This is a genomic window from Pseudomonas sp. RIT-PI-r, from assembly GCF_001297015.1.
GTDB lineage: Bacteria > Pseudomonadota > Gammaproteobacteria > Pseudomonadales > Pseudomonadaceae > Aquipseudomonas.
Genome location: NZ_LIGE01000031.1, coordinates 53,830 through 111,500, shown reverse-complemented (window position 1 = coordinate 111,500; position 57,671 = coordinate 53,830). Strand labels below are relative to the sequence as shown.

Sequence of the window (57,671 nt, the reverse complement as noted above, 5' to 3'; positions counted from 1 at the left end):
GAGGCTGTCATAGATCGTCGAAATCTGCCGCTGGCTGTAGGCGTTGTTCAACACCGAGGTAACCATGTCCATGTCGACACCGAGGCGTTTGGCCTGATCGCGGTCGACGATCAACGTCACTTGCTGCGCGCCCTTGCCTTCACGGGCATCGATCGCGGTCAGTTCGGGCAACGCACGTAACGCAGCAACCACTTTTGGATACCACTTGCGCAACTCACCCAGATCACCACTTTGCAGGATGTAGCTGTACTGCGACGTGGTCTGCTCGCGGCCGCCGCCAAACTGCAGATCCTGATCCGCCATCAGCATCAATTGTGCACCGGGGACCTTGGGCATTTCCTTGCGCAGGCGTTCGATGACCTTTTGCGCATTGAGCTGGCGTTCCTTGATCGGCTTCAGACGTACCAGCATGAAGGCGTTATTGGTGCCGTTACTGCCACCGATGAACCCGGCGACGCTTTCCACTGCTTCGTCCTTGAGCACGGCACGGCGGAAGATTTCCATTTTCGGCTGCATCACGCTGAACGAAAGACCATCGTCACCGCGCACGAAACCGATCAACTGGCCGGTGTCCTGCTGCGGCATGAAGGTTTTCGGCACCACCACGTACAGCGCGACGTTGACGCCAACGGTGATCAGCAGACTGAGCAAGGTCAGACGACGATGGCGCAACACCCAGTCGAGGCTGCTGGCGTATTTGCCAACCATCCAGTCGTTGGTGCGGCGGCTCCAGCGTTGCAGACGGTTCTCCTGCCCCGGCGTGTGCGGCTTGAGCCAACGGGCGCAGAGCATCGGTGTCAGCGTAAGCGAAACCACCAGCGAGACGACAATGGCCGCCGCCAGGGTGATGGAAAACTCGCGGAACAGGCTTTCGACAATCCCGCCCATGAACAGGATCGACAGGAACACCGCCACCAGCGAAACGTTCATCGACAGCAAGGTGAAACCGACTTCCTTGGCCCCGAGGTACGCGGCCTGCATCGGTTTGACGCCCTCGTCGATGTGCCGGGAAATGTTCTCCAGCACCACAATGGCATCGTCCACCACCAGACCGGTGGCCAGAATCAGCGCCATCAGCGACAGGTTGTTCAACGAAAAACCATAGAGGTACATCACCGCAAAGGTGCCGACCAGCGACACCGGTACGGCCAGGGTAGGAATCAGCGAAGCGCGGAAATTACCGAGGAACAGGAACACCACCAGAATCACCAGTGCCACGGCGATCAGCAAGGTCATCTCGGCTTCATGCAGTGTCGCCTTGATCACCGGCGAGCGGTCCATGGCCAGATTCAGCTTCACGCTGGCCGGCAACACCGCTTGCAGGGCCGGCAACTGCGCCTTGATCTCGTTGACCGTCTCGATGATGTTGGCACCGGCCTGGCGATTGATCACCAGCAGCACGGCGGCGTCATCGTTGAAGAAGCCGCTGTTGTAGCGGTCCTCGACACCGTCGCTGACCTTGGCCACGTCCTTCAGACGCAACGCGGCACCGTCGGCGTAGTGGATGATCAGCGATTCGTAATCCTTGGCTTTTTCCAACTGGTCATTGGCCTGGATCTGCCACAAGCGCTGACCGTCCTCGACCGAACCTTTTGGCCGGCGCACGTTGGCATCGGCGATGGTTTTGCGCACATCGTCGAGCGCCACTCCGTATTGGTTCAGCGCCTGCGGTTCGAGTTCGATACGCACCGCCGGCAGCGAACTGCCGCCGATCTGCACTTCACCGACACCCTGCACTTGCGACAGGCTCTGGGAAAGAATGGTTGAAGCCAGATCGTAGAGCTGGCCTTTTTCCAGCACGTCGGACGTCAGCGACAGCACCATGATCGGCGCCTGCGACGGGTTGACCTTTTTATAGGTCGGCATGCTGCGCATACCGCTTGGCAGCAGATTGCGTGAAGCGTTGATCGCCGCCTGCACTTCCCGCGCGGCGCCGTTGATGTCGCGGTCGAGATCAAATTGCAGAATGACCCGGGTCGAACCCTGACTGGAACGGCTGCTCATGGTGTTGACGCCGGCGATCGCGCCGAATGAGCGCTCCAGCGGCGTGGCCACGGTGGACGCCATGACCTCCGGACTGGCACCTGGCAGGCTCGCCTGCACAACGATCACCGGAAAATCCATTTGCGGCAGCGGCGCCACTGGCAGCAGGCCGAAGCTGACACCGCCGAGCAGCATGATCGCCAGGCTCAGGAGCATCGTCGCGACTGGGCGTTTGATGAAAGGACCGGAGAGGTTCATTGACCACAAACTCCGACTTCACACCCATCCCCTGTAGGAGTAAGCCTGCTCGCGATAGCGGTGTGTCTGCCCCCACTGATATTGAATGTGCCGGCCTCATCGCGAGCAGGCTCACTCCTACAGGGGTTATGTGTACGGACAGTCATACCGAGACCTCTTCGGCATCCGCATTGGTCTTGCCAAAGCGCCGTCCGAGACGGTCGAAGTACAGGTAGATCACCGGTGTGGTGAACAGCGTCAGCACTTGGCTCACCAGCAGACCACCGACCATCACCAGACCCAACGGCTGACGCAGTTCAGCCCCGGAACCGGTGGCGAGCATCAACGGCACCGCACCAAACAGCGCCGCCAGCGTGGTCATCAGAATCGGCCGGAAGCGCAGCAGCGCCGCCTGATAGATCGCCTGCTCCGGCGCCATGCCTTGGGTGCGTTCAGCATCGAGGGCGAAGTCGATCATCATGATCGCGTTCTTCTTGACGATACCGATCAGCAGAATGATGCCGATGATCGCGATCATGCCCAGATCGTTGCCACTGAGCAGCAACGCCAGCAAGGCGCCAACTGCCGCCGACGGCAAGGTCGAGAGAATGGTGATCGGGTGGATGTAGCTCTCGTACAGCACGCCCAGCACGATGTACATGGTCACCACCGCCGCCAGAATCAGCAGCAAGGTGCTCGACAGCGAGGCCTGGAAGGCTTCCGCCGCGCCCTGGAACTGGGTTTGTACGCCGACCGGCATGCCGATGTCTTTCTGCACTTGTTCGATGACATCGACCGCATGCCCCAGCGCCACACCGGGCGCCAGGTTGAACGACATCATCACTGCCGGGAACTGGCCGATGTGGGTAATCGCCAGTTGCGCCTGACGTTCTTCCACATGGGCCAGACTCGACAGGCGTACCTGTGCGCCGTCGGTGGTCTTGACGTGAATCTGGTCCAGCGCCTGCGGGCCGATCTTTTCCCCGGCCTGAGCTTGCAGCACCACGCGGTACTGGCTGGCCTGGGTGTAAATGGTCGAGATCTGGCGCTGGCCGAAAGCGTCGTACAGCGCATCGGTGATGTTCGCCACCGAAACGCCAAGGCGGGAAGCGGCATCGCGGTCGATCACCAGATACACCTGCAAACCCTTGTCCTGCAAATCACTGGCAACGTCGGTCAGTTCCGGACGCTGCGCCAGCGCTTCGACCAGTCGGCCGCTCCACTGGCTGAGCAGTTCGGAGTCCGGCGAGGACATGCTGAACTGGTATTGCGTGCGACTGACGCGGTCTTCAATGGTCAGGTCCTGCACCGGCTGCATGAACAGGCGGATGCCGACCAGTTTGTCCAGTTGTGGTTGCAGGCGCGCAATCACCTCAGTGGCGGTCAGATCACGATCGCCATGGGGCTTGAGGTTGATCAGCAAACGGCCGCTGTTGAGCGTGGCGTTGTCGCCGTCGACACCGATGTAGGACGACAGGCTCTGCACCGCCGGATCTTCGAGAATGATTTTCGCCAGTTCCTGTTGACGCTCACCCATGGCGGCAAAGGAAATCGACTGCGGCGCCTCGGAAATGCCCTGAATCACCCCGGTGTCCTGCACCGGAAAGAAGCCCTTCGGCACGACCATATAGAGGAACACGGTCAATGCCAGCGTACCGATGGCCACCAGCAAGGTCAGTGGCTGGTGCTTGAGTACCCAGCGCAGCATCCGACCGTACTCGGCGATCATCCAGTCGATGACAGCGCCGCTGGCACGGTAGAAACGGCCCTGCTCATGTTCCTCGGGTTCACGTTTGAGCAAACGTGCGCACATCATCGGCGTCAGGGTCAGCGAGACCACCAGGGAAATCAGGATTGCCACGGCCAGGGTGATGGCGAACTCGCGGAACAACCGCCCGACCACGTCCGCCATGAACAGCAGCGGAATCAGTACTGCGATCAGCGACAGGGTCAGGGAAATCAGGGTAAAGCCGATCTGCTTGGCGCCCTTGAGCGCGGCCTGCATCGGGCTGTCGCCCTCTTCGATGAAGCGCGCGATGTTCTCGAGCATGACGATGGCGTCGTCGACCACAAAACCAGTGGCGATGGTCAGGGCCATCAGGGTCAGGTTGTTGACCGAGAACCCGGCCAGGTACATCACACCGAAGGTGCCAATCAGCGACAGTGGCACGGCCACCGACGGAATGAGCGTCGCACTGGCGCGGCGCAGGAACAGGAAGGTCACCATCACCACCAGGGCGATGGCGATGAGCAATTCGTGCTGCACGTCAGTGACCGAGGCGCGGATGGTCTGCGTGCGGTCGGTCAGCACGGTGACATCGAGGCCGGCCGGCAGGTTGTCGGTGATGCTCGGCAGCAGTGCCTTGATGCGGTCAACCACTTCGATGACGTTGGCACCCGGCTGACGCTGGATGTTCAGCAATACCGCCTGATTCTGGTTGGCCCACGCCGCGAGACGCTCGTTCTCGGCGCCATCGACGATTTCCGCCACGTCCTTGAGCCGCAACGGCGCGCCGTTCTTGTAGGCGAGGATCAGGTTGGCGTAATCCTCGGGCGAGGTCAGCTGGTCGTTGGCGTCGAGCATCGACACTCGGGTCGGGCCGTCGAAGTTGCCTTTCGGCTGATTGACGTTGGAAGCGCCGATCAAGGTGCGCACGTCCGACAGGTTCAGGCTGTTGGCGGCCAACGCTTCCGGGTTGACCTTGATGCGCACGGCCTGACGTTGACCGCCGGCAATGCTGACCATGCCAACACCGCTGATCTGGGCGATTTTCTGCGCCATGCGCGTATCGACCAGATCATTGAGTTTGGGCAGCAGCATGGTTTTCGAGGTGATCGCCAGGGTCAGTACCGGGGTGTCTGCCGGGTTGACCTTGTTGTACACCGGCGGCGCTGGCAAATCGGTCGGCAGCAGATTGGTCGCGGCGTTGATCGCGGCTTGCACCTGCTGTTCGGCGACGTCCATGTTGATATCGAGACTGAAACGCAGGGTCAGCACCGACGCGCCGCCGGAGCTGGTCGAGGCCATTTGCGTCAGGCCCGGCATCTGCCCGAACTGGCGCTCGAGTGGCGCAGTTACAGCACTGGTCATCACATCCGGGCTGGCGCCGGGATACAGGGTCATGACGCGGATGGTCGGGTAGTCGACCTGTGGCAGTGCCGACACCGGCAGCAAGCGATAAGCGATCAGGCCGGCCAGAACAATGGCCAGCATGCTCAGGGTGGTGGCTACCGGTCGGAGGATGAACAGCCGCGAAATGTTCATGCGCCCTTCTTGGCCTTGTCAGTGACCGCAGCATCCGGTGCGTTGGCGGCGGATTTGCCTTGCAGGTGTTCGGTCGGGGTGGTCGGCACTTGATTGCTATCGTTGACCACTTCCACTTCACTGCCCTCTTTCAGGCGGTCGGTGCCTTCCAGCACCACGCGGTCGCCAGCGGCCAGACCTTCGGTGATGACGGTGTTTTCGCCATCGCTGGCGCCGATCTTCAACTGGCGAATGGTGACTTTCTTGTCGCCGTCCAGCGCATAAACGAAGGTACCGTTGGTGCCGAACTGGATGGCCGCCGACGGCGCCAGCACCACGCCTTTCAGCGTGTCAGCCAGCAAGTGCACGTTGACGAACTGGTTGGGGAACAGCGCCTGATCGCGGTTTTCGTAGCGGGCCTTGAATTTCAGGGTGCCAGTGGCGACGTCGATCTGGTTGTCGAGGCTTTGCAAAACACCAGTGGCCTGCAGTTTGGTGTCGCCGCGATCCCACGCTTCGGCCGGCAGCTTGGCGCCGCTGCGATAGCGGGCGAGCACTGTTTCGAGGCTGTTTTCCGGCAAGGTGAAAGCGACGCTGATCGGTTGTGTCTGGGTAATAACCGCGAGGAACGTGGTGTCGTTGGCGGTGACGAGGTTGCCGACGTCAATCTGGCGCAGACCGACACGGCCGGCAATCGGCGCGCGGATTTTGGTGAATTCCAGATTGAGTTTGGCGTCATTGACCGCCGCCTGATTGGTCTTGACCGTGCCCAGATACTGACCGACCAGCGCTTCGGCGGTGTCCAGCGTCTGTTTGGCGATGCTGTCCTCTTTGAACAGACCGCGATAACGCTCGACGTCGACCTGCGCGTTTTTCAGCTGTGCCTGATTTTGCAGCAAGGTGCCTTCGGCCTGCAGCAAGGCGTTCTGGTAGGGACGCGGGTCGATCTCGGCCAGCAGGTCACCAGCCTTGACCATCTGGCCTTCTTCGAAATTGATCTTGACCAGCTCGCCGCCCACACGGCTGCGCACATTGATGGTGTTGAGCGCGGTCACCGTACCCAGCGCCTTGTAGTACAGCGGAAAGTCGCCGGTGACCGCCGGCGCCACCCGCACCGGAATCGGCCCGGTGCCGCCACCGAAGCCCGGCCGCATCATCCCCGAACGTCCGGCATGCCCGGCAGCAGCCTTGTCAGCGCCCTCCTTGTGGGCTGAACCGGCCGGCCAGAATTTCCAGCACAGAACGGCGATCACCAACAGGACAAGCAGGCTGATCAGCCAGCGACGGGAGTTACGGGGGGACGATTGCATGGAGTGATTAACCATTGGGCGCGTGGGCTTCTATTACGGGAGGCTGAACGATAAGCACTGATGGGGAATTAGCAAAGCAGCTTTACCGGCAATTTACTTACACCTTACGTTTCAAGGTGTGAGGCAAAACACTGATACACAAATGAAAACGGCCTGGACAGGGCCAGGCCGTTAACAATTGTAAAAGCGCTTACTTGAGAACGGACAGTGCCGCTTCGTAGTTAGGCTCTTCAGCGATTTCCTTGACCAGTTCGCTGTGCAGGACGTTGTCGTTTTCGTCCAGAACCACGACGGCGCGAGCGGTCAGGCCTTTCAGCGGGCCGTCAGCGATGGCCACGCCGTAGTTCTCGATGAACTCGGCACCGCGCAGGGTCGACAGGTTCTGGACGTTTTCCAGACCTTCGGCGCCGCAGAAGCGTGCCTGGGCGAACGGCAGGTCAGCGGAGATGCACAGCACCACGGTGTTTGCCACTTCGTTGGCCTGAGCGTTGAACTTGCGTACCGAAGTGGCGCAGGTCGGGGTGTCGACGCTTGGGAAGATGTTCAGCACTTTGCGCTTGCCGGCAAAGTCTTTCAGGGTGACGTCGGACAGATTGCCGGCAACCAGAGAAAAGGCTGGCGCCTTGGAACCGGCTTGTGGCAACTGGCCGTTGACTTGAACCGGATTGCCTTTGAGGGTGACTTGAGCCATGACTTGAGTCCTTCTGATGTTTTGATTGGAAAGCATGCAAGAGGCCGAAGTTAACCACGAAATTGTCCGACGACCTATGCCCTGTTTGGAAATTGTTGGGTGCCTGCGCGAAAAATTGTATACAAAACCACCGCTATTCCAATGTGGGAGCGAGCCTGCTCGCGAAGAGGTCGTCACATTCAACATTTATGCTGACTGATCCAGCGCCTTCGCGAGCAGGCTCGCTCCCACATTGGATTCTGCAGTGTTACTGGTCTTTTGTTCAGAGACTCTGTCGATTCACCGCTGGCCCGTTCGACTAAGCAATGAATCCCCACAATCCACGGAGCCACCGCCATGCGATTCATGATCCTTGTCAAAGCCAGCGTCGACTCGGAAGCCGGCATCATGCCCAGCGAAGAGCTGATCACCGCCATGGGCAACTTCAACGAAGAACTGGTCAAAGCCGGCATTCTCATCGACGCCGATGGCCTGCATCCGAGCAGCAAAGGCGCCCGCGTACGCTTCTCCGGTGACAAACGCACGGTCATCGACGGGCCGTTCATCGAGACCAAAGAACTGGTGGCGGGTTACTGGATCCGGGAAGTGAAATCAAAAGAAGAAGCCATCGAATGGGTCAAGCGCTGCCCGAACCCGATGCCCGGCGATTCGGAAATTGAAATCCGTCAGATATTTTCTGCCGAAGACTTCGGCGCCGAGTTCACCCCCGAAGCACGTGCGCAGGAAGAACGCGTTCGCGAACAAGCCAAGAAAAATAGCTGAACAGTACACAGGTAGGAGCTGCCGCAGGCTGCGATCTTTTGATCTTCAAAACATAAGCAAACGATCGCAGTCTCTGGCATCACAGACAAAGCAGTAAGCCTTAGATCAACTTGAGACTATCGCAACGCCAGGTTTTTTTACCTTTATCCATGGGGCACTCGACTTTTTCAAATTCAACTCTTGAATTCTGATTGACCAGTAAGTAGATGTCCAAACCAATATCCTTGGCACTAAAGTACACAAGCTCTCCTGTTTCATCCTGCTTGATAAATCCGGAATATTGAGCAACATTGTAGAAGATCACCGTTCCCGTCGCCACATCCATCCCCTTATTGAAGCCTTCTCTTCACCACCAGTCAGCAGTGGTTCCCTCAACATCAAGCGACATTCATCCTCGCTGAACAACTGTCAACTCTGACAGGTGCCGAGCATTACCGACTAACGGTCGCAGGCCATCCAGTACACAACTCGATTGTTAACCCGTACACAAAACCAAAGAATTAATCCATTCGACTGGCTAACTCCCGATTAGCTGCTAGCGTCATTCAGACGTGTCCTACAGGCTTGATAAGAAAGGGATTACGCCGTAACGGTCGAGAAGTGCCGACGAGAGTGCCGAGCTGTCTATAAGCCACCAGGGAATCGGGGATGATGTTCAATCGAGTGGGGAAGACTCTTTTTCTGGCGAGTTCGCTGGCGGCTGCGTGTGCGGCACAGGCGGATAACGCCGAGGACTCGAACAAGAGCAACAACCCGTTGAACGTCGCACCGGGCGCGAATCTGCAGGATTACTACACTCCCAGACTCTACGACAGCAACGTGCACAGCAATGACGTGTTGCTGCGCGGCACCCTGCCGATCGCGCCGAACGATTTCATCGGCGTGCCGCAACTGGTTCGCGCGACGCTGCCGATCAGCACCCGCCCAGACCCGCATAACGGATACAGCACCGGCATCGGCGATCTGAACCTGTTCGATATCTTCATTCTGAAAACCGAAGGCGTGCAGTTGGGCATTGGCCCGTTGATCACCGCACCGACGGCTGAACAGGACGAGCTCGGTACCGGCAAATGGCAAGGCGGTCTGGCAGCGGTGGCCATCGACGCTTCGCCGCGCGGGTTGCTCGGCGCTCTCGTGCAGTATCAAAGCTCCTTCGCTGGCGACAACGACCGCCCGCACGTCGAGAGCGCCACCATGCAGCCGTTCATCATCCATAACCTGGAAAAAGGCTGGTATCTGCGCTCTACCGGCACCTGGACTTTCGACCTGAAAAACGACACGCACTACATCCCGCTCGGCCTCGGTGTCGGCAAAGCCTGGAAGTCCGGCAGCAACATCCTCAACGCCTTCGTCGAGCCGCAGTGGACGGTTGATCGCAAGGGCGAAGGACTGCCGCAGTTCGTTGTGTACACCGGCATCAACGTGACATTCGGCAAATAAGGAAAACGCCATGCACGCTATTTTCAAAGCCACTGGATACGGCCTGATGATCATGTTTGTCAGCTGTGGTGTCGGCGCCCAGCAACCCAAATGCCCCACGACGCCAAACGGGTCGGCACAGGAGATTGTTCGCCTTGATATGCCGACACCGGAAGTCGCCAGTGGTGAATGGAAAATGCCGTTGCTCAACCCGATCAATTCAAAACAATAAGCGGAGTTTTTGATGATCAAGCCCAACGTAGTGCGCCCATTGCTGGCGCTGTGCATGATCGGCAGTCCTCTGCTTTACGCAGCAGAGGGTGGCGTTGGCCGACCGATCACCGGCCAGCAGGTGTTTTCCAACGCCGGGATAGTCCCGCCCGAACCGGGCTGGGTCATGTCGCTGACCAGCATCTGGTACGACGGCTCGCTCAAGGGCAGTTCCGGCGCGCCGATTTCCGGTGCCGTCAGTGGCGGGATCGACATGAAAGTCTCCTACACCATGGGCAACTTCACCCACGTCTGGGACACCGGCAAGGGTCGCTGGAACTACGCCTCGGCGATCGGCGTGCCGGTGCAGTACACCGACATCAAAGCGAGTATCTCCGGCCCGCGCGGCCGCACGCTGGGCGACAGCGATTCCGGCACGCAATTCGCCGACGCCTTGATCACGCCGATTGCCGCCGGTTACCACTTCGATGAGCTGAACCACATCTCGTTTTCGCTGCCGATCTACGTGCCCACCGGTGCCTACAACAAGGATCGCCTGGCCAACCCGGGGCAGAACAACTACACCTTCATGCCGACCGTGGCGTTCACCCATCTGGATGGCAAGGGCGGCGAATTCAGCCTCATGAGCGCTTTCGAGCGCTACACCGAAAACGACGCCACCGATTACCGCAACGGCAACATCTTCCGCCTCGATGCCCTGTGGACCCTCGGGTTTGGCGAAGGCTGGAATGCCGGCGTTGCCGCCGGTTATATCCAGCAACTGACCGACGACAAAGGCCAGACCGCCAACACGTTCAACGGCTATCGCGGACGTTCTGTGGGCGCCGGTCCGGTGCTCGGCTGGACCGGCAAATTCGCCGATGCCCAAGCCAACATCAGCGCCCGCTGGGTGCCGGAATTCGACACCAAGAATCGCCCCGAGGGCAACGGCTTCAGCGTCAACCTGACCCTGGCGTTTTTCTAGACCGGACACAAAGGACTGCTGCCATGACCGCACTTACCGACCTCAATGCCCTGCAAGCCAGCATCGCCGAAGCCGTACTCGGCCAGGATCAGGTGATTCGCCAAATCCTCCTCGGCCTGTTGGCCAACGGTCACTTGCTGCTGGAAAGTCTGCCGGGGCTGGCCAAGACCCGCACGGTCAAAGCACTGGCCAAACACCTCGACGCGAAGATGAGCCGCATCCAGTTCACCCCGGATCTGCTGCCGTCGGACATCACTGGCGCCGAGGTGCTGCATCAGGTCGAAGGCAAGAATGAAATCCGCTTCCAGCCCGGCCCGCTGTTCGGCAACTTGATTCTTGCGGACGAGATCAACCGCGCCCCCGCCAAAGTGCAGGCGGCGTTGCTCGAAGCCATGGAGGAGCGGCAGATCACCGTGGCCGGCAACAGTCATGCATTGCCCGAATTATTCATCGTGGTGGCGACGCAAAACCCGATCGAGCAGGAAGGCACTTACCCGCTGCCGGAAGCGCAGATGGATCGCTTTCTGATGAAAGTCCTGCTCGATTACCCGAGCGCGGAAAACGAGAGCCAGGTGCTGCGCCTGTTGCGCAACGAAGAATTCGCTCAAGGTGCGAGCACCACACCCATCAAGGGTTTCAGCCTCGCGCAGGATGTGATCTTCGCGGCGCGCAAAGAGGTCAGCGCCGTGCACGTGTCGCCGGCCATCGACAGCTACCTGATCGACCTGATCAACGCTACCCGCCACCCTGCCGACTATGACGAAGACCTCGCGCGCTGGATCAGCATCGGCGCCAGCCCGCGTGGCGGCATCGGTCTGGATCGTTGTGCGCGTGCCGATGCGTGGTTGCAGGGCCAGGATTTCGTTTCGCCGGACAACGTGCGCGCCGTGGTGCATCCGGTGCTGCGCCATCGTCTGCAACTGAGCTATGACGCGGTGGCGGACGGTGTCAGCGCCGATCAGGTGCTGGACCGGATTCTCGATAAAGTGGCGATTCCGGCATGAACGATGAAGGCCTGGTCTACGTCTCTCTCGCGCAACTGATGGCGCTGGAGTTCAAGGCCCGTGACCTGAGTTTTCTCGCCCGCCAGCCGCAAGGCAGCATCCTTGCCGGCAATCACGCCTCGCGCTTGCGCGGCCGTGGCTTGAACTTCGACGAACTGCGCCGCTATCAGCCAGGCGATGATTTGCGCCACCTCGACTGGCGCGCCTCGCTGCGCACCGGCAAACCGGTGGTGCGCACCTTCACCGAAGAGCGCGATCGGCCGGCGCTGCTCGTGGTCGATCAACGCATGTCGATGTTCTTTGGCTCGCAACGCAGCTTCAAATCCGCCGTGGCTGCCGAACTCGCCGCACTCGCGGCGTGGATGGTGTTCCATGCCGGCGACCGGGTCGGCGGGCTGGTGTTCAACGACCAACGCATCGACAGCATTGCCCCACTGCGCAGTCGCAAGCGCGTCGAAGCGCTGCTCAGCCGCATTGCCGAACAGAACCGCGCCTTGAACGCCGGCAACCGTGACGCCGAGGATGAGGATCAACTGGACAAAGTCTTGCAGCGCTGTCTCGCGCTGGCCGGGCACGACCACTTGATCTGCATCGTCAGCGACTTCGCCGGGGCTGGCGAGCGTACCTTGCAACTGATGCGGCAACTGTCGGCGCACAACGATGTGATTGCGCTGCAGGTCTACGACCCGCTGGCGATGAAGCTGCCGAACAATGGTCGCCTGCTGGTCACCCAAGGCGAGTTGCAGGTTGAATTGGCCATCGAGAAACGCAATGTGCATCAGCCGCTGGGGGATTTTCTCAGCGGGCGGCTCCAGGACGTCGCCACCCTGCTGCGCCGCAGTCAGGTACCGCTGATGATGATCAGCACCGCAGAAGAAGCCCATGCCCAACTGCGCGCCGAGCTGGGCAAGAGTGCTGGAGCGCGGCGGTGAATCCGAATATTCCCAGCATCGAACAGCTTAAAGAGCTGGGCCTGCCGGCTCCGGTCAGTTATGCACCGCAGACGTGGGGTTGGTGGGTGTTGCTTGCGCTGCTGATATTGGCCGCGTTGTTGATCGGCATTCGGCGTTATTGGCAATGGCGCAGGGACGCTTATCGGCGCGAAGGCCTGGCGCGTCTGGCGCAGTTGCGCAGCCGCAGTGATGACTTGAATGCCTTGCGCGAACTGCCGGAACTGCTCAAGCGCGTGGCGCTCTCGATGCCCACACAATCCCCAAACTGGAACCCGATCAATGTGGGAGCGAGCCTGCTCGCGATAGCGTCATCACGTTCAACACATGCATCGACTGACCGGACGCCATCGCGAGCAGGCTCACTCCTACAGGGTCCTGCGGCGCTGGGGAAGGAGGATTGGCAAGGCTTTCTGCAGCGCCACAGCAAGAAATCGCTGCCGGCAGATTTCAGCGCCCAACTCGCACAACTCGCCTACGCCCCTGACGAAACCCTGCGCGCCCTCCCCGCGCCGCAGCGTCAGGCACTGTTCGAGACCTGCCAATACTGGATGGAGCATCACCATGTGGCAGCTTGATTACCCATGGCTGTTGTTGCTGCTGCCGCTCCCCTGGCTGGCCTACCGATACCTGCCCGCCTACAACGAAGCGCGCAGCGCAGTGCGCGTGCCGTTTTTCAGCGCCATGAGTCGCGCAGTCGGTGAAGCACCGAGCAACGTCGGCAGTCGGCGCAACACCTGGCAGTTGCTGCTCAATGTGCTGGTCTGGGCACTGATCCTGTTGGCTGCTGCCCGTCCGGTATTCGTCGAAAAGCCCATCGAGAGGCAACAACCGGTGCGCGACCTGATGCTCGCCATCGACCTCTCGCAGTCGATGGAAACCGAAGATTTCACCAACGCCAACGGCGAGAAAATCAATCGTCTCGCCGCCGTCAAAGAGGTGGTGCAAGGCTTCATCGACAAACGTAAGGACGACCGTCTCGGCCTGATCGTCTTCGGCAGCGGCGCCTATCCGCAGGCACCGCTGACCCTCGATCACGCCAGCCTGTCGCTGTTGCTCGCCGACACCGGTATCGGCATGGCCGGTCCGAACACCGCGATCGGCGACGCGATCGGCCTGAGCCTGAAGCTGCTCGACAAGGCCCACGAACAAGAAAAAGTCCTCATCCTGCTCACCGATGGTAACGACACCAGCAGCGCGATCACTCCCGATCACGCCGCTGAAATGGCCGCCAACAAAGGCGTGATCATCCACACCATCGGTATCGGCGACCCGAGCGCATCCGGCGAAGCCAAGGTCAACCTGTCGGCGCTGGAGCAGATTGCCAAGACCACCGGCGGCCAGTTCTTCCGTGCCGAAGACCGCAACGCGCTGGATCAGGTCTACAGCACCCTCGATCGACTGACCCCGCATCAAGTGAAAACCCTCAGCCATCAACCGCAACGCGAATTGTTCTACTGGCCACTGGGCGCGGCAGTTGCCCTGTTGGCGCTGTATCACCTTGGCGCGCTGCTGCGTGTGCGCCTGGCGTTTGCCCGTCAGCGACAGGAGGCCTGAGATGGAGATCAACCTCAGCGACTTCCATTTCCTGCGCCCGCTATGGCTGCTCCTTGCACTGTTCGGCGCCGCGCTGCCGTTGCTCTGGCGTCGCGGTCGCGACCTGCAACGACGTCTGCGCGGCAATATCGCCGAGCACCTGTTGCCGCATTTGCTGATCACCCCGCAAGACCATCAGCGCCTGCGCCCGGTGCACCTGCTGTGCGCACTGTTGATCGTCGGCGCAGTCGCGGCCGCCGGGCCGACCTGGGAACAGGATCGACCAGACTTTCTCGAGAACCGCGCGCCGCTGATTGTCGCCCTCGATCTGTCGCCGTCGATGGACGCCAGCGATGTGCAGCCGACTCGCCTGGAAGCGGCGAAACACAAACTGCACGACCTGATCCAGCGCCGCGCCGGCGCCCGCACTGCTCTGATCGCCTACGCCGGCAGCGCGCATCTGGTGTTGCCGCCCACCGACGATCCGGCGCTGCTCGACACGTTCATTCAAGCCTTGGGCAGCGGGCTGATCGACAAACCGGGCAAAGACGTCGGCGCGGTGATCGATCAGGCGAAACGCTTGCTCAGCGCCGAGAAGACTCCGGGCAGTCTGTTGTTGATCACCGACGGTGCCGACACCTCGCAACTCGACGGCCTCGATAAACGTCTGGGCGACAGTCCGTTGCAAGTGCTGGTACTGGCCGTCGGCAATGAGGACGGCGGCATCATTCACGACGCCAGCGGCCAGCCACGCACCGATGCCAACGGCCGCCCGGCGCTGGGCAGCTTCGATCAGGCGGCAATCAAGCAACTGGCCTCCGCCGTCGCTGCGCCACTGGGCAGCCTGACGCTCAATGACGATGACCTCGACTGGATTGAACTGCACGCGCAGCAACACTTCCAGAGTGCCAGCGCCGAGCAGCGCGAATTGCACTGGAAAGACGCCGGTTACTGGCTGTGCTGGCCGTTGTTGCTGTTGGCGCTGTGCAATGTGCGCAAGGGCTGGAGCGTCAACTGGATGCCGGCGCTGGCGCTGGCGGTTGGCTTGAGCTGGCCAGCAGCACCAGCACAGGCCAACGCCCTGACCGATGCGTTTTTCACCCGCGACCAGCAAGGGCGCTGGGCGTTCGAACATGAGCATCTGCCGCAAGCAGCGGCGCTGTTTGTCGACCCATACTGGAAAGGTGTGGCGGCGTATCACGCGGCCGATTACGACCTGGCGCTGGCGACATTCGCACGGCTGGACACGCCGCAGGCGTACTTCTATCTGGGCAATATTTACGTGCGGCGCTTCAAGTTCGATGAAGCCATCGCCGCGTATACCCAGGCCTTGAAGCTGCAACCGCAGTTCCCAGAAGCCACGGCCAATCTGGCCCTGGCGCAAGCCTTGCTGAAGGACACCGAGAGCGCCGAGAAAAACGCCCCGGAAACCAAACCCGACGAGGTGAAATTCGACAAGGCACCGGGCAAGGGCCAGAGCAAAAAGGTCGAGACTGAACAGGCTGCGTCCGATGCTTTGTGGCTGCAGAACCTGACCACCTCGCCGGCGAAGTTTCTCAGGCAGAAGTTCAGCTTGCAGGATCAGCAGGGAGCCAGGCCATGAACCGCCTAACCCCTACTACCGCCATCGCTGGCAAGCCAGCTCCCACAGGGAACTCCGGTGTTATCACCGATTTTGTGAACACCATAAAACCCTGTGGGAGCTGGCTTGCCAGCGATGGGGCCAGATTGATCACTACAAGAATCGGCTTCTGGTTCCTGGCCAGTCTGCTAAGCCTCAATGCTTTTGCTGCCGAGCCCGAACCCCAACTCAAAGTCCAAGCCCACCTGCAACCCGCCGAAGGCGCGATGGTCGGCGGCCTGGTCGAACTGCAAGTCGATGTCCTCACCGACACCTGGTTCACCAGCGCCGCCACCCTCCCCGACCTGAAACTCGACGGCGCGCTGGTCATGCCCCCAGACGGTCAGGCCCAGCACCTCAATCAAACCATCGACGGCCAGGCTTTCAGCGGTTTGCGCTACAGCTACCTGATCACCCCGAACGTTGCGCGCACGTTTGATATCCCTTCTCTGACCGTGCGCGCGACACCCGGCCAAGCCACGGCAGAAATCAGTGCGCAAAGCCAACCGGTGCAGTTCAGCGTGGCACAAACGCCCGGTTTCAAACCCGGGGAAACACCGCTGGTGGCCAGTGGATTGCGTTTCACCCAGACCGTCACAAACTCGGCGACCCCCTTGAAAGTCGGCGACAGCATCACCCGCCAATTGACCCTGCAAGCGGACGGCGCGCTGGCGATGGCCCTGCCGATTCCGGCGTTGAGTGATATCCCCGGGCTAAGCCGCTATGCGAAAACTCCGCAAGTCACTGCACTGGATGACGGTCGCGGTGACATTCTCGGCGGTCAACGCATCGACAGCGTCACCTACCGCATCGACAAGGCCGGCTCGCACACCCTGCCGGCCGTTGAGGTGAAATGGTGGGACGCCAGCACTCGCCAACCGCGCATCGCGCAAGTGCCGGCGGTGACCTTCGAAGCAGCGGCCGGCACTGCCTACAAACCGGTGTTTTCGATCAGCGAAGACCTTCAGCGACTGGGCCAGAATCACCTGCGTTTCTCCACGCGCGGGCTGTTGTGGCTGACGCTGATTGCCACAGTCGTTGCCGCCGTTTATCTGCTGCGTCCTGCGTTCATCCGCGCCAGGCAACAGTGGCAAGCACGCCGGCAAGCGCAGCAACGGGCCTGGCAGCAATCCCCTGCTTTCGCCTGGCAACAAATCAATAGCCAACTGCAGGCCAGTCCGGCGCAATTGACGGCGCTGTACCTGTGGCTGCGGCGCAGTCGCCTGGGGCTGAAACTGGTCAATGCCGGCCCACGCCTGCAAGGCCTGTTACGCGGGCTTTACGGTCGCCAGCCGAGTACCGGGCAAACACTCGTTCACCTGCGCGAATCATTGACTACGCTTCACAGTCAGGCCGAACAGCAACAGGCAAAACCGGCCTCGGCCCTGCGCCCGCTCACCCCCGTTCACGAGAAGGATTTCCCATGACGATTGCGCTACTGCACCGCCAACGATTCGCCCTGACCCTGTTGTTTGGCCTCGCCCTGCCGCTGCTGGCCCAAGCCAACGAGCCGCTGCCGTCGTGGAATGACGGCCCGGCGAAGAAGAGCATTATCGAATTCGTGCAGACCGTAACCGACCAGTCCAGCAAGGATTTCGTCAAACCGGGCGACCGCATCGCCGTGTTCGACAACGACGGCACGTTGTGGAGTGAACAACCGGCCTATTTCGAATTGCTGTTCGCCTTCGATGAGATCAAGCGTACCGCCGCGCAGCACCCGGAATGGAAGACCACCCAACCGTTCAAAGCCGTGCTGGAAAACGATCACAAAGCCCTCGCCGCGTCGGGCATGGATGGCCTGCTGAAGATCGTCGGCGCAACGCACACCGGCATGACCACTGAAGCCTTCGATGACTACGCCAAGACCTGGCTGAGCCAGGCGCGCCATCCAAAAACCGGCAAGCCCTATACCGAGATGATCTTCCAGCCGATGCTGGAAATGCTCGACTACCTGCGCAAACAGGACTTCAAGACCTACATCGTCTCCGGCGGCGACACCGGTTTCATGCGTGCCTTCGCCGAGAAGGTCTACGGCATTCCGCCGGAGCAGGTGATCGGCACCACGTTCATCACTTCGTACCAGTTCAAGGACGGCAAGGCCTCGATCGTGCGCACCCCGAAACTGGCGCACAACGACGATGGCCCCGGCAAACCGGAAAGCATCGACGCGGTGATCGGCAAACGGCCGATCCTCGCCTTCGGCAACTCCGACGGCGACCTGCAGATGCTGCAGTGGACCGCTGCAGGTTCCGGCAAGCGTTTCATGGGCCTGGTGCACCACACCGACGCGAAACGCGAGTGGGCCTATGACCGCAAATCCGATATCGGCCGGCTCGACAAGGCCCTCGACGAAGCAAATTCCCGTGGCTGGACCGTGGTCGACATGGCGTCCGAATGGCGCCGGATCTATCCGTTCGAGCCAGCGGTAACCGAGCAGGTGCAATAAGAAAGCGTGATGCAGGACTGCAATAAACGTTAGTCGCAATAAACGACCCCCGCGAAAAGGAGCAAGTCAGATGACTCGCATACGCAAGTGGCTACCCAAGCTCGCCTTAGTGGCGACTTCGGTCATGGCGCTGTCGGCAACGGCCACAGCGGCTGAAAAACCCAACATTCTGGTGATCTTCGGCGATGACATCGGCCAGACCAACATCAGCGCCTATTCGATGGGGGTGGTTGGCTACAAGACCCCGAACATCGACCGCATCGCCAAAGAAGGCATGATGTTCACCGATTACTATGCGGAGAACAGTTGCACGGCTGGACGATCTTCGTTCATCACGGGGCAGACGCCGCTGCGTACCGGCCTTTCGAAAGTGGGCATGCCTGGCGTGCCAGTCGGCTTGCAGCCCCGCGATATAACCATCGCCCAAGCATTGAAAGCACAAGGTTACGCAACGGGCCAGTTCGGTAAAAACCACCTCGGTGATAAAGATGAATACCTGCCGACCAACCATGGTTTCGACGAGTTCTTCGGCAACCTCTATCACCTCAATGCCGAAGAAGAACCGGAGCGTCCGTACTGGCCCAAGAATGATGCCGAGTTCGTCAAGGCAGCCTCTCCGCGTGGCGTGATCCACAGTTTTGCCGATGGCAAGATCGAGGACACCGGCGCGTTGACCAAAAAACGCATGGAGACCATCGACGACGAAACCACTGCCGCCGCTCAGGCGTTCATCGAGAAGCAATCGAAGGCGAACAAACCGTTCTTCGTCTGGATGAACACCACCCGCATGCACGCGTTCACTCACGTGCGCGAATCGATGCAAGGCCAGAGCGGTATGGTCGGCAACGAGTATGCCGATGGCATGATCGAGCACGACGGCGACGTCGGCAAACTGCTCAAGACTCTCGATGACCTCAAGCTGACCGACAACACCATCGTGGTCTACACCACCGACAACGGCCCTAACCAATGGTCGTGGCCGGATGCGGCAACCACACCGTTCCGCAACGAGAAAAACTCCAACTGGGAGGGTGCGTATCGAGTGCCTGCGATGATTCGCTGGCCGGGTAAAGTCAAAGCCGGTGAAGTGTCGACGCAGTTGTTCTCGGGTCTTGACTGGTTCCCGACGCTGTTGGCTGCGGTCGGCGACACCGATATCAAGGATCGCCTGCTCAAAGGCGCCGACGTCGGCGGCAAGAACTTCAAGGTGCATCTGGACGGTTACAACCAGCTGGATTACCTGACGGGCAAAACCGACAAGAGCGCGCGCGACGAGTTCTACTATTTCAACGATGACGGTGTGCTGGTCAGCATGCGTTTCAACGATTGGAAACTGGTCTTCTGTGAGCAGCGTGCTCCCGGTGGTCTGGAAGTGTGGAGCGAACCGTTCGTGTGCCTGCGAGTACCGAAAATGTTCAACCTGCGCATGGACCCGTACGAACGGGCTGACATCGTGTCTGACCAATACTATGACTGGCTGACGAAAAACGACTATCTGATTTTCGACGGCACCCGCAGGGCTGCGAAGTTCCTGCAGACCTTCGTCGACTATCCACCGAGCCAGCGTCCGGCGAGCTTCAGCATCGACCAGATTCGTGAGGACGTGGATCGCCGCATTGAAGAGAAAATGAAAAAAGCCCAGTAACACCGCTCGACTGCCGCTCGCCCTCACAGGCGAGTGGCCTTTTTTTGACTTGGGACTGTGTCGGCTTCTTCGCGAGCAGGCTCGCTCCCACAGGGGATTTGTGGTGGCCACAGGTCCAGTGTGGGAGCGAGCCTGCTCGCGAAGGGGCCAGCACAGTCACAGTTACTCTTGAATTAAGGCCTCCGCATGTCCTCACGTATCGCCAGCAAGCCGTCGGCCATACCCGCCTCGCACAGCGCCGCTCCCGCGCTGCTCATCCCCGCCCTGCTGCTGTGCATCTCCGGCGCCGCGGCGCTGGTCTATCAGGTGCTGTGGATCAAGCAACTGTCGCTGGTGGTCGGCGTCGAGGTGTACGCGATCACCACCGGTATCAGCGCGTTTTTCGCCGGGCTGGCGATCGGTGGCTGGCTGTTCGGGCGCTGGGCCGATCGCTTGCAGCAGCCGGTGTTGTTGTATGCCGGGCTGGAAGTGCTGGTGGCGATTCTCGGCGTCGGCGCGACCGTGGCCATGAGCCTGGCGGCCAGTCCTTTTGCCTGGCTGCAAGAGCATGTCGGCCTGTTCGCGTGGATATTGCCGTTCGCATTGGTCGGCCTGCCAGCGGTGTTGATGGGCGGCACCCTGCCGGTGCTGGTGCGTTCGCTCGCCGCCGATCCGGGCAAGGCTGGCGGTCAGTTGTATGCGGCCAATACCTTGGGGGCGATTGTCGGCACCCTGCTCGCCGCGTTTGTGTTGATCGCCAGCCTCGGCGTCCGAGGCAGCGCGTTGTTCGCGGCGATGCTCAATCTGCTGGCAGCCATCGGCGCGTTATGGCTGGCCCGGCAGCATCCAGTGCCAGTGGCAACCCTCGCTAAACATCATGCGGAAAAAGCCCCGGATCGCAGCGCGTTGTGGCTGTATTCCATCGCCGGTGGCGTGGCGCTCGGTTATGAGGTGGTCTGGTCGCAATCGATCGTGCAGTTCATGAGCACGCGCACCTACGCGTTTGCCGTGGTGCTGGCGACGTATCTGACCGGGTTGTTTATCGGCAGCGCCCTGCTCGCCCGGCGGGTCGAACGGATCCGCGATCCGTGGGGCGTGTTCGGCTTGCTGATTGCCGGCGCCGGGCTGATCGCGCTGCTGGAAATCGCCGTGCTCGGGCGCTGGCTGGTGATCGCGCAAAGTCAGGCGGAAATGTGGCTGTTGAGCCTGGGCGCCAGCGAACTGGCCGGCATGAGCGCACGTTTCGCCGTGGCAGCGTTGAGCATTGTCTTTGTGCCTACGTTGTTGCTCGGTGCGGCGTTTCCGCTGGCGTTGCGTTTGAGTGTCGGCCATGAGCGCGTCGGCCGGGATGTCGGCGCCGTGGTGGCTTTCAATACGCTCGGCGGGATTGTCGGGGTGATGCTTTGCGGCTTTCTGCTGATCCCGCTATTGGGGCTGGTGCGCACGCTGGGCCTGCTGGCGCTCATCGCTGCCGGCATCGGCTACTTTGCCGTGCGCAAAGGTCATCACGTCAAGCAAGGCCGGCGTCAGGCCGTGGTCACCCTCGGTCTGCTCGCGGTTGCGTTTGCCGTGTTTACCCCGGTCGACAAACTCGCCAGTCTGCTGCCCGGTGCACGCAACGGCAGTCTGTCGTTCTATGAAGAAGGCCGCGGCGGCACCGTCGCCGTGGTCGCTCAAGGTCGCGGCGATAACACCTTCCACCGTTTGTATATTCAAGGCGTGTCGAACACCGGTGATGCCATGCCCTCACTGCGCTACATGCGCGTGCAAGCCTTGCTGCCGCTGCTGATTCACAACGGCGAGCCACGCTCGACGCTGGTGATCGGTTTCGGCACGGGCATCACTGCCGGCGCCATGCTGCGCTATCCCGGGCTGGAACATCGAGTGGTCGCCGAGCTGCTGCCGTCGGTGGTCAAAGCCGCGCCGCTGTTCAAGGGCAACTTCAACGCCGCCAGCGATCCCGGCGTCGATGTGCGTCTGCGCGACGGGCGCCAGGAACTGCTGCGCAGCGCACAAACCTACGACCTGATCACCCTCGAACCGCCACCGCCCTCTGCGGCCGGCGTGGTCAACCTGTATTCGCGGGACTTCTACCAGTTGGCGGCCAGTCGTCTGGAGGACAAAGGCATCGTCGCCCAGTGGCTGCCATTACCGACGCAGAACATCGACGACTCGCGTTCACTGGTGCGCAGTTTCCTTGATGTGTTCCCGTATGCCTCGCTGTGGACCAGCGAATTCCATGAGATGTTGCTGGTCGGTTCGCTGCAGCCAATGGAACTGGATGCCGCGAAAATCACCGCGCGTTTCCAGCAGGACAGCGTGCGTAGCACCTTGCAGGATGTCGGCATCGGCTCGGCCGCTGCCCTGCTCTCGACCTGGGTCACCGATCGCGCCGGGCTTGAGCGCTTCGCTGCCGACGCGCCTGCGGTGACCGACGATCAACCGCGTATCGAATATGCGCCGTGGGTGCGCAGCAAGGAGATCACGCGGGTGTTGCCGGCACTGTTGGACCTCTATCAGGCACCGCCACTGGTCAATGCCGATGCCGGGTTCAATGAGCGTATGGAAAGTCATCGTCAGCGCTTGATGCAGTTCTATCGCGCCAGCCTGCATGCCTATGACGGTGACCGCGATGCCTGGGCACGGGATATCGGCGAGGTGATGCGCGGCGACGGCAGCAACCCGTATTTCCGCTGGTTCGTCGGCAAATAAGCGGCGGCTGAGGACTTTTCGACGCGAAACAGATAAGGTGCGCACAATCAAAGTGCCACCACTGGACCGCGTCGACGGTTTTCATGGAGTTGTACACGCAATGAGTTGCTGGACCGTCCTTGGCCTCACCGCCGACGCCGATACGCGCAGTATCAAACGACAATACGCTGCCCTGCTCAAACAGACCCGTCCGGACGAAGACGCCGAGGGCTTCCAGCGCCTGCGTGACGCCTATGAGCAAGCCCTGAATTACAAGGAATGGGCGCAGGCCAACGAAGACAACGAAGACAACGCAGCGCAGGACGACAGCTGGGATTTGACCGGCCTGACCGTGGTCGAAGTCGATGCCTTGCAACAAGCAACTCGCTCGCTGCAGGGCACCAGCCTTGCGCAGTTGCAACAGCGCCATGCCCTCGCCGTTGAGCAGGGTTGCGCGCATATCCTCGAAGAGACCCTGCTGCAGCATTGCATCGAGAACCCGCAAACCTCAACGCCGATGGTCGATTGGGCGGTGCAGACCTATCACTGGTTCAGTGCCTGGCAGCGCTTGGAACTGGACGAGGAATCCATCGAACATTTGCTCGATCAGCAGCGCGAACGCATTACTCGACCGCTGCGTGAGGCCCTCGAACGTGAGGACATTGCGGCCTTTTTGCACGCTTACGCACAGTGCGCGCAATGCCTCTGGCTCGACGCTGAAGTACACCGACTGTGGTTCAACCTGTTCCTGAGTCGATTGCTACTGGACAGCGAACACTGGTCCTCCACTATTTTCGAGCAGGTTTGTGCGGGCCAGGGCTGGCATTCCGGCCCGGCCAACCGTTGCCCGCAAGACGAATGGAAGCGACTGGTCGCCCGCCATGAGGCACCGATTTTTATCGCGCAACAGCGTCACCTCGCGCAAGAGCCCCCCGCCACTGCCGAACACCGCGCCGCACGCCTGTTGCTCGGCAGCGGCCCGTTCAGCCAGCGTCGGGCGCTGGCCCGGCGCCTGCGGGAGAAAGATTGGGAGCATTGCCGACATTTGAGTTCGGCGCTGTATGCCAATCATCCGAAGGTCTGCGCAGAGTTGCCCGGTGGCACCGCGTTTTTCTGGCGCGACTGGGAGCTCGGCCGTGACGAATGGCCGACATACCTTGGCGTGGTGCTGGCCTGTCTGATCGGTGCGTTTACTCATTTCATCCCACTGGGGCTACGCGTCACCGGGCTGATCAATATCGTCATGACCTCAACGATCGTGTTTGGGGTGATCGCTGCGGGCATCAACTGGCTGACTCACGAACTGGCGCACGCCCATTGGCTGCTGGATGACCGCCTCAGCGCGCGGTTGTGGCCAGGTTTAGCCAAGGACGCTGCGCCGTTCGGCGTACTGCGCGATCTGATTCCCTGCGTATTGATGGTGGCCGGGCTCAGCTGGTTTTTCGGCCCCATCGCTGGCGTCGTCTATGCCGCCACACAGGCCTGCGTGGGTTTGATCCGTCGCCGTCAGGTCAAACCACACACGTCCTGGGAAAAGACCAACCTGCCGGTGAAAATCGGCCTGACGCTACTCGGGGTTGTCGCCCTGGTGCTGGTGCTGGGCGTGTTCAAAGTGGCCGCCAGTCAAGGCACGGTCAATCGCAATCAGGGGCTACAACCTTGGGCGGAGCGTTTGTGTAGCCGGTTGCCGGCGAGTTCTTTCGATTGCGGCGCTCCGGCCACCCGTGAACAGTGGTATCCCGCGGAGGCACGGCCATGACGTCGAGATTCATGTTTGTCAGCGGCGTAGTGGTCGTTCTGGTGGTGATGGGGCTGTCGAGCGCGACCCGGCCGTTCCTGAAACTCGATCTGTGGTTTGATCAGCGCGAATCCCCCGTGACCGCGCAGGCCAACGCGCTGAGCCCGATCATCGCCTGCGTCAACCGCGTCGATGTGCACTGGCGCAACGCCTACGACAAGTTCGAACGTCCGCGACCAACAAGTGATGCATTCGGGCATTATCTTGCTGAGGCACGGGATTTCGACAACACGGATGCGTACACCGTGCAGGACATCCAAAAGGATCTCTGCCTCAGTCATATCAACGAAAAACTCGAACTCTTGGCCTATCAGCCAGTGCTTTCGCAAAAAGTCCGTGACTACGCGCAAGCACTGCAGGGGGCAGCGGTGATCTTTACGCCGGAGCGACTCGACAGAAGTGCGAATTTTTATGCCACGCCGCTCGCCCGGTTGTCCCAGGGCTCGGGGCAAATCCAGGCCGCCAGCAATGCCTACATCAACGCATCGACAGCCTTGCGAGAGGAACTGCTGCCACTGGACGTGGCACAGCGCCCCGAGCAGCTCAGGCTCCTGGAAGCGCGCGTGGGTAAGGAGATCCACTGGTCGCTGCTGGCGTACATGATTCAGGCTCGGGAGACACTGGAGTTGCTAGAAAACGGGATGAAACACCGCACCCTGAGCCCGCAAGCCGTGGCCGATACCACCGCTGATTTGCAACAGGCGTGGAATCGTCGCGCGCCCTTCATTGCTCTTCGCGAGGGTGGATTTCGAAACAAGGACGATGACGCGCGGGAGCTGTGGCGGCACATCAGTGAGCCAGCGCAAAGCTATCTCGACGCGCTGAACACCCTGCACAAGGACTGGCAGAACCACGCCGAACCGCAACGCTTGAGCGACGACTACTACGCCGTCACCCGTGGCTACGACGCCCTGCTCAGCCAATACAACCGTCAGGCACGCGCCAACTTTTGAGGGTGTGCACAGGCCGGACGGTCCTCGCGGACAATCCGGCCTCATGCGCTTATTTGCCGGCCTTAAGCTTCAGATACGACTGACGCATGTCTGAAGCCCAGCCATCGATCACCGGTTTGACGTCATTCGCCGTCATCGCCTGCGAGTCATTTTCCAACGGTTTGCCGGTGCCTTTGCGCACTACTTGCGAGATAACCTTGTTGTTCGCGCCGTCGAGGAATACCGCTTCGGTGGCCAACGTCGTTTCCTGATCGCGAATACCGCTGGCCGTGCTGACCGCTGCTGCCACCAGGGCAATCGGAATCACCTCATACGCGTGCAGGCCTTCGGTCTTGCTGCTCACGGCGGTGATCGCCGCACGCACCACAATCACACCTGGACCTGGGCCAGTGGCCAACGGCAAGTCCTTGCCGATTTCACGTTTGAGCGCCTGATCGTAGTAGGAAGTGATGCCATTGAGGGTTTGCTGGGAGATCTTCGCGGTCGGTTGCGGTTTCGGGTAGAGCTGGGTTGGTTCGATATAAACGCTGGTGAATTTCTTGATGTCGACCTTCGGATCGATCCAGCGCATGACCTCGGCACCGGACGGCGATTTGGCCTCCTTGAGCTGGCTGTAGTCTTTGAGGAAGCCGGAGTACTCTTTCGGGTCGACGGTTTTGCTGGAACAACCCACCATGGCGACGGTGGCAATGCACAGCGTGCCCATCATTACTGCTAGCTTCATGCTGTAACTCCTGTCAGAAGGCCAAAAACTTTGCCGGGGGAGTTACAGGTATAGCTAAAACCTCAGTAATTGCGATTGCAAAGCACAAAATTCACGCAAGGCTGCGTGGCGGATCACAACGGTCATTTGACAGACGCCTGTCATCCGGCAAAGCTGCATCGAGCTTGAACGCACGCCAGACGGCAAATGCACCTGGACTACGGAAGTCGCAATGCCCAAGCATAAAAATAAAACCGCACAACCTGACCCTGATTCGACTCGATCTTCACCCTCAAAATATCTGTTCCCGATCACCATTGGCGTGCTGCTGGCCGCCGTGGCGGGGATCGGCTGGTTTCTGTTCAGCCCCGCTTCGGTGCCGGTGAAACCTGCGCCGGTCAGCGCCCCCGTTGTCGCCCCCGCCAAGCCGCAAGCCGTGCTCGCAAGCAAACCGGCGACGATGGTCGATGAACAACAATGCCAGGGCTGCCACACCGAACAGGTCAAGGACTGGCAAGGTTCGCATCACCAATTGGCGATGCAGCCGGCGAACGCTGAAACGATGCTCGGCGATTTCAACAACATCACCTTCAAGGCCGAAAACGAGACCACGCGCTTTTCACGCAAGGACGATGAGTTCTGGGTCAACACGCCCGGCATCGACGGCAAGCATGCCGACTTCAAAGTCGCCTACACCTTCGGCATCGCGCCGTTGCAGCAATACCTGATTGAGGTTGGCGAAGGTCGCTTGCAGGCCCTCGGCGTGGCGTGGGATACCGAGAAACATCGCTGGTTTCATCTCTATCCCGGCCAGGGCGTCAACTTCAAGAATCCGCTGCACTGGAGCAAGCCGAGCCAGAACGCCAACTTCATGTGCGTCGAGTGCCACGCCACCGGTTTCAAACGCAATTTTGATGCGGCCAGCAACACCTTCAACAGCCAGTGGAACAGCCTCGGTGTCGGCTGTCAGGCCTGTCATGGTCCGGCCTCGAATCACCTGGAATGGACGCAGAAAAAAGGCGATCTGATTCATCAGGGTTTTGACGTCGATCTGAAGGACAAGAACGCTACCGTCGAAATCGAAACCTGCGCACGCTGCCATGCGCGCCGTGCGCCGTTGGGCGACGGCTACACCGTCGGCAAACGCTTGATGGACGATTATCTGCCGAGCCCCCTCACCCGTGAGCTGTACGCGCTGGACGGCAAGATCAAGGACGAAGTGTTCGAACACGGCTCGTTCCTGCAAAGCAAGATGTTCGACAAGGGTGTGCGCTGCAGCAATTGCCACAACCCGCACAGCAATGAACTGAAAGCACCGGGCAACGCGGTGTGTCTGCAATGTCACAACACTGCTGGCAAGACTTCGGTCGAGGGTGTGGACGGCAAGGGCCTGCAGGCGAAGAACTACGATTCCATTGAACACACCCGTCACACCATGGGTCAGCCCGGTTCGCAGTGCGTCGATTGCCACATGCCTGGCAAGTTCTATATGGGCAACGACTTCAGACATGACCACAGCTTCAGCATTCCCGACCCGGAACGCGCGCAGAAGCTCGGCACGCCGGATGCCTGCCTGACCTGCCATCAAGGCAAGGCCGGCGACAAGGTCACCGCACAATTCAAGCTGTGGAGCGCCTCCACCGCGCCGCAAGCACCGCGCTACGACGAAAGCCTGTGGCTGATCCGCAATGGGCGACCGGGCGCCGCTGATGCACTTTATGAGCAGTTGCAGCGCAGTAATCTGCCGGCGATTCAACGGGCGACATTGCTCGCGGAACTGCCGCTGTATCCGAGTGAGCAAGCGTTGAAGCTGGCGACACAGGACCTGAAAAATCAGGCACCGCAGGTACGCGAAAGCGCCGTGCGGGCGATCAGCGCGTTCTTGCCGCCTCCGGAGCGTGCGCCGTTGTTGGCGCCGTTGCTGGGTGATCCGGTGAAAGCCGTACGCATCGTTGCCGCACGGGATCTGCTCAGTGTTGCGCGCAATGGCGGTCTCGGTTCTGCGCAAGCCAACTGGGATGCCGCAATTGCCGAATACGAAGCGGTGCAGAAGAGTCTGCTCGAACGTGCCGAGGCCAATCTGAACCTGGCGATGCTGTACCAGGCCAGTGGCCGTGGTTCGGAAGTGGAAGGTCTGCTGCGCTCGGCACTCAAGCGCGACCCGGATTTCTATCCTGCACTGGTGACGCTGGTGCAATGGCTGGAAGCCAATGGTCGTGGCCAGGAAGCGCAAACGTTGCTCGATGACAGCCTCAAGCAACACCCGGACGCGGCGCTGTTGCAGCACACTCAAGGCTTGTCGCTGATCCGCGCGGGCAAAACTGCCGAAGCCATGGCACCGCTGAAGAAAGCTGCGCAACTGGAGCCGCAGAACGCTCAGTACGGTTATGTGCTGGCGGTGGCGTTGCATGAGAGTGGCAAGGTCGATGAGGCGTGTTCGGTGTTGGAGGGGCTGCTCAAGGTTCAACCGGCGAACCGCAATGCGCGGTTGTCGCTGATTCAGTGGTATCTCGACAGCGGACAGGAGCCGAAGGCGCAGGTGCTGCTGCAAGGGTGGAAGAAGATGAACATGGGGGATCCGGCGCTTAAGTGATTGGCTGGAGATTGCCTTGCCCTCACCCTAGCCCTCTCCCAGAGGTAGAGGGGACCGATTGGGGGAGATTCAAGAGATACGCCGACTTGAGCGATAGGCTTTGAATCCATAATCGACTCGGTCTTTCACGTCGGTGCAGGGCCACAGACACCTCGGTCAGTCCCCTCTCCCTCCGGGAGAGGGTTAGGGTGAGGGGCTTTTCAAGGTTCAACCGTTTACCAGGAAAAGGCGCGGGTGCTGTTGCAGGGGTGGAAGAAGATGAATATGGGTGATCCGGCGCTCAAGTGATTGGCTGGAGATCGTCGTCCCCTCACCCTAGCCCTCTCCCAGAGGTAGAGGGGACCGATTGGGGGATATTCAAGAGATACACCGACGTGAACGATTGGCTTTGAATCGATAGTCGACTCGGTCTTTCACGTCGGTGCAGGACGACAGACACCTCGGTCAGTCCCCTCTCCCTCTGGGAGAGGGTTAGGGTGAGGGGCTTTTAAGGATTCACCCGATTACCAGGACGAAGTCTCACCACTACGCAACGCCATCTCGCGCCGGCTGTTGATGTGCATCGCCTTGATCAGCGACACCGTGCCCACCAGCAAAATCGCCGCCCCCAACAGGAAGTCGATGTTGTACAGCTGGAAATCCTGCACCGGCCCGATCAGCAGCACCCGCACGATCGCAGCGCCCAACAGCGTGGCGAGAAAGTCGATCCCCGGTTCATTGCGGTAGAACACCAGCAGCAACGGCAGGCACAACACCAACAGCAGCAACAACACGACAACCTTGAACGAACCTTTGCGCTCGACGCTGAAGGCACATTCGTGGGGCCCGTAGGCCTTGTAATCCTCATCGCGGATCATCGAGGTTTTCTCGTTGATGTAGTCGACGCGGTTGTACTTCTGGATCGGCGTGAAGGTGTTGGACATCTCCATCAGCGTGGTGATGTTCTTGAAACGCAGATCAATGCGCTCGCTGCCCTTGAGGTAATAAAGCACCGGTTTGTAGCCGTAGCGATACGTGTCGAACGGGAATTCGGTGACCTGGCCCTGCACGCCGATCGGACGTGATTCGAGTTGCGCGTAGGCGCTTTTGTTGGTCGTAGAGAGGTTGCGACTCAGTGGCTGGATCTTCACCTGTTCGAGGAAGATCGGCGTGGCGCCGTAGGTCCACTGCAAGGGTTCCAGACGCAAACGCAGTTCGTTGCGACCGAGGTCATAGCGGTTGAAGGTACGTTCGGAGACCACCAGGGAGCCACCGAGCATGAACTCGCCGCGCAGGTTGTTGGTGACGCGCAAGGTCAGTTGGTCCTTGCCCAGCAACGCCGCTTCCGTGGATGGCGGCGTGCCGCACCACGCGGTGCTTTCACCGACGCCGCCGAGCTGGCCGCCGCGGTTTTCCTTGAATACGTAAAAGTAACTGGCCCACAGCGTCACCATCAAAAGCAACGCTGTGAGGCCGAGAATTTTTTTGCCCGGACTCACTGATCAGACTCCCTTCTTCGGTTCCATCGTCCAGCCGAAAACCCGCTGGCGACGGCGACTCTACCAAAAGGCCACCATCGACCCAAGGAAAAATGCCCAACGAGTGAGGGTTGTAGGGGTTTCCCCGGTGTACATCGAAGATCAAAAGATCGTCCGAACGCGGCCCGAACCTGCGGCAGCTCCTACACGCGATCCACTGTAGGAGCTGCCGAAGGCTGCGATCTTTTTAACCGTCAACGCCGACGGAAAAGCGGACGCGGCTCAATCACCGAGCGCCCGTACAGCACGCTCATCCCGGCCAATCCTTTCAGCGCATCCTCGGCGGATTTGTCCTCACGCACCGCAAAACTGTCGAACCCGCACTGGCGCATATGGCTGAGCTGATCACGCAGCACATCGCCAATCGCGCGCAACTCCCCTGTCCAACCAAACCGGCTGCGGAGCAGATACGCCTGACTGTAAGCACGCCCATCGCGAAAGCTCGGGAAATCCAGCGCAATCAGTGGCAACGAGGCCAACCACGGCAGCAGGCTTTCGACCTCATCGTCGGGGCCGAGCCACACCGCGTGGGTCGACGGCGATTGCAGCCAGTGCGCCAGCGGCAGCATCAACAACCCCGAAGGCCGTGGCGTCGAAGGCTCACGCACCAGCGTCCACGGATCGTTCGTCACTATTCGCGCCACGCCCTGCTCCAGCCGCAACAGATTATTCATACCGCGGCCTCCAGCGTCTTCGGATAGACCCGTTCCTTGAACGGCTCCAGGCCTATTCGCGCCACGGTGTCGATAAACAATTCCTCATGCTCGCGATAGCGCACAAACGTGCCGATAATCCGCTCGATCACCTGCGGCACTTCGGCAGCGCTGAACGACGGGCCGATGACTTTGCCCAGCGCGCTGTGTTTGCCCTGGGCGCCGCCGAGGGTGATCTGATACCACTCGCTGCCGTTCTTATCGACGCCAAGAATGCCGATATTGCCAATGTGGTGATGGCCGCAGGCGTTCATGCAGCCGGAGATGTTCAGGCTGATATCGCCCAGATCATGCAGGAAATCGAGGTTATCGAAGCGCGCCTGAATTGCCTGGGCAATCGGGATCGACTTGGCATTGGCCAACGCGCAGAAATCGCCACCGGGGCAGGCAATGATGTCGGTGAGCAGGCCGACGTTGGCGCTGCCCAGATCGTGTTTGCACGCCAGTTGCCACAACGCGTAGAGGTCGCTCTTCGCCACGTCGGGCAGGACGATGTTCTGCTCATGGGCGATACGGATCTCGCCGAAACCGAAACGCTGCGACCAGTCGGCCACCGCCAGCATCTGTACACCGGTGACATCCCCTGGCGGCGACGTCGGGCCCGGTTTGGTCGACAACACCACGCTGGTGTAACCCGAGACCTTGTGCGGCTGCACGTTGCGCGCGACCCAACGGGCGAACGCCGGGCTTTGCGCCAGACGCGTGCCGAAGTCCAGATCGGTGTCGGCCAAGGTCTGATAAACCGGCGGCACGAAGGCACTGGCAACGCGCTGGTATTCGGCTTCGGTCAACTGCGCCGGGCCGTCCTTGAGGTGCTGCCATTCCTCCTCGACTTCCTTGGCAAACGCCTCGATGCCCAACGCCTTGACCAGAATCTTGATGCGCGCCTTGTACTTGTTGTCACGCCGGCCGTGACGGTTGTACACGCGCAAAACCGCTTCGACGTAGGACAGCAAATGCTGCCACGGCAAACCTTCGCGAATCTGCAAACCGAGAATCGGTGTGCGGCCCAGGCCGCCGCCGACAATTACCCGCAGGAGCATCTGCCCGTCGCGGCCGGGGTAAAGGTAGAGGCCGATGTCGTGCATCATGATTGCCGCGCGATCCTGCTTTGCCGAGCAGATAGCGATCTTGAATTTGCGCGGCAGAAACAGGAATTCCGGGTTGATCGTCGACCACTGCCGCAGGATCTCGGCCAGCGGGCGCGGGTCGATCATTTCGTCTGCGGCGACCCCGGCGAACGCTTCGGTGGTGATGTTGCGCACGCAGTTGCCCGATGTCTGGATCGCATGCATGTTCACTTGCGCCAAGCGTTCGAGGATGTCCGGCACCTCGGCCAGCTCGATCCAGTTGAACTGCATGTTCTGCCGCGTGGTGAAGTGGCCGTAACCACGATCGTAGTCGCTGGCGATGCTGGCCAGCGTGCGCATCTGCTCGGCGCTCAACGTGCCGTAGGGAATCGCTACGCGCAGCATGTAGGCATGTTTTTGCAGGTACAGGCCGTTTTGCAGGCGCAGCGGCAAAAACTCCTCTTCGCTCAATTCCCCGGCCATGAAGCGCTCGACCTGATCGCGGAATTGCGCAACGCGCTCGAACACCAGCGCCCGGTCGTAATCATCGTATTGATACATGCGTGCCACCTCATCAGTTATTCCTGTGGGAGCGAGCCTGCTCGCGAATGCGGTGTGTCAGGCAACTGCATTGTTGGCTGACACACCGCATTCGCGAGCAGGCTCGCTCCCACAGTTTTCTTCAAAGCACTATGACGAAGCAGCGCAGCGCGTTACAGATTCACCTGAAGCGATAAAAACCATATCAGGGCGCGGCAGAACGCCGCAGCCAGTACTTACATCTGATCCGCACAAATGAACAATTCCTGAGCCTGTTTTGTTTCTGACGGGGTTTCTACAGTGCAGCTCATGCCAGACCGGGTGGCCTGGCAAGACTTTGCAACCGTGGATGAACTGACCATGAGCACAGCAACAATCGGACAGGCTTATAACTACAAGGTCGTCCGTCAATTCGTCATCGCCACAATTTTCTGGGGTGTGGTGGGTATGGCAATGGGCGTGTTGATCGCCTCGCAACTGGTCTGGCCAGAGATGAACCTGGACCTGCCGTGGACCACCTTCGGCCGCTTGCGCCCGCTGCACACCAGCCTGGTGATTTTCGGCTTCGCCGGCAGCGCGCAATTTGCCGCCAGTTACTACGCGGTGCAACGCACCTGTCAGGTGCGGCTGTACTCGGACGCCCTCGCCGCATTCACTTTCTGGGGCTGGCAGTCAGTGATCGTGATCATGCTGATCACCCTGCCGATGGGCTACACCACTACCAAGGAATACGCCGAAATCGAATTCTCCGGCGCGGTGTGGATGGCCGTTGTCTGGGTCGCCTACGCCGTGGTGTTCTTCACCACCGTGGTGCAACGCAAGACCAAACACATCTACGTCGGCAACTGGTTTTTTGGCGCGTTCATTCTGGTGATCGCCATGTTGCACGTGGTCAATCACCTGTCGATTCCGGTGGACTGGTTCAAGTCTTATCCGGTGTATTCCGGCGCCACCGACGCCATGGTGCAGTGGTGGTATGGGCATAACGCGGTGGGTTTCTTCCTGACCACAGGCTTCCTCGGCATGATGTATTACTTCGTGCCGAAACAGGTCAATCGACCGGTGTATTCGTATCGCTTGTCGATCGTGCATTTCTGGGCGCTGATCACCCTGTACATCTGGGCCGGCCCGCACCATTTGCACTACACCGCGCTGCCGGACTGGGCACAGTCACTGGGCATGGCCATGTCGCTGATCCTGCTCGCGCCGAGCTGGGGCGGGATGATCAACGGCATGATGACCTTGTCCGGCGCCTGGCATAAGTTGCGCACCGACCCGATCCTGCGCTTCCTCGTGCTGTCGCTGGCGTTCTACGGCATGTCGACATTTGAGGGGCCGATGATGGCGATCAAAACGGTCAATGCCCTCTCCCACTACACCGACTGGACCATCGGCCATGTACACGCCGGGGCGTTGGGTTGGGTGGCGATGATCACCTTTGGCGCGACCTATCACATGGTGCCAAAAGTGTTTGGCCGCGAGCAGATGTACAGCACGCCGCTGATCAACCTGCACTTCTGGCTGGCGACCATTGGCACCGTGTTGTACATCGCGTCGATGTGGGTCAACGGTATCACCCAGGGCCTGATGTGGCGGGCGATCAACGAGGACGGCACGCTGACTTACTCATTTGTCGAAGCGCTGCAGGCCAGTCATCCGGGGTTCATCGTGCGCTTCGCCGGGGGGGTGTTTTTCCTCACCGGGATGTTGCTGATGGCCTACAACGTCTGGCGCACGGTGCGGGTCGCCGACGTCGCACTGGCCCACCGTGAAGCGCAAATCGCCTGAGGCGGGGAGCCGGTCATGCTGGAGATTTTTTTCGATGTGCTGGGCGTGGTGTTTCTGTGGCTGGCGGTCGAGTACTGCTTGCGGCGGGAGACGGCGGACAGTCTGGATGAGGCGAGCATGGTGCCGTTTGCCGACGATCCGGAAGTGGCGCGGCGGGTGGAGCTGGCCACCGGTAAAACCGTGAAAGCGGTGGCGCCCGAGGTGGCGAAGCCGGGGTGGGTCAATCTCGATATGTAGCCTTCTCGCCTTGATCGTTCCCACGCTCTGCGTGGGAATGCAGCCCGGGACGCTCTGCGTCCCAAAAGCCGAACGCGGAGCGTCCGTAGAGGCGTTCCCACGCAGAGCGTGGGGACGATCATCGCGAGAGTCCGTGTGATCTAGGCGCGATCGCGGGGGATCAGACTTTGCAGTTGCTGGGCAAGGAAGTTGGCATCGAAGGCGAAGGTATCCGGGTCCTTCAGGCCATTGGTCTTGCGCCACTGCCACGTGCCGTCCGGCAATCCGACCAGCGAAATGCTGCCATACCGCGCCGCCGTCAGCCCCATCACCGCCAGGGAAATCTGTCCCGCGCTGCCCATTACGTCTGGCACAAACTCGACCGGTTTTCCAGCGATGACGATGCTCAGTTTTTCGGTCTTGAAGGTCGATGTCTCCACCGGCGTGCTCGGCCCGAATGCGACATACGGTTCGCGGCTGACTTCCAGCAGATTCGGCGCTTGCACCGGCTCCAGCCATTGCTGAATATCGCCGAACAACCCGGTGATCCGTGTTGCCCAGACTTGCGACTGCGTTTCGAAAACCTGCTTCTTGTGCGCTTCGCTTTCGGCATAGTGACGAAGCATCTCGCCCAGTTGTTGAACGTCGCTCATTGCGGTGTGCCTCGGAAAGGATCCTGCGAAACACCATAGTGGCAGATCGGAGCCTCTCTGTACGGTCAGAAACACCATGACACTTGCGCGAAAGATCAGCGGTACAGTCAGTTGCTGCTGGTATCGTGCCGGAAACCGAAGGAAACTCCTGGCAGACCTGAATACTCGACACTGTCATTTGCCTGAGGACATCCAATGCGCACCATCGGCCTGATCGGCGGCATGAGCTGGGAATCCAGCGCCGAATACTATCGACTCATCAATCAACACGTCCGTGATCGTCTCGGCCCGTTGCGTTCGGCACAATTGCTGATGTACAGCGTCGACTTCGGCCCTGTCGAACAGGCCCAGCACGCCGGGCGCTGGGACGATGCGGCGGCGATTCTGGTCGATGCTGCGCGCAGGCTGGAAGCGGGAGGCGCGGAATGTGTGGTGCTGTGTACCAACACCATGCACAAGGTCGCCGAGCAGATTCAGGCGGCGATCAGCATTCCGTTCCTGCACATCGCCGAACCGGCCGCGCAGGCTGCCCTGGACATTGATGCGCGCACCGTCGGTCTGCTCGGCACCGCATTCACGATGGAACAGGACTTTCTCAAGCAACGCCTGGTCGCCAAGGGTTTGACCGTATTGGTGCCGGACGAAGCCGAGCGCAAGGACGTGCACCGAATCATCTACGACGAACTCTGCGTCGGCGTGATCAGCGATCAGTCGCGGCAAATCTATCAGCGGGTGATCGAATCCCTCACCGCTCGTGGCGCGCAGGCGATCATTCTCGGTTGCACGGAAATTGGCCTGTTGCTCAAACCCGAACACAGCGCCCTGCCCCTGCTCGACACCACCGAGCTGCATGCGCAGTCGGCGGTGGCGTTCGCGCTGGGCGAGTAAGTCAGGTTTTCGAACGATTGCGCAGGCGGGCCATGCTCAGGGTGTCGACCCACTGTCCGTCGCGCACCGCGTAATCGCGAAACAGACCTTCGTCCGCGAAACCGAATTTGCGGTAGAGCGCGATGGCGGCCTCGTTGTCGGCGTAAACCGAGAGTTCGACGCGGTGCAGGTTCATCCAGTTGTCGGCGACGTCGAGTGCCGCCGCCAACAGCTTCGAACCCACGCCTTTGCCCTGCCACGCCCCGGCGACTGCCATACCGACGCTGCCGGCGTGGCTGCGACGAATCCGCGAATAGTTTTCCAGCCCCAAATGGCCGATCACCACGCCCTGATGCAGCGCGACCAGCTTCAACACCCGTTCATTTTCCGCCAGCAGCCGTTGGCGCCAGACGTCGACGGACTGAAACGGCATCTGCAACACTTGCCGGGTGACGGCCCGCTCGTTGTAGAGCGCAGTGACAGCCTCGAGGTGCGACTCGCTGAAGCGTTCGATGTGAATGGCGGCGTTGTGGTCGGGCATGGCGGATCCTTCCTGGATCGATGTGTGGCTGACCACTCTAAACCGCCAAACACGACATCTGCCATAGGTAAATACTTGTAGGAGTGAGCCTGCTCGCGATAGCGGTGTGTCAGTCAACATTGATCAATCTGACACACCGCTATCGCGAGCAGGCTCACTCCTACAGGGGAATGCGTCAGGGCTGGAACCATTCCTGGCGTTCGTTGAAAGTGTGGTGGATGAGGTCGGTGAGGGTCTGCACTTCGGGCATGCTCTGCGATTCAGCATTCACCGCCAGCCACGCCTGCAATTGCATCGGTTCCTCGAACAGCCCCGGTAGCGCAATCAGGCCCCGATCAAAGCGGCTCATATACGCCGGCAGCAAACCAATGCACGCGCTGCAACGGATCATCTCCAGCATCAGTTCATAGGACTGCATCTGCACCACCCCGGCCAACCGCTGTTCGACCAGCTCATTCCATGGGCGAAAGCTGTGGATCTGCCGGTCGTGTTGCCATTGCACCAGCATGAAGTCGGCGAGGTCGTCGGGGGTGTCCGGACGCGCGGTAACACGGGAGTAGCGTTTGGCGATATGCGGCAGGTAGTCGAGGCGCGCCAGCGCTTGCGGTTCGCTGGTGGCGAAGGTCGGGCCGGGGTGTGGGGTTTCGCCGTGGGCGAGCCAGAGGACGATGTCGGCGCTGACCGCGCGCAGGGACAATTCGCTGTCCAGCGCGATGATCTCCAGGCGCACACTGGCGTTGCGGCGCAGCAGCGCGATCAGGTCGCGGCCGAGGATGTCATGCAGGATCGATTCGGCGACAGCCAGGCGAATGAGCGGTTGCTCGACCACCGGCAGTTTGCGTTCATTCGCCAGCGCCACCAGTTTGGCTTGTAGCTGTTGGCCTTCGCGGGTCAGGCTCAGGGCGCTGCCCTGAAAGCTGAACAGTGAGTGCTGGAGTTCTTGTTCAAGCTGCGCCAACTGTTTGCGCAGCAGGGTCGAGCGTACGTTGAGGCTGCGCGCGGCTTGCATGAAGCAGCCGCAGCGGGCGCTGACCAGGAAATATTGGGCGATATCGGCATTGATCGCGGCGGCTTGTGCCAGCCAGGAATCGCTTTTGTCCTGCGCCCAGCAGTACTCGGCGCTGCCCTGTCGTCCTGCGGGTTCGGTGAATGACATCGATGACTCCCTGTCGATCTTTGTGGTTGCCTTTACGCAATTCCTTGTAGGAGTGAGCCTGCTCGCGATAGCGGTGTGTCAGTCGACATTGCTTAACCTGACACACCGCTATCGCGAGCAGGCTCACTCCTACAGGGGGCTTGTGGTGACGGTGGGATTAGCGTTTTTCCTCTAGGACTTTGTTTAGTTCAGCGCCGTCGATACTCAGCGTCGCGGTATTGAGCATGCCGTCCAGGTACGCCTGGGCTATCTGCTCCTGGCGCTGCGCACGCAAGGCCTGGGTCAGTTGATCGCGCAGTTCATCGAGGGTTGCGGTGCGTGCAGGCTGTTGCTCGGTGAGTTTGATTACGTGAAACCCGGCCGCACTTTGGACGGGATCAGAGACTGCGCCAACCTTGAGCCGCGCCACAGCGCCACGCACCTCCGGAACGAGTTGCTGCAACGGTTGCAGGCCACTATCGCCGCCGCGTTCAGCGGTGACGCGATCCTGCGAATATTGAGTCGCCAGCGCAGCAAATTCTGCCGGCGTCGCCTGGGCTTTCTTGCTCAGTTCGAGCGCCTGCTTGCGCACCGATTCAAGATTCTGCGGATCATTCACCCCAAGGAAAATCTGACTGACCCGATACAGCGCCGGGGTCTGCCAGTTCGCCTTGCCGGCATCGTAGGCCTGCTGCAACTCGGCAGCACTCGGATAATCCGCCGGGACTTCACTGACCGAACGCAAGTAATCGCGAAAGACAATCTGCTCAGTCGCCGCACGAGTCTGCCGCGCAACCTCCGGGCGCTGCGCCCAACCCTGCGCATCAGCTTGCTCCAGCACCGCTTTCTCGGCGAGACGCGTGCGAATCCAGCGCTCCAGCGCCTCACGATTGCCGCGCAATTGTTCGCGGGTCTCTGGCGGGACTGTCGCGAGCAGGGTCTGAAGTTCCGCAGGGGTTACCTGCTGATTACCCAACCGCGCCACCGCCGGCCCCGCAGCAACCGCCGCCACTGGCGACGATTGCTGGGCGGCGACCGGGTCACTGCCCGGTCGCACCACCAGCGCCACGGCCACCACCAACAGCGCTACCGCAGCGGCGCTGATCACCATGGCAGGCTTTTTCACAGCGCGACTTCCTCTTCCTCGGCCACGGCGACTTTGGCGGTCTGCGCGCTGCCGTTCTGGGTGAAGTCACGCAGATAAACGATGAACTCCTGCAGCAGACGATCCCACAATTCCAGGTTGCCACGCAGGTGATCGTTGCTCACGCCCGCCGCCACCACCACGTCCATTTCCATCACCAGAAACTCGCCCTGCAACGACAAGCGCGCAAAACGGCGCGTGGCGTTCCACTGCTCGGCCACACCCTGCGGCAACTCACCCTGCACCCGCAGCGCACAGCTGAACGTGAAATCGACGTAGCTGCCCTGCTCCACCGCCGGGTTGCCGAAACGCACGGCGTAACCAATGCCCTGGCTGGCGCTGAGCAACTGGACGATGCCGTTCTGTTCGGTCTGATTGACGCGATAACCGGCCGCTTGCAGGACGTCGGTCAGGGATTGTGGCGATACGTGGCTGATCAATTGAGTCATTGTTTCTTCCTTGTTTAGCAGTCTTTTAAATCAATGCGCGAGCGCGGCTTGCGGCGCGTCGAATTGAGTCTTGTAGAGCTCGTCACCGAACCCCTGAGCCAGTTCATCGAACTTGACCCGGGCGCTGCCCGCGAAGGGCTGGCGGATCTTCATCACCTCGGCCACGTCGATGTTTTCGTAGGCAGTGAGGATCTGTTTGGCGACGCCGTACATCTGCTGATTCTTGACTGAACATTGCTGCACTTGTGTGTCACGTTCAGCCAATTGCGCTTGAAGCTTAGACCGTTCTGCCTCTTTGGCACGGGCCATGACCAGCAACTCGTCATAGGCCTTTTTGAACTTGCCGGTCTGCTCGGCGCTGGCTGCCACTTGTGCCTGCGCCTGGCTGTGCAGGCTCTGTTGCTGTCCGGCCAATTGCTCGGCAACGCCTTTGGCCTTGGCCAGTTCGGCGGTCAATTGCTTGATTTGCGCCTGCGCAGCCTTGGCCTCGTTCTGCGCCGCCAGTTGCGCGGCGCTGGCCTGGGCCTGCTGACTTTGCAGGGCCTGCAACTGTTGCGTGGTGCTGCGCAATTGCGTGCGCAGGCGTTCTTCCATGCCTTCGGCATGCGCTCCAGTGGCGATCAAAAGCCCGAGCCCGAGCCACACAAATCGCGTTTTCATAACCCTCTCCCGGCGCCTTAGAAGCGCGTGTTGATCTCAAGCTGCAAGACGTCGATGTCGAACGGCGCGCCGTACACCGCTTCGGTGCTCATCCAGCGACCGGTGGCATAAACGTTCTTCGCCAGACCGTAGTTGCCACCCATGAAATAACCCTTGGCGTTGGTGCCGCCGAGGTGGAACGAGGAGTCGTTGAAGCCATCTGGCAAGGCATCCGGCTGGATGTACTTGTAGCCAGCGAACAGATTCCAGTCGCCCTGCTTTTTCAGGTCCAGTGCGCTGCCGAGGGTGAACTGCACCATCCACGCATTGGCGCCGCTTTCGATGTTGCCGTTGCTGTCGAGGTTGTTGACGATCTGCCCGGCGGAACGCTTGCGCATGTCGCCTTCGTCGTACGCGAGGTTGTGGATGTAGTTGCCCTGGCTGCGCAGTTTGAAATCTTCTGGCAGGTCGGCGTCCCACACCACGTTCAAGTCCAGCAGATTGAATTCGGAAGCGAGGCCAACAAACTGCGGCTGCGGCGTGGTGCTCGGGTTGAGCGGGTTCGGCGTGATGTCGCGCAGCAGGAACACGCTGTTGCCCTTCTGCATGAACGCCGTGCGGCTGCCGTCGCTGTCGCAGCCCGGCGCGCCGGCCCACGGTTCGCAAGGGCTGGAGCGCTCGCCCTGAATGTCGTCGAAACGGTAGTACGCCAACGCGCCCTTCAAGCGGTTGTTGCTGTTGATCGCCCATTTGGCGCCGACTTGCGCGCCGTACAGCCACTTGTTGTCGCTCTCTTCCTTGTCGAAACCGTTGCTGCTGGCGGTGTCGTTGGTGTAATCCACCGGGAACGCGCCGACGGTGCCGAACACCCCCCAATCGCGGTTGAGCTTGTGGTCGAAAATCGCCGCGACACCGTCGAAGTTCAAGTCGTTGGAATAGAGCATGTCGGTGGACATGAACGGATTGGCGAAGCGCCCGCCGGTCAGGGTCAGCTCATCCGTCGGCTTCCAGTTCAAATAACCCTGATCGAGCCAGATGTCCTTTTTGGCGAAACCGCCGCCGAGGTTTTGCGTGGTCGACACCGGGTTGTTGTCCGAACCGGTGCCGATACGAATGCCGGCGGTCCATTGCGGCGAGATCTCGGCTTTCATGCCCAGCCGTGCGCGGATGCGGAACTGGTTGGTGCGGTCTTCGCGGGTGTTGAGCAACGGCGGCAGACTGGTGCTGCTGTTGGGGTTAACGTCGTACGGACCGTTGTTGTTGAGCTTGGCGAAGTCGACGATCTCGTTGCTGTTGCTGTCCGAGTAGTAGCGCGATTCGTTGCGCAAGCGAATGTCGCCGTCGAAACTGATGCGCGCAGCCCATTCCGGGAAGCTGTTGGGCGCGGCCCAGTTTTCCTGTTTGGCAGTGGCCATGACTTCGGCTTTGACCTGATCGCGTATCTGGTCGCGCACCGCGGCCGGCACATATTGCACGCGGACATCGCCCGGCGCCGCCACTGGTCCGGCTGCGACGGCGGTAGACGCAGCGGCCTGTTTGGCCTGGGCCGCTTCGTTCTGCGCCTGAGCGATCAGTGCGTCGGCCTTGTCCTGTTTCAGAATGCCCTGCTCGACCAGCAAGCGGATCAGATTGATCGTGGCGTTCTCCGAGGGCGCAGGCGCTGCCGCGGCCTGACCGACCAGGGTCGCAATGACCATGCCGACCGCCAGGGACAATCGATTCACGTTGGAAATCATCTGCACACAACTCCTTTTGCCAAAGCGTAAATAAATGAATTAACCCGGACGCCGCCCTTGCAGGGACAGGCGCACAGGCAAAGTGATGGAGGCCGGTGGCCGTTCGCTGAGCGCCGGGGCACCGCGCAGCGCCGCCAACACTTGGGTATCGATTTCGGGGTTGCCGCTGGACTTGATCAGTTCGACCCGGGTGATCTCGCCGACGCCGCTCAACCAGACATCGGCCTGCAACGAGAACGCGAGGTTGCGCAGCTCAGGGTTCTCGCGCAGCAAACGCTGGAAGGTGAACGCCAGAAACTGGCTGTACGTCCCCGTGCCCAAACGTCCGCCACCCGCACCGGCCATGCCGCCACCCTTGCCCGCGCCGATGTTGAAGGCGTCGTTGCCGGATTGCGCATCGCCGTCCATTTGCATCGGGTTGGCCAGATCTTCCGCTGGGGATGGCGGCGCTTCTTCCTCGGGCTTGACCTCTTCCGGCTCCGGCGTTGGCTCCGGCTCGAGGACTTTTTCTTCCACCGGGGTTTCCGGCTCCGGTGGTTTTTCCGGCGGCGGTGGTGGCGGTGGCGGCAACGGAATGATCGTCGGCACCTTCGGCGCTTCACGACGAATACCGCTCATGTCGTTGGCCCACTGCCACAAAAACCACGCGGCGAGCGCGCCGATCAGCAAGCCGGCGCCCCACTTCGCATAACGCAGCGCTGGCTTTTTCACCGGCAGCGGCTCGATCGGGAGTTGTGCGGTCATGACTCAGCCCTGACTCGGTTTGCCGGTCACAAGACCGACCTGGGACAGTTCGAGCCGGCGCAACAGATCCAGCACTTCGATGACTTTCTGGTATTGCACCGTCGCGTCGCCGCGCACGATCACCGGGAAATCCGGGCTCTGCGCCTTCTCGATGCGCAGGCGTTCTTCCAGTTCAGCCAGCGTCACCGGGTAGGCGTCGAGGAACACCTGGCCGCCATCGTTGACCGAAATCGCCTTGGTCTTGGCCTCGGACAGCGACACCGAAGCGCTGGCCTTGGGCAAATTGATCTGGATCCCCGAGACCTGCGCGGTGGCGGTGAGGATGAACATCACCAGCACCACCATCAGCACGTCGACCAGTGGGGTGATGTTGATGCTGTCCACCGCTGCATCTTCGTCATCGTCGTGGGAGGCATTTACAGACGCCATGTCAGTGCTCCTCAGGCCGGTACGGAGTGGTTGGCGTGATGGCCGCGATGCGACGCCTCACTGAACTGGCTCTCGCCATGCATCTCCGCCAGGCGGGTGATGAACTCGTCGACGAACACGCGCATGTCGGCGCTGACTTCCTTGTTGCGGGTGATCAGGCGGTTGTAGCCAAACAGCGCTGGAATCGCGACGAACAGGCCCATTGCCGTGGCCAGCAACGCAGCAGCCATACCCGGCGCGATAGCGTTGATATTCACGTCACCGGCCATCGCCGTGCCGAGGAACACCACCATGATCCCCAGCACCGTGCCGAGCAGGCCGATGTAAGGGCCGCCGGCGATGGCGTTGGACAGGGTCGAAAGCTTCGAGCTGAGCTGCTGGTTTTCGCGGGTACGCACGCCGTCCATCGAGCAGCGGATCGCTTCGATGGTCGCCGCTGAAACCGACGAGGTATCGGCGCCCTGCTCGCGACGGGTGCGAATCTCTTTGACCGCCACCAAGTACAGACGCCACAGCGACGAATGCTGCAAACGCTGGGCGAGTTGCGCGTCGTCGGCGAACATCTCCAGACGCGTGCCGACCTTGGCGAACTGCACACGGAAGTCTTCGTTGGCGGCAGACACGCGGCTGAGGCTGCGGTTTTTGCGCAGCATGATGATCCACGACTGGAACATCATCAGCACCAGCACGGCGATGATCACCCAAGCGTCGATTGGCACCGCGTTGAGCAGGAAGCCGAGGCTGCCGAAGCCAAAACCGGACTGTTCTTCGTCGACGCCGTAAGCGACCAGTTTCGACTCGGCGCCTTGGGAAGTCGCGTCCGCCAGCAACAGCGCTGCCGGGCGTGAAACCTTCGACAGGCGCAATTCATCGATAGCGCCCACAAAAGGCTGGAACGGGCCTTCGTGCAGGTCGGCGCCGATGGCCATGACCGAGTTGAAGGCCGGCATCGCCTGCGCGAGCATGGCAGCTTCGCGACCGTTGATGAACAGGGTTACTTTCGAGCCTTCAGCGGTGAGCGCGACGTGTTGCCATTGGCCCGGGTTCAGCGCTTGGGTGGCGACGGCGCGTTGGCCATCGATTTCCACAAACGGTACGCCTTGATTCGCACCGATCAGCAGACTGTTGGCGCCTTCGCGACGGGCGAGAATCAGTTGTTCGCCACTGGCCTGATCCAGTCGCAACCAGGCACTGAAAGTGAATGCACTGCCGGCGTTGTGTTGCAACGAAGGACTCGCCGGCAGCAACAACGGCTGGCCGCTGAACTGCAACGCGCGCCCTACTACACCGTCAATCGCCGCGCCGGTCGCACTTTGCGCCGTGTTGCCATAGGCGGTGGTGTCTTTGGCCGGGGCGCCGGTGGCGCCGTCGAAGTGATAAAGCGCGGTGTAATTCGGGTCGAAAGTCAGTTGGCCGTTGCCAGTCGCCGGGGCCTTCTGATTGCCGTAGTACATCCAGATGTCCTGGCGCTGCCCGCCCTCGACATTCGGCACATCGACCCAGATCAGCGCCATGCCCATCAACGCGTCGAAACTCTCGATCTGATGGTTGAGCACGGTTTTGTCATCGGCGGCAACAAAGCGCAGGTCCGAACCGTCCTCCTTCACCCCATCGAAGGTGAAGTTGCCGGTGTGCAGACGCACCAGCAGCGCGGTGCGGCCAAGGGCCTGATTGATCGCCGCGCCTTGCGGCGTGGTGTCGACGGCAATCTGTTTGCGGTAGTGCCAGTCGTCCTGCCACCAGGCCTGAGCCGTGGCCGGGAGCACGAAGCCCAGGCAGATCAACAACGAAAGAATGAGGCGCTGCATGAACGTGCTCCTTTAGAAAGTGGCTTGAAGGTTGAAGTGCAGGCGCGATTCCTGTTTCGAGGTGTTCGGCCCTTCGAGTAGCGGGTAGCCCCAGTCGAGGCTGCCGGACAGCCATTTGCTCAGGCTGGCGCGGGTGCCGAGGCCGACGCTGGCCAGGGCGTAATTGGCGTCCTGATCCGGCAGTTCGTCGCGCAGATACAACTGCGCGCCCTCGGCGAAGGCGTAGAAGCGCCAGTCCTGCATCCATGTGCCGGCGTACTTGGCCAGCGACGGCGTGCGCACTTCCTGGCTGAGCAGCACGCCGTCATCGCCGGTGCGTTCGGCGGCCAGATAACCGCGCACCGAAGTGGCGCCACCGGCAGAGAATTGTTCGTTGGAAACCAACGGCCCGGAGGCGAGCTGGAACGCGGCTTTGCTTGCGCTCTGCCAGTCGCTGTCGAAGGTCCAGGTGTAATTGGTATCGCCCTTGAGCACGGCGAAACTCGGTTTGGCGCGGTAGCGTTTGTAGTCGAAATCTTCGTCGGAGCTGCCGTAGCCGAAGATGCTGCGGGTCGCGGCAACCAGGCTCAGGCCGAGGCCGAGCTGACTCTTTTCGCTGTAGCGATAGCCGTTGTAGGCGAAGGTGAACGGCGCGTATTGCAGGGGGACTTTGTCGCTCTCGCCGGACAGGGTCAGACGTTCGTCGAAGTCCTTGAAGTCGATGCCGGCCGACAGCGAGTTCGACCAGTTGCCGCTGGAGGGCAGCGTGTAGATCGCCGATACACCGTAGCTGTGGCCCTTGCCGAGCACGTTGCTGCCGCCGATGGTGGCGACGTTGCTGTCGGACTGGTAACCGGAAAACTGCACACTCCAGCGATCGGTCAGCGGCGCGGTGTAGGAGCCGGACCAGACCTTGGCATTGTCGGTTTCCTGCGGCGCGGTGAAGAACGTCAGGTTGACGCTATGGCCGAGTTGCCAGAGGTTGTTGTAGCCGAGGCTGGTGACGGTGCGCAGCTTTTCCGTGTCGGCGCTGTAGTCGTTATTGAGGCCGACGCTGGCGGTCCACGGGTTCTGATCTTCGACCTGTAAATCGACGTCCATGGTGCCGGGGCGCTGCCCTTCGCGCACCAGCGGCATCACTTGCCGGCCCGGGGTTTTGTTGAGCTGCGCCAGTTCGCCCTGAACCTTGGCGAAGTCCGGCACCTCGCCTTCTTTCAGCGCCGGGACGTCGTCGCGGATGTCCAGCGGCGAATAGTGTTTGGCGCCGACCACACGCACGCGGCCGACCTTGGTTTCGCTGACTTGCAGATAGACGATGCCATCGGCGACGGCTTGCTCCGGCAGCTCGACGAACACGGACTGATAGCCGCGTTGCTGATAGGCCTTCTGCAAGGCATCCCGTGCGCCTTCGATATCGGTGAGGGCTTTTTGCGGGCCGAGAAACGGGTACACCGCTTCTTCAATCGCCCGCGCATCGAGCACAGTGTTGCCGCGCACGAAGTATTCGTTGACGTCGACCAGACGCTTGGCCGCCGCGTTTTCGGCAGCCTCTTCGGCCAATGCCGGCTGCGCGCCCGCCGTCACCAGCAGCCAGCCCCACAGCGCCAGCCGTGACTTGAAAATCGGTTCCACACTACCCCCTGAATTCGCGATGACCTGTTGGCGTTTCGAACGCCGCGTGTATGGCGTCAATTGCTGGCTGTCGAGGCGCAGGCGTGTTTGCCCAGCCACGTGTGCAAAAGCGCGAAGTTCAACGAGAACTCGGGCATTTGCAGCAAGGCGCCGCAGAACACTTCGCCGATGATTTTTTGAATGAGCAGCACCGCGCGCGGCTCATTGAGCAGCGTGGCGATGTCGCGACTGAGGGCGTTGAAACTCCAGACTTTCTGGTTCAGGCCAAGACCTGCGAACCAGCGGAACAGCAAGTTGTAATTGAGCTGTTCGTAGAGTTGCTGCTCGCTGGGCACCGAATACAGCAGTTGCAGAAGCAGAATGTGCATGACCGTTTGCGCGGGGATCAGCATGCCGGGCTGGGCATTGAGGTCGTGCAGAAGGCTTTGGTGGGCGTCGAGCAGATCATCGATCTGCGGGCGCAACAGAACCAGCGAATGCCCCGGCGGAATGTAGCTGGACACCTCTTTCAAGGCGCCTTGCCAGTCATCCTGCGAGACGATCCAGACCCACGGCGCGCCGTAGCGATACACCGAAACCGGCTTCTTGCGCGCGGCTTCGACGATCTTCGACAGGCGTTGATCGAGTTCCTGCATGCCCACTTTCGAGTAGCGTTCCATAGTCCCCATTGCCTCACTCCCGGCGTCCCGCCTCGGCTTGTGAAAAGCGCCCCGTTGGGCTCCTCAAGCGCGTTACATAGGCATGACCGGACTGGCGATGTGCTACCGAACTTTTGTCATAAAAGCTTCATTACCGCGTATGGGTGTACACACATCCAATGTAGGAGTGAGCCTGCTCGCGATAGCGGTGTGTCAGCCAAATAAATATCAACTGACAGGACGCTATCGCGAGCAGGCTCACTCCTACAGGGGATTGGTGGTGATTTTGGGTCAGGTGTAGACGGGCCAGGTGTCGACGATTTTGCCGTTGCGCACGGCGAGCAGATCGCCGAACTGCAGGAGCACGGCTTCGGTCTGGGTCGGCCGCAGGAAGACTTGATCTTCCACCGTCAGCCCCACGGCATTCGAGCCATTGACCATCTCTTGATTGGAGCTGCGTCCGTAGACGCTGTTGCTCTGTAAACCCTGGGGCGATTCGAATTCGGCCATCCAGTTGCCGCCATAGATGAAGAAAGTCTGGCGCTGGTTCTGGTCCCACCACGAAAACAGCTTCGACTTGTCATCCAGCGCCGGGATATTCACCGCGCCAGTGCTTTTCAACACGGGCGTGGCGATATAGGTCGCAGGCACATGCTCGGTCAGCGATGGCAAATCGTAGTGCGTCGGCTTGAGCATCGCCGTGCCCACGGAAACCTCGGTACTCAGTTTCTCGTTTTCATGAATGCGATAACTCGGACTGCCAGCGGTATTCAGGCACAAGCCGTCATGCCACAACGCCGGAAACTGCTGCCGGGTGAAATCGACGCAACGCTGATAAATCACCATGACCTTGGCGAACAGTTCTTCCGGCGAGCCGAGAATCCCCGGCACCCCCATGCCCACGAACGGGTCGTAACCCATGAACCCGGCGAACTCCAGATGCTGCGGATTGGCGCTGATCAGCGTGAGCATTTGGCCCAACACATTCACATCACTGACGCCGCCGCGATGCAGGCCGACGTCCAGTTCGATGTTGATGCGCATCCTTGTGCCTAACCCCTGAGCCAGCGCGAGGTATTGCTGCAAACGCTGCGGCCCGTCGAGCAGCCATTGCAGTTGCTTCGCGGGATCAAACGGACCTTTGTGGGATTGATAAAACTGCGCTGCCGAACGCACCGGCAAAGGTTTGCCAAGCAGAATGTCGGACTGCGGAAACACCTGCGCATCGTGATTGAGAAACGGCTGATGGAACGACATCAATTTTTGCGACCCGGCACGTTGGGCGATGTAGCTCAACAGCCCCGGCGATGGCAGCGACTTCTCCACCAGACGCAATTGCTTGCCACCGCGTTTGACCGATTGCATCACCACATCGATGTTGTGATCGAGCCGATCCAGGTCGATGAGCAGCACCGGGCGCATTGGCCCGTTGTCCTTCAATTCTTTGTTCAGCGCGCGGAAATAGTCGCTGTACGGCGCACCGCGGTCGCCCGGCCGCAGCCACGCTCCAGCCCCCACCAACAACACACCGAAGCCCAACGTACCCAACAGGAAATTACGTCGATTGACCGTCATCAGCTCACCCCCAGAATCGACGACAAATGCGCATTGAGAAAGCGCCCGTTCGGATCGAGCGCCTGTCGCACATCGACAAACTCACGCCAGCGCGGATACAGCGGCTGCAGGGTTCGCGCGTTGAGCGTGTGCAACTTGCCCCAGTGCGGGCGGCCGTTGTACTTCCAGAAAATCGGCTCGACCGCCGCGAAGAAATTGTGATGATCCATCTGGTAATGCTGGTGCACCGAGATCGAACAGCTGTCGCGGCCCTCGAACATGCTCAGCGGGATATCGTCAGCCTTGACGTAGCGGTACTCGATGGGAAACCAGGTGCGCAGGTCCTTGTCCTGGATCAGCTTGAGAATCTCGCGCAGGCAGGCCGGCCCGTGTTCGGCGGGCACCGAATATTCCATCTCGTTGAAACGCACGGTGCGCACGTTGGCGTAAATGTCGAACGAGTCGCCGATGCGATCATCGAAACTGGCCAGATGGCGCAAGCTGTTGAGCAGCGTGCGGCGCAGGTCGGGGAAGTCGCTGCCGTACTTGTCGATCTTCTCGATCAGGGTGACGAACTCGTTGCCGCCCTCTTCTTCAGGCGGGATCGGCGGCGTCGCCGGTTCGTCGGTTTCGTTTAGGGCGATGGACAAGGCGTAGTCGGAATGGGTGACGACGAGCATTTCCCAGTGCTGGTTTTCGCGGGTGTTCCTGTCGAGGTCTTCGAGCAGTTCTTCGGTCTTGGCGATCCACTGGCGTTCGCGCAGGCGATAGGCCGGGCGGTTTTGCAGGCGGATTTTCGTCGCCACGCCGAGGGCACCGAGGGAAACCCGTGCGGCATTGAATACTTCAGGGTGACGCTGACTGTCGCAGTCCAACACTTCGCCATTGGCGGTGACCAGTTGCAGGCCGCAGACGTGGGCCGAGTAGGACTGGAAGTTTTTCCCGGTGCCGTGGGTCGACGTGGCAATGGCTCCGGCGAGGGTCTGGTAATCGATGTCAGCCATGTTTTGCAGGGCCTGGCCGATGTCTTTCAGTGGCAGGCCCATGCGCGACATCGGTGTGCCGGCGGCGAATTCGGCTTGCAAGGTTTTCCCATCGTGATTGAGCAAACCGTTGAAATAGCTCAGCGACAACAGCGTGCCATCGGTGGGCACCAACGCACTGAAGGAATGCGCCGAGCCGACTGGGCGGATCTTGCCCTGCGCCTGCTGGATAGCGGTCACCAGCTCATCGAGATTTTTCGGTGCCAGCCGCGCTGCTGGCAGGCAACTCTGCCCACCCGACCAGTTGCGCCACGGAATCAACCTTGGTGCGCGCATCAATTGGCCCAATGCCGGATGGCTCGCCAACGCGCTGAACGCGCCGACAATGCTTGCCCGTTGCAACAACTGACGCCGTGTCAGATCCATGGTCATGCCGGGCACCTTACTCTGGGAGGGGCTGGTCGGCCATGAAGCCGATCAATTGCACAAACTGTTCTTGCGAGCATTCGACGCACTGGCCCATCGGCGGCATGCCGTTGTAGCCGTTGATGGCGTGGTCGAGGAGCGTGTCGGTGCCCTGCTGGATGCGCGGTTCCCAGGCCTTGCGGTCGCCGGTCAGCGGCGCGTTGGCAGCGGGGTTGGCGTGGCAGAGCTGGCAGCTGTTGGTGTAGATCTGCGCCAGTGCCGGGTCGTTGGGCATGGCGTTATGGGTGGTGACCGGTGGTTTGGGATCTTCGCCGCAGCCAGGCAGCGCCACGGCCAACGCCAGCATTAGAGTGAGTCGGATTGCCCGCATAACGGCCTCGCTTATTGTTGTGTTCACACCTTAAGGCAGCGGCTGCAACGGGTTGAGGGCATTGCGGGACAGCGAGGGGGGCAAACGGGGCCAGCCCTCTCCCCCGATGATCGTTCCCACGCTCTGCGTGGGAATGCCTCAAGGGACGCTCCGCGTTCCAATGGGACGCAGAGCGTCCCGGGCTGCATTCCCACGCGGAGCGTGGGAACGATCAATCGCTGGCAAGCCAGCTCCCACAGAGTTTGCGGTGTTGCTGCCCGCTCTGCTCTGCGCGTTTGCGTGACATTCGGGTGACATTTGCGGGTTTAAATTGCGGCGCATTCAGGCGTATAACCTGTACAGACTTTTTGATCTGCATGCGGACATCAACACGGGGTAGCGACATGACCACAGCAAACATCCTTGGCAATCTGTTCCCTTCTGTCAGCGACATCCCGGAAAAATACCGCCTCGACGGTCAGGTCGAGCAACGCGAATACCTCGTCGATGGTCAGTTGCGGCGTTGGGACGGCCCGCTCGCCACCGTGCGCAGCCCGGTCTATCTAAAAGGTGAGAATGGCGACGAACAAGTGATCCTCGGCAGCACGCCACTGCTCGATGCCGACACCGCCCTCACCGCGCTCGACGCCGCCGTGCGTGCCTACGACCGGGGCCAGGGCCTGTGGCCGACCATGCGCGTGGCCGAACGTATCCAGCACGTCGAAGCCTTCCTCGGCCGCATGCGCCAACAGCGCGATGCCGTGGTGAAGTTGCTGATGTGGGAAATCGGCAAGAACCTCAAGGACTCGGAAAAAGAGTTCGACCGCACCTGCGATTACATCGTCGACACCATCAATGCACTCAAGGAACTCGACCGCCGCTCCAGCCGGTTCGAGCTGGAACAGGACACTCTCGGCCAGATCCGTCGCGTGCCATTGGGGGTGGCGCTGTGCATGGGCCCCTATAACTATCCGCTGAACGAAACCTTCACCACGCTGATTCCGGCGCTGATCATGGGCAACACCGTAGTGTTCAAACCGGCCAAACTTGGCGTGCTGCTGATCCGTCCGCTACTGGAAGCGTTCCGCGACAGCTTCCCGACCGGTGTGATCAACGTGATCTACGGCAGCGGCCGCGAAACCGTCAGCGCGCTGATGGCCAGCGGCAAGATCGACATCTTCGCCTTCATCGGCACCAACAAGGCTGCCAGCGATCTGAAGAAACTCCACCCGAAACCGCACCGCTTGCGTGCTGCGCTGGGTCTGGACGCGAAAAACCCCGGCATCGTCTTGCCGGAAGTCGATCTGGACAATGCCGTCAGCGAGGCCGTGACCGGTTCGCTGTCGTTCAACGGCCAGCGCTGCACCGCGCTGAAAATCCTCTTCGTCCATGAAGATGTCGTCGACAGTTTCATCGAGAAATTCAACGCGAAGCTGGCCACTCTGAAACCGGGCATGCCGTGGGACAGCGGTGTGTCGCTGACGCCGCTGCCGGAATCAGGCAAGGTCGATTACCTGCACGGGCTGGTCGCGGATGCGCGCAGCAAAGGCGCCGAAGTGGTCAACCCGAATGGTGGCGAATCCCGCGAGTCGTTCTTCTATCCGGCGGTGCTCTACCCGGTAAATCCGCAGATGCGTGTCTATCAGGAGGAACAGTTCGGCCCCGTGGTGCCGATCGTGCCGTACCGTCATCTCGATACCGTGATCGACTATGTGCTGGAGTCGGATTTCGGCCAGCAGTTGAGCATCTTCGGCACCAACCCGGTGGCGGTCGGTCGTCTGGTCGACACCTTTGCCAATCAGGTCGGGCGGATCAACCTCAACGCGCAATGCCAGCGCGGGCCGGACACTTACCCGTTCAACGGCCGCAAAAACTCCGCCGAAGGTACGCTCTCGGTGCACGATGCGTTGCGGGTGTTCTCGATCCGTACGCTGGTGGCAACCAAGTTCCAGGACAGCAACAAGGATCTGATCAGCGAGATCATTCGCGGGCGTGATTCGAGCTTCCTGACCACCGATTACATCTTCTGATCCACGGTCTCCCGAATCGTGAATAAGCAAGAAGGCGAGCCCGTGCGGTTCTGATCCAAAGTCGCCAAGCGCCCGGCAAATCAGTGTCTACACTGATGCCAGCACTGTGCTGGATGCCGGGAGCTTGACCATGCTGGATTACTTTGCGCTAGGGGTTTTGGTGTTTGCCGGGCTCGTACTGTTTTACGGGATCATCGTGTTGCACGACATTCCCTATGAAATTGCCGTTCATCGTAAACACCCGCATCAGGATGCAATCCATGCCACTGGCTGGGTCAGTCTGTTCACGCTGCATGCGCTCTGGCCTTTCCTGTGGATCTGGGCGATGGCCTATCGGGAAGATCGCGGCTGGGGCTTCGGTGACGGTAAATCCGTGCAAAACCATGTCGTTCGCCTGGAGCAACAGGTGATCGAACTGCAAGGACGCCTCGAACGACTCGAAGCGCTGAATGCCACTGCTCCCCACAACCGGGAGGGCTGAACGCCATGGATCTGCTGCTCATCCTGACTTACGCCGCGTTCTGCGTCGCAGTGTTCAAGATCTTCCGTATCCCGCTGAACAAATGGACGGTGCCCACCGCCGTACTGGGCGGCATCCTGATGATCGGCGCCTTGATTTTCACCATGAACTACAACCATCCCTACTCCGAGGTGGCGCGCACTTACTTCGTGTCTGTGCCGGTGATTCCCATCGTCAGCGGCCAGGTGATCGACGTGCCGGTGAAGGGTAACGAGCCGCTGGAAAAAGGCGATGTGCTGTTTCGCATCGACCCTACACCGTTTGAAAACCGCATGAAGTCGCTCAAAGCGCAACTGGTGGCCGCCAAGGGTGATCGCTATCGCATCACCGAACTGATCCGGCGCAACTTCGGCACCCAGCGCGAACTGGACGCCGCCATCGCCCGCACCGATGATCTGCAAGCGCAACTGGATAACGCCCAGTTCGAGCTGGACAACACCACCGTCCGCGCGCCGAGCAAAGGCTTCGTCACCCATGTTTCGCTGCGTCCGGGAATGATGGCGAGCAAGTTGCCGTTGCGTCCCTCAATGGTGTTCATTCCCGAGGAAGGCCAATACTTCGCCGCGTGGATGCGCCAGAACAGCCTCCTGCGCCTGACCGTCGGCGACGAGGCGGAAGTCGCGTTCGACGGCATTCCCGGCAAGGTGTTCGCCGGACGGGTGAAAAACGTCATCGGGGTGATTGCCGAAGGTCAGGTGCAACCTTCCGGCACACTGATCGGCTATACCGGTTCGCCGCCGGCCGGGCGTGTGCCGGTGATCATCGAAATCACCGATCCGGAATTCGCCCAGTACAGCAAGCTAATGCCGGGCGGTGCTTACGGGCAGGCCGCGTTGTACAGTCAGCACTTTCACCACATTGGCACGATGCGCAAAATCCTCCTGCGTATGGCAGCATGGATGAATTACATTTTCCCTTTCCATTGATCTGAAGCCCAATCACGAGAGGCCCGCACTGAGTACTTACAGCACCCATCGACTTCCGCCCTTGCTGCGCCGTGTCCTGCGTCCGTTGCTTGATCCTTATCGACGCTACCGGCACGCGCGGCTGATTCATGCAGTGCGCGTGGCCCTCGGGTTGCTGGCAACGATCCTGCTGACCACCGGCATCAACCTGCCCCACGGTGAGTGGGCCTCGGTGACCATGCTGGTGGTGATCGGCGGTTTGCAGCACCACGGCAACATCGGTAAAAAAGCCGCCGAACGCGCCACCGGCACCTTGATCGGCGCCGGCGTCGGTTTGTTGCTGGTGGCGCAGCAGGCGTGGCTCGGCATGCCGTGGCTGACGTATTTTGCGATGGCGGTGGTCTGCGGTTTTTTTTCTTATCACGCGATTGGCAAAGGGGGTTATACCGCCCTGCTCTCGGCGATCACCGTGTTCATTGTTGCCGGGCATGGCGACAATCCGATCACCGACGGCTTGTGGCGCGGCGTCGACATTCTGATCGGCATTGCCCTCGCTCTGGCCTTCTCTTTCGCTCTGCCGCTGTACGCCGTGTACTCGTGGCGCTACAACCTCGCCGACGCCTTGCGCGATTGCGCCACGGTGTACGGCCGCATCATCAGCGGCCAGGCGGTGAGCGCCGATGAGCATTTGAAGCTGATGAGCCGCTTGGGTGCCGTGATGGTGCAACTGCGTTCGCTGATGCCATCGGTGTCCAAGGAAGTGAAGATTTCCATGACCGAGCTCGATGCCATCCAGCGCAACCTGCGCATGTGCATCAGCACGCTGGAGATCCTCGGCAATACCCGGCCAGACACCAACGACCCACAGGCCATGGCCCATCTGCGAACCGCGTTGAAGTCTGAACACCGACAGATTCGTGTGCAATTGATCGGCATGGCGCGGGCGTTGAAGACCGGTGCATCACAACGGCTGGAGCGCCCGCTGGAATTGCCCGACGCCAGCCTGGATGCACCGGTCTACAGCACGCTGGATGGCTATCGCCTGTTGACCCGGCAACTCGCCGCCAACATCGGCGAGATGCGCCAGCGCCTGGCGCTAACGGCGCCACGCTGGAACATCTGAGCAGCGCCGGATAATTTCCATGTAACAAAGCCGACAGGATCATTACAATGCGCCATCACAGTGGACGTGTCATGGATGCATAAATGCAATTCAGGAAGAATATCAATGCTTTACGGGCGCTTGCCGTTCTCGCGGTAGTGCTTTTTCACTTCAGGATTCCGGGCTTTGACGGCGGTTTTGTCGGCGTTGACATATTCTTCGTAATCTCCGGTTTCCTGATGACGGGGATCATCGTCACGGGTTTGCAGCAACGAAACTTCTCCCTTCTCGGCTTCTATGCATCTCGTGCCCGACGCATCATTCCGGCGCTGCTGACCCTGTGTATCGCGCTGCTGATCTTCGGCTACGTGTACCTGCCGCTGGATGATTTTCGCGAGACGATTCGCACGATCAAGAGCAGCCTGCTGTTCAGTTCCAATTTCCTCTTCGCCAAAGACGGCAATTACTTCGACGCACCGCTGCACGAAAACTGGTTGCTGCACACCTGGTCGCTGTCGGTTGAGTGGCAGTTCTACCTGCTTTACCCCCTTTTGATGATGGGGCTGTGCAAATATTGTGGCGAGCGCACAAGCAAAATCGCCTTGGTCGTGCTGGCGGCCATCTCGCTCGGTGCTTCGGTTTACTTGAGTAAAACCCACCCGGTTTTTGCCTTTTACATGCTGCCCACCCGCGCCTGGGAGATGATCGTCGGCGGTCTGGCCTTTGTTTTTCCTCTGGCTCTCAGCCGCCGCAACAGTGCGCTGTGTGAGGGAGCTGGACTCTTGGCGATCGCCCTCAGCGTTACGTATTTTTCGGAAGAAGATCTTTGGCCGGGTTATCTCGCCCTGCTACCAGTGATCGGTACCCTGCTGGTGATCTACAGCAACCGCCAGTCGCTCTTCAGTCGCAATGAAATCCTGCAATTCACCGGCAGCATTTCCTACTCCGTCTACCTCTGGCACTGGCCGCTGGTGGTGCTTCTGTATCTGTGCGGACTGTTGAGCAGTTGGCCGCATGTGCTGGGCGCCATCGCTCTTTCACTGTTGCTCGGCGCCGTCTCCTACTACTGGGTCGAATCGAAGGTCAGCAGAACAGGTACCGCACCACGCACACTGTTCAAGTTTGCCTCGCTGATCGTCGGCGTCATCGGTTTTTCGGCCGCAACCTCCTCGCTGGTGAAGCAATATCCGGATGCCCGCCTGGCATTTGTCGACCTCGGTCAGCCCGAATACACCAGCAAACTGTATCCACAAGAGTGCTATCCCAACCGCTACGCTGCGGCTGACTGCAAATTGGGCAAAGGCGAAATCTCGGTGATTCTGTTCGGTGACAGTCACGCGCAATCCACCGCTGCCGCCGTACAGATGAGTAATCCGCAAGCCGCACTGTCCTGGTCGCGCGGCGGCTGCCCGCCCTTGCTGAACTTCGAAATGCGCGACAAGGACCTGCAAGACAAATGCCGCGCCTTCAACGATGAAAAGCTGCGCGTGTTGAAGACTGACTTCCCGGGCGTTCCGGTAGTGCTGTTCAGCCGCGCCGCGCTGTATGCCGATCCCGGGAGAAGCAACAATTACCGCATTCACTTTCCGGACAGCCCGCATTCTGGCGATGCAGCTTTTGTCGACGCCTACATCGCCGAATACAGCAAGACCGTTTGCTCGATTGCCGAAAACCACCCGGTTTACATCGTCAGGCCGATCCCGGAAATGCCCTTCAGCGTCTACAAAGGCCTGAATCTTAATCAACGCCTGTTCCGGCAGAACGCCGATATTTCGATCACGCTGAGCGAGTATGAAAAACGCAACAGAATCGCCAACTACACCATTGAGGCAGCCGCCAAACGCTGCCATGCAACGGTGATCGATCCGACGCCGTACCTTTGCCCGGCAGGTACTTGTATGGGGTCCAGGGACGGCGTGGCCTGGTACTTCGATGACAACCATTTGGTGGATGCCGGTAACCAACAGTTGAAAGGTCTGTTCAAGGAACTGATCAAGGCCATTTAGGGCCGCGCAGCCACCGCGGCCCGGGATTTCACGCCCCACCCCTGTTGCATGCCGGCGGCCGCCAGCAGGATCGCTGCCACCCCGAGCCATTGCAGGGTTTCCAGGCGATGGCCAAAGGCAAACCAATCGACGAAGATCGCCGCGATCGGGTAGATAAACGACAGTGCACCGGTCAACGCCGTCGGCAGTTTCTGGATCGCGCCATACAGCAACACATACATCAGGCCGGTGTGGACGATGCCCAGCGTCACCAGACTGGCCCAGGCACCGGGGACTTGCGGCAGCGCAGAAAAGTGCGCAAACGGGGCGAGTAACAACACGCCGGTGCACACTTGAACCAGTGCGATCAGGTGGGGCGGTGTGCCCGTCAGGCGCTTGATGATCAGCGCCGCAATCGCATAGAGCAACGCCGCGCCCAATGCCAGGCCGATGCCCAGCAGGTAGTCGTTGCCGCCCTCGCCTTGCGTACCATGGGCACTGACAATCGCCAGCATGCCGATAAACGAAATCGCCAGCCAGAACAGCTTCTGCAAGGTGATTTTCTCGCCAAGAAACAGCGCCGCCAAACCGACCAGCATGAACGGCTGCACGTTGTACACGGCCGTGCCGATGGCTATCGAAGCGCGCGAATAAGAAGCAAACAACAGCACCCAGTTACCGACAATCGCTACACCACTGAGCACCGCCAGCAAGAACGTCGTGCGGGTCAGGATACCCGGACGCAAAAAGCCGAAGGCCGCGCAAATCAGCAGCAAGGTGCCTGCGCCGAACACACAGCGCCAGAACACCACGTCGAGC

Annotated in this window: 49 protein-coding genes (2 of these 49 only partly in view); 24 read left to right on the top strand and 25 right to left on the bottom strand. The window is 60.5% G+C overall.

Translation table 11 applies throughout. The features are described 5' to 3' along the window. The 4 genes from AK821_RS18945 to tpx all read right to left on the bottom strand — a co-directional run. Positions 1–2,241, bottom strand: partial view of an efflux RND transporter permease subunit gene (locus AK821_RS18945; protein WP_064391071.1) — the 5' portion only. Its footprint begins 867 nt before the window's first position; 2,241 of the gene's 3,108 nt are visible here — the first part of the coding sequence; the start codon lies at positions 2,239–2,241; its stop codon lies off the left edge, out of view. A 142-nt stretch (positions 2,242–2,383) separates the two neighbouring features. Then, complete coding sequence (locus tag AK821_RS18940; protein WP_064391070.1) at positions 2,384–5,485, bottom strand: MdtB/MuxB family multidrug efflux RND transporter permease subunit; 3,102 nt, start codon at positions 5,483–5,485, stop codon at positions 2,384–2,386. Next, on the bottom strand, positions 5,482–6,789 hold the full coding sequence (locus AK821_RS18935) for an MdtA/MuxA family multidrug efflux RND transporter periplasmic adaptor subunit (RefSeq protein WP_064391069.1): 1,308 nt from the start codon (positions 6,787–6,789) through the stop codon (positions 5,482–5,484). Before AK821_RS18935 ends, AK821_RS18940 begins: the two co-directional genes overlap by 4 nt. A 175-nt stretch (positions 6,790–6,964) precedes the next feature. Next, entirely contained in the window at positions 6,965–7,465 is a 501-nt protein-coding gene (gene tpx / locus AK821_RS18930) for a thiol peroxidase (protein WP_016987527.1), read from the bottom strand. A 336-nt stretch (positions 7,466–7,801) separates the two neighbouring features. Here tpx and AK821_RS18925 point away from each other — a divergent pair, with 336 nt between their 5' ends. Next, a complete protein-coding gene (locus AK821_RS18925; protein ID WP_064391068.1) occupies positions 7,802–8,227 on the top strand; it encodes a YciI family protein in 426 nt (141 codons plus the stop codon). 100 nt (positions 8,228–8,327) lie between these two features. Here AK821_RS18925 and AK821_RS18920 read toward each other — a convergent pair whose 3' ends face one another. Then, the gene (locus AK821_RS18920; protein ID WP_064391067.1) at positions 8,328–8,552 is read right to left on the bottom strand and encodes a cold-shock protein; all 225 of its coding nucleotides are present in this window, start codon (positions 8,550–8,552) and stop codon (positions 8,328–8,330) included. A gap of 326 nt (positions 8,553–8,878) precedes the next feature. Between AK821_RS18920 and AK821_RS18915 the strand changes: the two genes are divergently transcribed. The 14 genes from AK821_RS18915 (at position 8,879) to AK821_RS18850 (ending at position 25,464) form a co-directional block, all read left to right on the top strand. Beyond that, positions 8,879–9,667, top strand: a complete 789-nt coding sequence (locus AK821_RS18915; RefSeq protein ID WP_064391167.1) for a hypothetical protein — start codon at positions 8,879–8,881, stop codon at positions 9,665–9,667. A 10-nt stretch (positions 9,668–9,677) separates the two neighbouring features. Further along, entirely contained in the window at positions 9,678–9,878 is a 201-nt protein-coding gene (locus tag AK821_RS18910; RefSeq protein ID WP_064391066.1) for a hypothetical protein, read from the top strand. A 12-nt stretch (positions 9,879–9,890) separates the two neighbouring features. Beyond that, a complete protein-coding gene (locus tag AK821_RS18905) occupies positions 9,891–10,841 on the top strand; it encodes a SphA family protein (protein ID WP_064391065.1) in 951 nt (316 codons plus the stop codon). A 23-nt stretch (positions 10,842–10,864) separates the two neighbouring features. After that, a complete protein-coding gene (locus AK821_RS18900) occupies positions 10,865–11,845 on the top strand; it encodes an AAA family ATPase (protein ID WP_064391064.1) in 981 nt (326 codons plus the stop codon). Next, positions 11,842–12,777, top strand: coding sequence for a DUF58 domain-containing protein (locus AK821_RS18895; RefSeq protein ID WP_064391063.1), 936 nt, complete (start codon positions 11,842–11,844; stop codon positions 12,775–12,777). The genes AK821_RS18900 and AK821_RS18895 overlap by 4 nt, the downstream gene beginning before the upstream one ends. Next, complete coding sequence (locus AK821_RS18890) at positions 12,774–13,373, top strand: DUF4381 domain-containing protein (protein WP_064391062.1); 600 nt, start codon at positions 12,774–12,776, stop codon at positions 13,371–13,373. Before AK821_RS18895 ends, AK821_RS18890 begins: the two co-directional genes overlap by 4 nt. Beyond that, the gene (locus AK821_RS18885; RefSeq protein ID WP_064391061.1) at positions 13,360–14,352 is read left to right on the top strand and encodes a vWA domain-containing protein; all 993 of its coding nucleotides are present in this window, start codon (positions 13,360–13,362) and stop codon (positions 14,350–14,352) included. Before AK821_RS18890 ends, AK821_RS18885 begins: the two co-directional genes overlap by 14 nt. A gap of 1 nt (position 14,353) precedes the next feature. After that, on the top strand, positions 14,354–15,934 hold the full coding sequence (locus AK821_RS18880; RefSeq protein ID WP_064391060.1) for a VWA domain-containing protein: 1,581 nt from the start codon (positions 14,354–14,356) through the stop codon (positions 15,932–15,934). Beyond that, positions 15,931–17,379, top strand: a complete 1,449-nt coding sequence (locus AK821_RS18875; RefSeq protein ID WP_064391059.1) for a BatD family protein — start codon at positions 15,931–15,933, stop codon at positions 17,377–17,379. The genes AK821_RS18880 and AK821_RS18875 overlap by 4 nt, the downstream gene beginning before the upstream one ends. Continuing rightward, the gene (locus AK821_RS18870; RefSeq protein WP_064391058.1) at positions 17,376–18,398 is read left to right on the top strand and encodes an HAD family hydrolase; all 1,023 of its coding nucleotides are present in this window, start codon (positions 17,376–17,378) and stop codon (positions 18,396–18,398) included. Before AK821_RS18875 ends, AK821_RS18870 begins: the two co-directional genes overlap by 4 nt. A 70-nt stretch (positions 18,399–18,468) precedes the next feature. After that, positions 18,469–20,043, top strand: coding sequence for an arylsulfatase (locus AK821_RS18865; RefSeq protein ID WP_064391057.1), 1,575 nt, complete (start codon positions 18,469–18,471; stop codon positions 20,041–20,043). A gap of 186 nt (positions 20,044–20,229) precedes the next feature. Further along, positions 20,230–22,734: a fused MFS/spermidine synthase gene (locus AK821_RS18860; protein ID WP_064391056.1), complete on the top strand. Its 2,505-nt coding sequence runs from the start codon at positions 20,230–20,232 to the stop codon at positions 22,732–22,734. 100 nt (positions 22,735–22,834) lie between these two features. Then, positions 22,835–24,472 carry a J domain-containing protein gene (locus AK821_RS18855; RefSeq protein WP_064391055.1) on the top strand — a complete coding sequence of 546 codons (1,638 nt, stop codon included), beginning with the start codon at positions 22,835–22,837 and terminating at the stop codon, positions 24,470–24,472. Further along, positions 24,469–25,464 carry a DUF3829 domain-containing protein gene (locus AK821_RS18850; protein ID WP_064391054.1) on the top strand — a complete coding sequence of 332 codons (996 nt, stop codon included), beginning with the start codon at positions 24,469–24,471 and terminating at the stop codon, positions 25,462–25,464. The genes AK821_RS18855 and AK821_RS18850 overlap by 4 nt, the downstream gene beginning before the upstream one ends. Positions 25,465–25,513: 49 nt before the next feature. Here the strand turns inward: AK821_RS18850 and AK821_RS18845 are convergent, their stop codons facing one another. Continuing rightward, complete coding sequence (locus AK821_RS18845) at positions 25,514–26,188, bottom strand: DUF3313 domain-containing protein (protein ID WP_064391053.1); 675 nt, start codon at positions 26,186–26,188, stop codon at positions 25,514–25,516. A 211-nt stretch (positions 26,189–26,399) separates the two neighbouring features. On the opposite strand from AK821_RS18845, the gene AK821_RS18840 reads away from it, so the two are divergent. Continuing rightward, on the top strand, positions 26,400–28,760 hold the full coding sequence (locus tag AK821_RS18840; RefSeq protein ID WP_064391052.1) for a tetratricopeptide repeat protein: 2,361 nt from the start codon (positions 26,400–26,402) through the stop codon (positions 28,758–28,760). Positions 28,761–29,263: 503 nt separating this feature from the next. On the opposite strand, the gene AK821_RS18835 is transcribed toward AK821_RS18840, so the two are convergent. From AK821_RS18835 to AK821_RS18825, 3 genes are all read right to left on the bottom strand, one after another. Then, a complete protein-coding gene (locus AK821_RS18835) occupies positions 29,264–30,238 on the bottom strand; it encodes a hypothetical protein (RefSeq protein ID WP_064391051.1) in 975 nt (324 codons plus the stop codon). 233 nt (positions 30,239–30,471) lie between these two features. After that, positions 30,472–30,951: a DUF934 domain-containing protein gene (locus AK821_RS18830; RefSeq protein WP_064391050.1), complete on the bottom strand. Its 480-nt coding sequence runs from the start codon at positions 30,949–30,951 to the stop codon at positions 30,472–30,474. Next, complete coding sequence (locus tag AK821_RS18825; protein ID WP_064391049.1) at positions 30,948–32,621, bottom strand: nitrite/sulfite reductase; 1,674 nt, start codon at positions 32,619–32,621, stop codon at positions 30,948–30,950. Before AK821_RS18825 ends, AK821_RS18830 begins: the two co-directional genes overlap by 4 nt. Positions 32,622–32,960: 339 nt before the next feature. Between AK821_RS18825 and ccoN the strand changes: the two genes are divergently transcribed. Together ccoN and AK821_RS18815 are read left to right on the top strand one after the other, a co-directional pair. After that, positions 32,961–34,388 (top strand): cytochrome-c oxidase, cbb3-type subunit I, encoded by a 1,428-nt coding sequence (gene ccoN, locus AK821_RS18820; RefSeq protein ID WP_064391166.1) that lies wholly within the window; start codon positions 32,961–32,963, stop codon positions 34,386–34,388. Between the two features lie 15 nt (positions 34,389–34,403). Continuing rightward, a complete protein-coding gene (locus AK821_RS18815) occupies positions 34,404–34,625 on the top strand; it encodes a hypothetical protein (protein ID WP_064391048.1) in 222 nt (73 codons plus the stop codon). A gap of 140 nt (positions 34,626–34,765) precedes the next feature. On the opposite strand, the gene AK821_RS18810 is transcribed toward AK821_RS18815, so the two are convergent. Further along, on the bottom strand, positions 34,766–35,257 hold the full coding sequence (locus AK821_RS18810) for a hypothetical protein (protein WP_064391047.1): 492 nt from the start codon (positions 35,255–35,257) through the stop codon (positions 34,766–34,768). A 195-nt stretch (positions 35,258–35,452) separates the two neighbouring features. On the opposite strand from AK821_RS18810, the gene AK821_RS18805 reads away from it, so the two are divergent. Further along, positions 35,453–36,145, top strand: coding sequence for an aspartate/glutamate racemase family protein (locus AK821_RS18805; RefSeq protein WP_064391046.1), 693 nt, complete (start codon positions 35,453–35,455; stop codon positions 36,143–36,145). Position 36,146: 1 nt separating this feature from the next. Here the strand turns inward: AK821_RS18805 and AK821_RS18800 are convergent, their stop codons facing one another. The 14 genes from AK821_RS18800 to AK821_RS18735 all read right to left on the bottom strand — a co-directional run bounded on the left by AK821_RS18800 (position 36,147) and on the right by AK821_RS18735 (position 50,331). Continuing rightward, positions 36,147–36,665 (bottom strand): GNAT family N-acetyltransferase, encoded by a 519-nt coding sequence (locus AK821_RS18800; RefSeq protein ID WP_064391045.1) that lies wholly within the window; start codon positions 36,663–36,665, stop codon positions 36,147–36,149. A gap of 175 nt (positions 36,666–36,840) precedes the next feature. Next, positions 36,841–37,821 carry a LysR family transcriptional regulator gene (locus tag AK821_RS18795; protein WP_064391044.1) on the bottom strand — a complete coding sequence of 327 codons (981 nt, stop codon included), beginning with the start codon at positions 37,819–37,821 and terminating at the stop codon, positions 36,841–36,843. 157 nt (positions 37,822–37,978) lie between these two features. Beyond that, positions 37,979–38,926, bottom strand: a complete 948-nt coding sequence (locus AK821_RS18790; protein ID WP_064391043.1) for a peptidylprolyl isomerase — start codon at positions 38,924–38,926, stop codon at positions 37,979–37,981. Further along, on the bottom strand, positions 38,923–39,393 hold the full coding sequence (locus AK821_RS18785; protein WP_064391042.1) for a YbjN domain-containing protein: 471 nt from the start codon (positions 39,391–39,393) through the stop codon (positions 38,923–38,925). Before AK821_RS18785 ends, AK821_RS18790 begins: the two co-directional genes overlap by 4 nt. 30 nt (positions 39,394–39,423) lie before the next feature. After that, entirely contained in the window at positions 39,424–40,053 is a 630-nt protein-coding gene (locus tag AK821_RS18780) for a hypothetical protein (RefSeq protein ID WP_064391041.1), read from the bottom strand. 17 nt (positions 40,054–40,070) lie between these two features. Continuing rightward, on the bottom strand, positions 40,071–41,768 hold the full coding sequence (locus AK821_RS18775) for a putative porin (protein WP_064391040.1): 1,698 nt from the start codon (positions 41,766–41,768) through the stop codon (positions 40,071–40,073). Between the two features lie 39 nt (positions 41,769–41,807). Next, positions 41,808–42,512 carry an energy transducer TonB family protein gene (locus AK821_RS18770; RefSeq protein ID WP_064391039.1) on the bottom strand — a complete coding sequence of 235 codons (705 nt, stop codon included), beginning with the start codon at positions 42,510–42,512 and terminating at the stop codon, positions 41,808–41,810. 3 nt (positions 42,513–42,515) lie between these two features. Beyond that, complete coding sequence (locus AK821_RS18765; protein WP_007915482.1) at positions 42,516–42,941, bottom strand: ExbD/TolR family protein; 426 nt, start codon at positions 42,939–42,941, stop codon at positions 42,516–42,518. Between the two features lie 11 nt (positions 42,942–42,952). Next, on the bottom strand, positions 42,953–44,749 hold the full coding sequence (locus tag AK821_RS18760; protein WP_064391038.1) for a DUF2341 domain-containing protein: 1,797 nt from the start codon (positions 44,747–44,749) through the stop codon (positions 42,953–42,955). Between the two features lie 12 nt (positions 44,750–44,761). After that, the gene (locus AK821_RS18755) at positions 44,762–46,360 is read right to left on the bottom strand and encodes a ShlB/FhaC/HecB family hemolysin secretion/activation protein (protein WP_064391037.1); all 1,599 of its coding nucleotides are present in this window, start codon (positions 46,358–46,360) and stop codon (positions 44,762–44,764) included. A 56-nt stretch (positions 46,361–46,416) separates the two neighbouring features. After that, positions 46,417–47,019 carry a transposase gene (locus AK821_RS31420; RefSeq protein ID WP_064391036.1) on the bottom strand — a complete coding sequence of 201 codons (603 nt, stop codon included), beginning with the start codon at positions 47,017–47,019 and terminating at the stop codon, positions 46,417–46,419. Positions 47,020–47,289: 270 nt separating this feature from the next. Beyond that, positions 47,290–48,498 (bottom strand): DSD1 family PLP-dependent enzyme, encoded by a 1,209-nt coding sequence (locus AK821_RS18745; protein ID WP_161806663.1) that lies wholly within the window; start codon positions 48,496–48,498, stop codon positions 47,290–47,292. 74 nt (positions 48,499–48,572) lie between these two features. After that, positions 48,573–49,901: a D-arabinono-1,4-lactone oxidase gene (locus AK821_RS18740; RefSeq protein WP_161806662.1), complete on the bottom strand. Its 1,329-nt coding sequence runs from the start codon at positions 49,899–49,901 to the stop codon at positions 48,573–48,575. Between the two features lie 76 nt (positions 49,902–49,977). Further along, positions 49,978–50,331 carry a c-type cytochrome gene (locus AK821_RS18735; protein ID WP_064391033.1) on the bottom strand — a complete coding sequence of 118 codons (354 nt, stop codon included), beginning with the start codon at positions 50,329–50,331 and terminating at the stop codon, positions 49,978–49,980. 383 nt (positions 50,332–50,714) lie between these two features. Here AK821_RS18735 and AK821_RS18730 point away from each other — a divergent pair, with 383 nt between their 5' ends. The 5 genes from AK821_RS18730 (at position 50,715) to AK821_RS18710 (ending at position 56,873) form a co-directional block, all read left to right on the top strand. Next, complete coding sequence (locus tag AK821_RS18730; RefSeq protein ID WP_064391032.1) at positions 50,715–52,340, top strand: NADP-dependent glyceraldehyde-3-phosphate dehydrogenase; 1,626 nt, start codon at positions 50,715–50,717, stop codon at positions 52,338–52,340. 130 nt (positions 52,341–52,470) lie between these two features. Beyond that, a complete protein-coding gene (locus AK821_RS18725; RefSeq protein ID WP_064391031.1) occupies positions 52,471–52,821 on the top strand; it encodes a DUF3302 domain-containing protein in 351 nt (116 codons plus the stop codon). A 5-nt stretch (positions 52,822–52,826) separates the two neighbouring features. After that, positions 52,827–53,786 carry an HlyD family secretion protein gene (locus AK821_RS18720; protein ID WP_064391030.1) on the top strand — a complete coding sequence of 320 codons (960 nt, stop codon included), beginning with the start codon at positions 52,827–52,829 and terminating at the stop codon, positions 53,784–53,786. A gap of 61 nt (positions 53,787–53,847) precedes the next feature. After that, on the top strand, positions 53,848–54,888 hold the full coding sequence (locus AK821_RS18715; protein ID WP_177330963.1) for an FUSC family protein: 1,041 nt from the start codon (positions 53,848–53,850) through the stop codon (positions 54,886–54,888). Positions 54,889–54,971: 83 nt separating this feature from the next. Next, positions 54,972–56,873 (top strand): acyltransferase family protein, encoded by a 1,902-nt coding sequence (locus AK821_RS18710; RefSeq protein ID WP_064391029.1) that lies wholly within the window; start codon positions 54,972–54,974, stop codon positions 56,871–56,873. Here the strand turns inward: AK821_RS18710 and AK821_RS18705 are convergent. Beyond that, on the bottom strand, positions 56,870–57,671 hold the 3' portion of the coding sequence (locus tag AK821_RS18705; protein WP_064391028.1) for a DMT family transporter. It continues 98 nt past the right edge of the window; only the last 802 of its 900 coding nucleotides appear in the window; the start codon falls outside the window, past its right edge; its stop codon occupies positions 56,870–56,872. The genes AK821_RS18710 and AK821_RS18705 overlap by 4 nt on opposite strands.

What these genes read in the sequence shown, in the direction of transcription:
- AK821_RS18785 (WP_064391042.1), bottom strand. Translation starts at nt 39,393, where the DNA reads ATGACTCAATTGATCAGCCACGTATCGCCACAATCCCTGACCGACGTC.
- AK821_RS18845 (WP_064391053.1), bottom strand. Translation starts at nt 26,188, where the DNA reads ATGAAGCTAGCAGTAATGATGGGCACGCTGTGCATTGCCACCGTCGCC.
- AK821_RS18825 (WP_064391049.1), bottom strand. Translation starts at nt 32,621, where the DNA reads ATGTATCAATACGATGATTACGACCGGGCGCTGGTGTTCGAGCGCGTT.
- AK821_RS31420 (WP_064391036.1), bottom strand. Translation starts at nt 47,019, where the DNA reads ATGGAACGCTACTCGAAAGTGGGCATGCAGGAACTCGATCAACGCCTG.
- AK821_RS18830 (WP_064391050.1), bottom strand. Translation starts at nt 30,951, where the DNA reads ATGAATAATCTGTTGCGGCTGGAGCAGGGCGTGGCGCGAATAGTGACG.
- AK821_RS18875 (WP_064391059.1), top strand. Translation starts at nt 15,931, where the DNA reads ATGAACCGCCTAACCCCTACTACCGCCATCGCTGGCAAGCCAGCTCCC.
- tpx (WP_016987527.1), bottom strand. Translation starts at nt 7,465, where the DNA reads ATGGCTCAAGTCACCCTCAAAGGCAATCCGGTTCAAGTCAACGGCCAG.
- AK821_RS18935 (WP_064391069.1), bottom strand. Translation starts at nt 6,789, where the DNA reads ATGGTTAATCACTCCATGCAATCGTCCCCCCGTAACTCCCGTCGCTGG.
- AK821_RS18815 (WP_064391048.1), top strand. Translation starts at nt 34,404, where the DNA reads ATGCTGGAGATTTTTTTCGATGTGCTGGGCGTGGTGTTTCTGTGGCTG.
- AK821_RS18725 (WP_064391031.1), top strand. Translation starts at nt 52,471, where the DNA reads ATGCTGGATTACTTTGCGCTAGGGGTTTTGGTGTTTGCCGGGCTCGTA.
- AK821_RS18920 (WP_064391067.1), bottom strand. Translation starts at nt 8,552, where the DNA reads ATGGATGTGGCGACGGGAACGGTGATCTTCTACAATGTTGCTCAATAT.
- AK821_RS18795 (WP_064391044.1), bottom strand. Translation starts at nt 37,821, where the DNA reads ATGTCATTCACCGAACCCGCAGGACGACAGGGCAGCGCCGAGTACTGC.
- AK821_RS18850 (WP_064391054.1), top strand. Translation starts at nt 24,469, where the DNA reads ATGACGTCGAGATTCATGTTTGTCAGCGGCGTAGTGGTCGTTCTGGTG.
- AK821_RS18810 (WP_064391047.1), bottom strand. Translation starts at nt 35,257, where the DNA reads ATGAGCGACGTTCAACAACTGGGCGAGATGCTTCGTCACTATGCCGAA.
- AK821_RS18940 (WP_064391070.1), bottom strand. Translation starts at nt 5,485, where the DNA reads ATGAACATTTCGCGGCTGTTCATCCTCCGACCGGTAGCCACCACCCTG.
- AK821_RS18900 (WP_064391064.1), top strand. Translation starts at nt 10,865, where the DNA reads ATGACCGCACTTACCGACCTCAATGCCCTGCAAGCCAGCATCGCCGAA.
- ccoN (WP_064391166.1), top strand. Translation starts at nt 32,961, where the DNA reads ATGAGCACAGCAACAATCGGACAGGCTTATAACTACAAGGTCGTCCGT.
- AK821_RS18765 (WP_007915482.1), bottom strand. Translation starts at nt 42,941, where the DNA reads ATGGCGTCTGTAAATGCCTCCCACGACGATGACGAAGATGCAGCGGTG.
- AK821_RS18770 (WP_064391039.1), bottom strand. Translation starts at nt 42,512, where the DNA reads ATGACCGCACAACTCCCGATCGAGCCGCTGCCGGTGAAAAAGCCAGCG.
- AK821_RS18735 (WP_064391033.1), bottom strand. Translation starts at nt 50,331, where the DNA reads ATGCGGGCAATCCGACTCACTCTAATGCTGGCGTTGGCCGTGGCGCTG.
- AK821_RS18775 (WP_064391040.1), bottom strand. Translation starts at nt 41,768, where the DNA reads ATGATTTCCAACGTGAATCGATTGTCCCTGGCGGTCGGCATGGTCATT.
- AK821_RS18880 (WP_064391060.1), top strand. Translation starts at nt 14,354, where the DNA reads ATGGAGATCAACCTCAGCGACTTCCATTTCCTGCGCCCGCTATGGCTG.
- AK821_RS18760 (WP_064391038.1), bottom strand. Translation starts at nt 44,749, where the DNA reads ATGCAGCGCCTCATTCTTTCGTTGTTGATCTGCCTGGGCTTCGTGCTC.
- AK821_RS18730 (WP_064391032.1), top strand. Translation starts at nt 50,715, where the DNA reads ATGACCACAGCAAACATCCTTGGCAATCTGTTCCCTTCTGTCAGCGAC.
- AK821_RS18885 (WP_064391061.1), top strand. Translation starts at nt 13,360, where the DNA reads ATGTGGCAGCTTGATTACCCATGGCTGTTGTTGCTGCTGCCGCTCCCC.
- AK821_RS18905 (WP_064391065.1), top strand. Translation starts at nt 9,891, where the DNA reads ATGATCAAGCCCAACGTAGTGCGCCCATTGCTGGCGCTGTGCATGATC.
- AK821_RS18915 (WP_064391167.1), top strand. Translation starts at nt 8,879, where the DNA reads ATGTTCAATCGAGTGGGGAAGACTCTTTTTCTGGCGAGTTCGCTGGCG.
- AK821_RS18925 (WP_064391068.1), top strand. Translation starts at nt 7,802, where the DNA reads ATGCGATTCATGATCCTTGTCAAAGCCAGCGTCGACTCGGAAGCCGGC.
- AK821_RS18860 (WP_064391056.1), top strand. Translation starts at nt 20,230, where the DNA reads ATGTCCTCACGTATCGCCAGCAAGCCGTCGGCCATACCCGCCTCGCAC.
- AK821_RS18800 (WP_064391045.1), bottom strand. Translation starts at nt 36,665, where the DNA reads ATGCCCGACCACAACGCCGCCATTCACATCGAACGCTTCAGCGAGTCG.
- AK821_RS18865 (WP_064391057.1), top strand. Translation starts at nt 18,469, where the DNA reads ATGACTCGCATACGCAAGTGGCTACCCAAGCTCGCCTTAGTGGCGACT.
- AK821_RS18840 (WP_064391052.1), top strand. Translation starts at nt 26,400, where the DNA reads ATGCCCAAGCATAAAAATAAAACCGCACAACCTGACCCTGATTCGACT.
- AK821_RS18870 (WP_064391058.1), top strand. Translation starts at nt 17,376, where the DNA reads ATGACGATTGCGCTACTGCACCGCCAACGATTCGCCCTGACCCTGTTG.
- AK821_RS18780 (WP_064391041.1), bottom strand. Translation starts at nt 40,053, where the DNA reads ATGAAAACGCGATTTGTGTGGCTCGGGCTCGGGCTTTTGATCGCCACT.
- AK821_RS18895 (WP_064391063.1), top strand. Translation starts at nt 11,842, where the DNA reads ATGAACGATGAAGGCCTGGTCTACGTCTCTCTCGCGCAACTGATGGCG.
- AK821_RS18720 (WP_064391030.1), top strand. Translation starts at nt 52,827, where the DNA reads ATGGATCTGCTGCTCATCCTGACTTACGCCGCGTTCTGCGTCGCAGTG.
- AK821_RS18710 (WP_064391029.1), top strand. Translation starts at nt 54,972, where the DNA reads ATGCAATTCAGGAAGAATATCAATGCTTTACGGGCGCTTGCCGTTCTC.
- AK821_RS18805 (WP_064391046.1), top strand. Translation starts at nt 35,453, where the DNA reads ATGCGCACCATCGGCCTGATCGGCGGCATGAGCTGGGAATCCAGCGCC.
- AK821_RS18855 (WP_064391055.1), top strand. Translation starts at nt 22,835, where the DNA reads ATGAGTTGCTGGACCGTCCTTGGCCTCACCGCCGACGCCGATACGCGC.
- AK821_RS18910 (WP_064391066.1), top strand. Translation starts at nt 9,678, where the DNA reads ATGCACGCTATTTTCAAAGCCACTGGATACGGCCTGATGATCATGTTT.